Here is a 40,896-nt window from a genome sequence, read left to right on the forward strand (position 1 = left end):
GCCTTGCCGCCGGTCTCGCCAGCACCGCCAGCCTTGCCGCCGGTTTCACCGGCGCCGCCAGCTTTGGCCCCGGTCTCGCTAGGCGAGCTTACCTGGACGCCAGACTCCCCGGCTGCGCCGGCATTGGAAATCCCTATGGTTCCCAGAGCAAAGAACGCCCCCACCAGCAACTTTGCCGTAGTTGTAACTTTAATGGTCATATCGTCTCCTGATATCCAAGCTCCCCCGCATACTTAATAATCAGATTCTCGAAGAAAGTTTATTCACAATCACGATCGAGTCATACACATTTAATGACAGTTTGATACGAGATTATACCTGTAAAATCTCGATTTATATAAAGTAATAAAAAGATAAATGCCATCATGCCTCTATCGTAATTGTGTAGCAGTCGGCCGCTGTTAAAATGGCCTACGCCTAAGAATGCGGAAATGTGCATCCGATATTTCAATCGCCGTCGTGTAGAAGGCGCATCGATGTTGGCGATCTTCAAGAAAACGTCAAGCAACCGCAGCACGACGGGTCGCGATGGCAATGGAGGGGCACATTGGCTGTCACTGCCGGTTACCACTTTTGGATGGATTCAGCGCCGCCAAGGGCAATTGACAGAAATGGCCCCTGCGGATGCCATTGAAGGGTTCCAAAGGCGGGGAGGATCAGGAGCATCTGCTCCCGATTTGATGTTGGAAAGTTCGGCAAACGAGTGATCCAAACAGGCCCCGCATTTGGCCACGGACGATAACCATCGTCAGTCGAGAGCGGATCCATGGCCACTGACCCCGTCCATCACCTGGAATCAACTGCCAAGATTGTTTCGGCCTTTGTCAGCAGGAACCGGGCCTCACCTTCTGATCTGGTGGATTTGGTGGAAAATGTCGGCCGCGCTTTGCAGGCCCTCGCGGGAGGCCCGGAAAAAAGCAAACCAAAGGTCGTTCCCGCCGTACCAATCAGCAAATCGGTGACTCCGGATTTCATAATCAGCCTGGAGGATGGACGCAGGATGAAATCGCTGAAGCGGTATCTGGCATCGCTTGGAATGACACCGGCCGACTATCGCAGGAAATGGGGTTTGCCGCCTGACTACCCGTTGGTGGCGCCGAATTTCACCGCACTGCGTTCGCAAGCGGCAAAGAGGATCAGGCTTGGACAACGGATCGCCAGTGATCAGACCTCACGAACCTGACCGTATGGTCCTACCGGTGACGATTTTGCCGCGCCTGCTGTCCGTTCAACGTCGCCATGATTGAGGATTGCGACGGCGTTCCCCAAGGCGCTTGCCTGGAGGCAGATCTGTGCATCGTGGGCGCGGGTGCGGCGGGCTTGGCGCTCGCCTCGCAGTTCGAAGGAACACGGCATCGCATATGCATCATCGAAAGCGGCGGTCTGACATACGAACACTGGCGCCAAAGACTGTCGCGCGGCCGCTCTGTAGGCAGACCCTATGAGGCGCTGGACCTTTGCAGGATCCGCCAGTTCGGCGGAAGTACCGGCAGGGCTGGTTGGGGTGGGTGGTGCAAGATGCTGGACCACGCCGATTTCGAGCCTCGGTCCTGGATACCGATGAGCGGATGGCCTGTCGATCGCAACTCGCTCCTCCCTCACTATGAGGCGGCCGCCGATTTGCTAGGCATCGACGACTTGCAAGCCGAATGGCCTGCCTCCGCGGCTCTGCCTATGACCGGACCACTGTTTTCCGAACGATGCTTTCTCAGTCCCGTCCCGGATTTGGGGGCGACATTGCGCGCCAGGCTGCAAAGGGCAAAAAACGTGCAGGTTTTCCTGCACGCCACGGCCTTGCGGCTAGACACCGACTCCTCGGGAAGATGGGTTCGCTCCATCGAGGTGGCCAGTACGCCAAACAGGCGATTCCGGATCCAGGCACGGTCCTTTGTGTTGGCCTGCGGCGGGATCGAAAACGCGCGCCTGCTCCTGGTTTCAAACCGGCAGACGCCGAATGGCATAGGCAACCAGTACGACCTGGTCGGCCGCTATTTCATGGAGCATCCGCGCGTGAAATGGGGGAGCCTGCAGGTCTGCCATCCCGACACCGCGCTGGCCCTTCACGTGCCATCCATTGTGGCGCGGAGGCCTTATTTGTCGGAGCAAGAGCACTGCGGCGTGACCGGTGCATTCGGGCTGGCGCTGCGCCCGGAGATTCGTGAAAGTGAACGCCTTCTGGGCTCCCGGACGTGGATCAAGCCGGGACCTTGCGCCAATGATCTGGGTGGCTCCGAGGCGTTGCATTATCTTGCCTTTTGGCTGCGGAAGGGGCGCCTCCATCGCGACCTCATCAAGAGTGGCCGCACCATCCTCAGACATCCCGCAGCGTCGGTCGCGTCAGCCATCGAGCGCCTTGGGCACTCACGCGGGCGCGTAAGACATTTTCATTTTGACACGATCCTCGAACAAGAGCCGGACCCGGAAAGCCGGGTTACGCTCGATACAAGACTTGACGAATTCAGTCTTCCGCGCGTGAAGCTGGAATGGAGGGTGGGGCCTCTCGTTCGGCGTACACTCGAGCGCGTGCAGACAATCATCACCGACGAGATGCGGCTGCTGGGCCACAGAAGCGACGTTCGATCGAGCACACAGGTGCCCCCAGGCGGAGACGATATCCCATACCGATGGGTGAGGCACCACATGGGCACAACGAGGATGAGCGCCGATCCGCGGACTGGCGTGGTCGATGCCACGTGCCAGGTTCACGGCCTCGGGAACCTTTTTGTCGCCGGGAGCTCCGTTTTTCCAACCGGGGGAAACGATATGCCCACCCTGACGATTGTCGCGCTTGCCATTAAATTGGGCCGACACCTGCGGCAATGGCTCGAATAGAGGTCAATTCCATATTGGAGGAGCTCACGGAGGCCGCGCTCGGAGGCTTGACCAGCCTGACGGCTCGTTGCTCGGAGTCCGGCATGAGGTGTCTTCCAAGATACACTTTACTTCACAATGGCATAATTTCAGGTTTACTTTACGTGCTTTGGATGTGGATGTGAAAATTTACAGTTTTAAAAGCGATGTCACGTAAAATCCTCCTTTGCAATTCGTTATAGATTGCATGCGGATCAACCCCCGGCATCCTTTTCGTTGAGGATACACCTTTTGGTGGAGGCAGCCTTGCCACTACGACATTTTGCCGTCCCGGCTCTAATCCTGCTAAAAATATGCGATTATATTCAGGGTGTGCGTTTTGTCACACCGCCTCATCGATCTGCAAGTTATTACTAATACCTTAAGGAGGTGGGTATTCGAAGCGGATTCTCCGTTGGGGTGAATTCCGTGGGTACTGGAGTTGAACCTTTGGGTTGGGGATAAGCTATGACAATTCTGTCCATTACCGATCAGCCGGTCAAAACCGACTTGGCTCCCTATTCATCTGTCGCAAATGCCAATCATATCGGACCTGCTCCCTCACGGGAGGAGATGGAGATAGCGATCATCGATGACAGACCGCTGATGTGCGACTGTTTCGCCAGAAGCCTCGAACTCATCGAGCCATCATTTCGTATCCAGCGCTATCCTACGGTCGAAGCGTTTGACGCTGCCAGCCCGGAGGAGACCGAACGCGTCTCGACCGTGTTGCTATGCGTCATGTGGTCGAATTCTCAGGCGGACTATCATCTGTCGCGGATTGCCCATCTCAAGGCAACCAGACCCTCTCTGGGAATCGTAATGCTCTCGGATATCGAAAGCTTTGACGATATCGTCAAAGCAGTGGAAAGCGGGACACGCGGTTACATCCCAACAAGCGTCAGCTTGCAGGTTGCGGCAAAGGCTATTCAGCTTGTCGCGGCAGGAGGGACTTTCGTACCGCCGAGCGTCCTCTTTAGTTCGAGCCAGGCGATCAAGGACAGCCAACCCGCGAAGCAGCCGCAGGGCGACAATGTTTTCACGTCGCGCCAGATGGCGGTGATCGAAGCGTTGCGGCGGGGCAAGGCAAACAAGGTGATCGCATACGAGCTCAACATGTGCGAAAGCACGGTCAAGGTGCATATTCGCAATGTCATGAAAAAGCTTCGCGCGAGAAATCGTACCGAGGTAGCCTACATCCTCAACACAACGCCTTATGATGGTGTGAGCATACGAAATTGAGGCATGGCTGCCGCCTCGGTCAAAAAATGATGATTTCTTTTGCCCGCGGCAACGGTGCCGGTTGGCTTTGTCAGGCGCTCGAATTGGAGAGTCTGACAAAGACTCGACATTTTGCAGGGTGCGAGGAAAGTTGAAACAGCCGCTAGATCGATATGCTGTTCCGCAGACGGAGAGGGAAACCACTCCCACAGCCGAAAGGAACACATCGCAAAGCCCGGACTTGAGCGATATCGAGCATTTCCATGCCGTTCGCCCTTCCACGCTGGCCGAGATGAACCGACGCTGTCATTGGTTCCATCTCGAAGACGGCGATGTCTTGATTCCGGCCGGCGAAAGGGTCGATCGAGTATTTTTTCTTCTGGAGGGTGAGCTTCGCTTCCCTGTCTATACCCGTACAGGCAAAATTGTATGGCTCCCATCGGCGCACGAGGGATCGCTCGTCAATGAAGTGGCTTTAAGCGGGGACCTTCTTGCGGTGCCTTATTCGATCGAAGCCGCAGGACCATGCACCATTGCCTCCATCGGCAATCGGGCCTTCCTGGATATAATCAAGAACGATCCCGAGGCGCTTCAGGCCATCGTCCAAATGCTGGTCGAGCGCCAGCACTCGTTTGTCGAGCATATCGTTGAACTCTCGACACTCAGCGTTCGATCACGCGTGCATAGCGAACTGCTGCGCTTGTGTGTTGAAAGTATCGACACTGACGGTTCGGCGATGATTTCTCCCATTCCCACCCATACGGATCTGGCCAATCGCATCGGCACGCATCGGGAAGCGGTGGCCCGCGAACTCAGTTATCTGCAGAGTGTCGGGATTGTGCTGCGCCGCGCAAAGGAACTCGTTGTGCCCGACGTGTCTCGCTTGACGGACCTGCTCTCCAAGTCCGACGATTAATCTCTCATGATCAGCCATGGTCTCGGGCCATGGACCGTCGCAGCCCTGCATTATCCCCGCAGCCATGCGAAGCGTTTGGTGCCTAAGCCAAGCCACGTCCGAACGGCATTCTGCTGCGATGTCGAGCGGTAGATCTTCTGATGATAGACCAACTCATAGGGCCACAGTTCGAGGCTGCGGTTCGCGAGATGCGTGAGTATCCAGGTGATAGCGCTTGCAGCGACAATGAAGGCGTCCATCGAGACGACGACGTTGGCGGTGAAGAGGTGAGCGTGCGAAAAGAGGGAGCGGGTCAGAAAATACGTATAGGGATGCACCAGATAAAGGCTGTAGCTGACCGTCCCGAAGTAGCGAAGAAGCCGATTGCCGAGAAGCAGCGCAGTCAAGCTGTTTCGCGACACCGCAAGGCCGAAGTAAAGCGCCGTCGCAGCGACCAGCAATGGCACTTCGGCATTCTGGAAATCGGACCAGTGATAGTCATAGTGGCCGCGAGTGGATATGAAGACGCACGTTGCCAGCGCCGCGCTCTCGGCCAGCCGATGGCGACCGACACGCATCCAATCATATCGATCGTAGGCGAGACGGATCAGGCCGCCGGCAACGAAATACAGGGCAATCGGATATCTGGCGATAAAGAGCACCGCGAGAAGACCCAGAGCGGCCAACCCAAGCTTGTTGGGGCGACGGATGGCGAAGAACACGAAGGCACCGGTGAACACATAGAACCAGACTTCGAACGTCAGGCTCCAGGCATTCGGCGTCAGCTGCTCTGTGTGGGCGAAAAGATTCAGGAACGTCAGTCCGGCGAGAATTGCGGTGAGATTGTTGGTCTCGGGATAGAGGTTTGTCGCGGCGTTCAGTGCGACGTAGAGCACGCTAAGAACGAAGAACAGCGGGTAGACGCGCAGGAACCGTCGGGCGGCAAACTCACGGGGACTGTAGTGCAGCGCACTCGGAAGGATCACGAAGCCACTGATGGCGAAGAAAAGGCACACACCGAAGGTGCCGAAATTCCAGAAAGGCCCAATGGCCGCTACATAGGCGGCGTTCGAGGCGTAGATATGCTCCGCCGTGCCGCCCAGGAGATGCGCGAAGAACACCATAAGCGAAGCGACACCACGAAGCCCATGCGCAGCCACATTGAATGACTTGTCGGAAACTGGTTTCGCGGATGCGTCGCGCAGGACATGCGGTGCGTCCGATGGTTTCAGGGAAGGGGGATGCGCAACAGCCATTTGAGCCTTCAAATTGGACCCCGCAGACCATTCCAACCTACACCGATCCAGATTTTGCAATGCTCAGGAATTCGAAGGACACCCCTGCCCAAAAGTAGTGGGCTGGCGTGGGAAAACTCCACCCGATGATCAAGCAGCCGCGTAGCAGGATCGCGGACATTAACGGAACCCGTCTTGGCCGCAGGCGAGAGCTGAACCGCAGCCGGGGCGGGGCGTGACCTACACCGGGTCGGAATCGGCGGGCTTTTCGGCAGCCAGGACGCCAAAACGGCCGCAAGTCGCCACGTCGAACCGCTCCGCTTGGCAAAAGCCCCCGGCCTTCGCGCCTCCCTGTTGTTCCAGAGGCCATTTCGATCTTGTTCGCGGGGGCCACGGCGTAGTCCGATTTAGCCGCAGGTTACCTCCTATTGCGGGCGGACAGTGGCGCGAGAGTGCCGTTATACAGCATCGGTATGTCACGCTTTCAGGCTCATCGGCTCAGCCTCGCTGCCAGCGTGATGTTGGACGGTCGAAAACCCTCTCGTCCGGCATCGCTCCATTCAGCACAGGCGGCTCCAACCTATCGAGCCGACATCGATGGTTTACGTGCCATCGCTGTCGTGTCGGTTGTGCTGTTTCACGCCGGTTTCACCAAGGTCGGCGGCGGCTATGTCGGTGTCGACATTTTCTTTGTCATTTCTGGCTACCTGATAACGCAATTGATCGCCAGGGATCTCCAGACAGGCGAATTCTCGGTCTGGCATTTTTACGAGCGGCGCATACGCCGCATTTTTCCGGCGTTGTTCGCCATGCTGGCAGTCTGTACGCTGGCCTGCGCCCTCATCTTCTTACCCGATGACTTCAGACGTTTCGGCCGTAACTTCGTCGCCACGGCTCTCTTCTCGTCCAATATCGGCTTTTGGCTGAAGACGGGCTACTTTGATGGAGAAACGTACGACCAGCCACTCATCCACACCTGGTCACTGGCGGTGGAAGAGCAGTTCTACATCCTGTTTCCGATATTCCTTGTCTCGATCTGGCGCCTGGGAGCCGGCAATGTTCGCAGTCTCATTGCGAGCCTCGCGGGAATTTCGTTCATCGCAACCATCGTGGTGATGCAGTACGACGATGCTGCCGCTTTTTACCTGACCCCATTCAGGGCGTGGGAGCTTCTGTTGGGCAGCCTCATGGCGCTCGAAGCATTCCCACGCCTCACCAAGCGCTGGCAAAGTGAGGTGGCGACCTGGGCGGGACTGCTCCTGATCGCCGCTGCCGTGCTGGGTTATTCCGAGACGACTTCATTCCCCGGTATCGCGGCGCTCCTTCCGTGCATCGGAGCTGCCCTTGTCATTCACGGAGGACGTGAAGCGAGCTGCTGGGTCACGCGGCTGATTTCGACAAGGCCGTTCGTCGGCGTGGGCCTGATAAGCTACTCCCTGTATCTTTGGCATTGGCCGCTGATTGTCCTGGGCAGTTACCTGGCAATCGATGAGCTGAGTTCGCTTCAGTCTGTTGGCCTGGTGACTGCCTCGTTCACGCTGGCGCTGCTGTCCTGGCGATACATTGAGCGGCCGCTCAGAGTGCCGTCGCGCGTAAGCCGCCCCGTGTCCGTCTTGGCTGGAGGTACTTTGGCCATCGTCGCCGCGGTAATAACCGGTGCCGTGATCTACCATGACAATGGCTGGCCGACGCGCTTCTCCAAGGACGTGAATGTGTTGTCCAGCTATGCTTTCTCCGCCAACCCTGAAGCGGATAAATGCGCAGACGTATTGCTTCAGCTTGCGGCAAAGTCTCCCTGTACAATAGGCACCTCTGAAAATGCCCGCATCTTCCTGTGGGGGGATTCGCACGCCGGAGCGCTATTCGGCGCGATGTCCGAATTGGCTGCAAATGGCGCAAGCACGGTCTACGGCGCCACTCCCCGCTGCCCCCCTCTGCTTGGGGTCGGAACCGACGGAGCGTGCATCCAGGGAAACGATTTACGGCTCAAATACGTCCTCGGTCGCCCAGAGCTGAAGACCGTTATAATTGCTGCCAGGTGGTCTCTCTATCTGGAGGGTCGTGCGGTCGAACTTGGACCGGCAGAACGCAACGGCGACCTTCCCCAGTTGCAGGACCGCAACGGCGTTCAATTCGATCGCTTCTCAAACGAGGCGCGCGAGGCATTCGAGATATCCCTGAGAAAAACTGTGCGTCGGATCCTCGAGGCCGGCAAGAACGTGATCATCGTCTATCCCGTCCCAGAAGTGGGTTATGACGTCCCCTCCACGGCGGCTCGACTCGTGGCGCAGGGACATGACCTGTCTGGCTTCAACGTGTCGGAGCGACTCTACCGGGAGCGGCAGCAGATTGCATTTGGCGTTCTGGACAGGCTGGGCCAACATCGCGGCCTCATTCGCGTGTATCCAACGCAGGCGCTTTGTCCGCAGGAACGGTGTGTTGTGATGATGGGCGGAAAACTGCTGTATTTTGACAGCCACCACCTCAGCATCCCAGGGTCCGAGGCACTCGAGCCATTGCTGGCAAGAGCTCTGCGACAAGGCGCCTGAAGTTCCGAGGTTCAAAGCGCGTCGCGTTTGAACGGAAACGCGGAAAGCCGTCTTACACTTTGCTGGAAATCGCTTTTAGCGGAGGTGCCGGCGGCCCTGAGCGTCGACGATGGTGTTGTCCGCGACGTTTGCACTGATGTGCGCGCCGTTGTGGATCAGGCAACCGGCACCGATCTGGACGCCCAGCAGCACCGTTGCGCCCATGCCCACGACAGACATGGCCCCGACGCTCACCCCGCCGGCGAGGATGGCGCCCGGGGTCAGGTGCGCATTGTCCTGCACGACGCTGTCGTGGCAGACGATACTCCCCTGGTTGACGATCACGTTGTTGCCGATCGTACAGCGGGGACCAATGCTCGCGCCGGCCAGAATATGGCAGCCATCTCCGATCCTGGTATCCTTGGAGACGATCGCGGATGGGTGGATCACAGGCGGCAGAATGAAACCCATGGCCGCGGCGCGTTCGAACATTGCCCGCCGCGCCTCGCTGGACTGGGCTCCGCCGATGCCGATGAAGGCGTAGCGGGTACCCTCGCCGAGCAGACGCTCCAGGCTCTCTTGCGTACCGATCACCGAGATGCCGGCGCAGACGTGGTGGCCAACAGGCAGGGCTTGGTCGGTGCAGCCGAGGATCTCGTATCCGGAGCCGTCGAGAGCATCGATCAAGCAGGCGGCGTGGCCGCCGCCGCCGATGATGACCGCCCGCCGCGTGGACGCGGAAGGAACGGCGGACTGCGCCCCGTGCGAACCTGCAACTATTGCCTCGGATCGGCAGCTGGCCGCCGCGCGCACCTCGGCTTCGCCGATGCGGCCGTTGGAGGGCGTGACATCCGCCAGGTCGATCCCGAGCTCGGACGCGGCCTTGCGGGCCTTGGCCGTTATCGCGACCTCTTTGACGGCGCTATCGGCTGGGCTGGCCGCTGCGGATGCGCTCGCATTTTCGTCGACGATCTCGCACAGCGTTGAACCGACGGCGACGAAGTCGCCGATCTTGACGTCGAGCCGGCCGATTACCCCTGCCTCGGAGGCATTGACCTCAACGGCAGCCTTCGTGGTCTCAAGGACAAAGAGAAGAGCCCCTTGCTCTACGCTTTCACCCTGCACGACCTTGATCTCGATCAACTGAAGATTGTCCTCGTTGGCGTTAACCCGCGGGGCTTCGACAAGCACAGTCATGAAAGCTTAGCCTTTCTTGAACAGATCGATGCAGGCCGCCTGGATGGCGTTCACACCTGGCAGCAGATCGTCCTCCCATTCGCGGCTTGAGGGAATAGGGTGGTTTGGCCCAGCCAATGCGCTGAAGTGCCTGACCCGGCCGATCAAGGCGCGCGCGCACTCGGACGCGAAGCCCCAGCCAGGAGAGCCTTCCTCCACGACGAGAACGCGGCTGCACTGGCCGACCTGGCTCAGGACCTCCTCGCCAGGAAAAGGCGACAGCTGTTCAACCGCCACCACGGTGGTTGCGATTTCCTCCTCTTCGGCGAGCTTGTTTGCGGCAGCAACCGCGTGCTCGACGCAACCCCCATAGGCCAGGATCACGACGTCCGAATCCGCCGGATGTGGAAGTGCGGCCGTGCCGAGCACGGGCCTCGAATACATGACCTTGTTTTCGATTATCAGGTGAGGGGACCGAGAAGCGAGGGCCCGGTGCAGGAGCGCCCCTGGATCCGCATACTCATGCGTTGCAAACACGGTAAGGCCCGGCACGCCGCAAAAATGCTTTTCCAGGCTTTGCGAGTGCGTCGGCCCATAGCCGCGCCGTCCACCCATGGGCGCGCGAATGATGATCGGCACCTCGACCTGATCGTTGTACATCCAGCGAAACTTGGCTGCGTGGTTGATGATCTGGTCGGCGGCAAGGGCGATGAAATCTCCGAACATGAGCTCGACGATCACGGGCCTGCCCTTGAGGGCCATGCCCGCCGCCATGCCGACGATGCCACCTTCGCTGATCGGCGTGGTCCAGACACGATCCTGATAGGCCGTGGACAGGCCCTTGGTCACTTTGAAGGCGCCGCCATAGGGATCGAGGACATCCTCGCCCATAACCACCAGCCGGAGATCGGCTTGCATGAGATCGTGGAGCGCGCGGTTGATCGATTCGACGACGCGCATGGGTCAGCCTCGCGCTAGGGCTGCGGCAGCCGCGGATTCGACGGCGCGGTCCACGACAGATCGACAAAAGGCGTCGATCTCCTCGAACTGCGCGACGCGCTGGCGCATCGGGGGGATCGGATCGCGGGATCGAGCTTGTTCAAGCCGCAAGGGCGGCCGGGTATCATCTCCCTTGCTATGGGGACCGATCCGTTCGGTCCGCAAGTAGAGCCAGCACGGGCGACCCTCGGCGCGAATATAGGTTACAGCCTCCTGGGCAAGCTCACATATCTCGACTGGATCGTTGCCATCGTAGGCGAACGTGCGGATGCCGAAAGGTTCGGCCCTGGCGATGATCGAACCGGAAACGGTGAGATGTTTTGGGGTGGTTTGGGCGATGTCGTTGTCCTCGACCACAAAAAGCACGGGAGCACCGAAAACCGAAGCGAGGTTCAGGCTCTCGTAAACAGCTCCTTCACCCATCGTTCCATCGCCCAGGAAAACCACTGCCACGGCGCCATCGTCCTTTCGTGCCAGCGCGCAGCCAACCGCCACGGGCGCTATGCCGCCTTGGATTCCATTGGAGTGGAAGTTGCGGAAACACAGGTGCTGACTGCCGCCGCGCCCCCCGCAAATGCCGGTTACGCGCCCCATGATCTCGGCGATCAGGCCCTCGACTTCACCCGAGTAGGCAATGAAATGACCGTGGCAACGGTGGTTGCTCCAGACAATGTCACGATCCCGGTCAAGAGCGTTCACCACCCCCACCGCATTGGCTTCCTGTCCGATGGATGTGTGCGTGGTGCCGAACAGCAGCCCTTGGGAAAACAGCTCCAGCAAGCGCTCCTCGACAAGCCGGATGAGGATCATCTGCTGATAAAGCCGGGCCACGGTCGGCAGTTCGAACCCGAGCAGCGTTCTTTTTTCCTGAGGAAGGGTGAGGTTCTGCAATGCTGAAGACGGCACCAATTTCAGCTCTCCAAAGGAAGACGCCGGAATGGTTCCATCTTTCCTGATCGCGTGCTCGTTCATCAGGCCGCCTCGAGCTGGCGCGCAGCCGCGACAAGGATGGACCGCGTCGTCGACGCTGCCGCCGCCGTTTCCTCGACCGTCCAGGACGGGTCGACCAGGAACGCGATGCTCGTTTCACCAAGCTGCCGCGCGACGGGCAGTCGCTCGGACGGCGCCACGCCGGCATCGGCGAAGGCATGCTCGAGGTAGATTTCGGAGCAGCTGCCCGAGAAGCACGGAACGCCTGCCGCGTTGACGGCCGCGATCAGCTCGTCCCGCGACCATCCCGAAGACAACATCTCCGGCTTGATATAGAAATAGCATCGATACCAGGCATGCCTGTGTGCCGGATCGAGCCGGGGCGTGTACAGCATCGGCAAATCGGCAAGCGTGTTTACCCAGATGGCGGCATTGCGCTCGCGTTGGTGAATCCAGTCGGGCAGGCGTTCGAGCTGCCGCAAGCCAAGCACGGCCTGGATGGATGTCATGCGCCAGTTGGTGCCGATGCTGTCATGCAACCAGCGGAATCCGGTCGGCCGATGAGGGGCAAAGACCACATTATAGTTCTTGCCGTGGTCCTTGAGGCTCCAGGCGGCGAGCCACAATTTCCTGTCGTCCATCGCGACAAGCCCGCCTTCACCGCCCGTCGTGATGATCTTGTCCTGGCAGAACGAAAATGCCGCTATGTCACCGAAGGAGCCGATCGGCCGTCCGTTATATTCGGCTCCATGCGCCTGGGCGCAATCTTCGATCACCTTGATGCCGCTGCGCTTTGCCAGTTCCATGATCGGCGCCATGTCGCACGGCCATCCGGCGATATGCACGACAATGACGGCCTTTGTCCGCGCCGTTATCTTCGGCGCGATCGTTTCGGCGGAAAGATTGCCCGAGGCCGGGTCGACATCGGCGAAGACAGGTGTCGCACCGGCAAACATGACGCAAGCGGCCGACGCGACGAAACTGCGGGGCGTTACGATCACCTCGTCGCCGGCGCCGATGTGGAGGATTTTCATCGCAAGATCCAGCGCGAGGGAGCCATTGGCCAGCGCCACGGCATGACGTCGGCCGAGGCTGCGCGCGTAAGCGCGTTCGAAGGTCTTCACATGGTCGCCGGTCCAGGCGTTCACCCGGCCTGACCTCAGAACGTCCACAACGTCGGCTATCTGTTCCTCGTCGTAAATCGGCCAGCGTTTCATCTCGGAACACTCCAGCTAGAATTCAGATGACATTTCTCAGAAGGACAAAGGCCTCGGCCGCCCTCAAATGGACGGCGGTGCCCCTGACGATCGCCAGCGCCCGTAATGTTTCGATCGAACGCTCGTGCGGGAAATTCTTGATCTGCGAAGCGAACATCGACGCGGCTTCGAGTTTGCGGTCGAGTGTCGCCTGGATGTCTATGAAGACATTCGGCACGAAGCTCGGCGTGACATAGGGTGCATTCCAGTTCGTTTCAGACACCGTCTCGTAGGCCATGATCGTCCGCGGGTAGTGGGACTGGGTGGGACGGGCGGCAACCAGCGACGACAGGAAGATCAGCTGGTGGTCCATATGAACATCGCCGACGAAGGGGATGAGCAAGGTGTCCGGCTTGACCGCCTGCAGCAGAGCTTGCAACGCCGCATTGACGGTCGAGTGCGGTGTCTGGCCGAGCTGCGCGGCGGGCAGATCAAGCCAATGCGTGTGTCGCACGCCCAGGCCGGCATGGGCCGCCTTCGCCTCACCGCGGACCTGCTGCGTCATCTCCTCTGTGAAGGCAGGCGGACAGCCTCGCGTAACCACCGCGACATGGACTTCGCCGCCTTCCGCGGCGACCCGGGCTATCGTGCCGCCACACCCCAGAACCTCATCGTCGGGATGCGGCGCGATCACCAGGAGTCGACCAAGGGCCGGGCTCATGACCGAACCGTCCCGGCGGGCATCGCCTTCAACGCGTGATCGACATGGCGGCGGTCGATGCGTTCGCCCAACAGGGCCACAAGGACGGTCAGGATCAGTATCTGCAGATCGAGCCAGAGATTGCGATTGCGCACATACCAGAGATCGAGCGCCAGCTTTTCACCGTTGGTGAGGCGGGTATTGCCGTTCACCTGTGCCCAGCCGGACAGGCCCGGACGGACCGTGCAGCGAACACGTCCCAGGTCGCCGAACTCGGCGATGGTGGCTGGGAGCAACGGGCGTGGCCCTATGAACGCCATGTCGCCCCTGGCTATGGAGATAAGTTGAGGCAGCTCATCGATACGAATGGCGCGCATCAGCCGGGTGGCGGGCGTCTCGCGCAAGGCGTCGGGCAGCAGCACGCCATCCGCATCGCGCCCTTCACGCATCGTACGAAACTTGCAGATGACAAAGGGACGGCCTGCCAAGCCGCTGCGGGTCTGGCGGAAGAACAGTGGGCGGCCGACACTTGCCCAGACAATTGCGGCGGCCACCATCCATAGCGGCAGGCTGAGGATCAAAAGCACCACCGCAGCGATCCGGCTGGGCATCGCCCGGCCTATCGGCACGCGAGCGGTCAGTTCGGGAGAGCGGGCCATCGGATTGCTGAGGCCGATCATTGTGACGGTCCCACCTGAACGGGAGGGGGCGCCGCGACAGGAGCATCAAGACGGCTGGCCAGGTCCAGGGCGTTGTCCAGACGGTTTATCGACACCAGGATCGTGTCTCCGGCTACAATCGGATCGTCGAGGGTCGCCACCCTGGTGGCGATCTGGCCGTTCTGCTTGCGGCGGATTTGGTAAGTGAACGCGATAGTGTTGTTGGTGCGTGTCTGTTCCGCCGCCAGCGTGCTCAGCAGCAGGATCTGCTCTTCGGTCGACTCGCGAACCGAGACCAGGCGCTCGATTTCAGAGTTGTGGGCCTGAAGCTCCGTCAGCGCTGTGTGCGTCCAGGTCTGGGTGGCGTCGTCCAGGTCACGCTGCAACTGGCTCAATTCCCGGCGAACCGTCGACGCCTGATTGTAGATTTCAAGCAGATGCGACTGCTGCGTGGTCGCCTCGCGCTCGGCGTTCGAGAGATCCGTAAGCGTGACGATGCCTTTCTTGTTGAGGGCCCTGACACGCTCGAGATCGGCTTGCGACGAAGCGATCACAGTCTTCTGTATGTCCGATAGCTGTTCAATATTGGCGAGGGCGATGTTCACTTCGTCGATCCCCGCCAACAGCTGCTTGCGACGTGTGGTCAGTGCGTGTTGATCCGTTTCAAGGATCCGCTGCTCCGTCGGAAGCAACGTTGCGAGCAGATTGGCATTCATGAGGCCTCTGATCTTGGGAGGCAGATCCAGCTCCGAGATCTTGTCGTTGTTTGCCAACTGAGCCTTGATGCGCGCGGCGGCAACGGCTTCCTTGGCAATCTGCACCACGCTTTCATCAAGGGTTCCGCGCAGCCGGGCGCGCGTCACCACGCGATCCTCGGCAGTGGCTCCGCCCGTCGATTGACCACCGGCAAGCGCCACCGCCTGCTCCACGGTCAGTGCTGGCTGGTACGGAAACGAGCCCGGCGCCTTGACATCCCCAAGGACAAAGATCGGACGGAAGCTGACCACCGCCAGGGCTATATGCGGGTCGTTGAAGAACTCTCGGTCGATGAACGCCTTGCGGATATGCTTCAAAGCGTCAGGCACCGTCAGGCCGCCAACTTCAAAGCTGCCGATCAGCGGAATGTTGACCGCGCCATCGCTGGCCACCGTCAGCTGTTCGGCAGGAAGCGCATCGTCGATGAAGTCGAACGAAACCACATCGCCGACCGAAAGCTTGTAGCCGTCATCAGCCGCGGCCCTGGCCGCGATCGGGCAAGCCAGGATCGCAACAACAGCGGGGACCGTGATCCGGGCATGTTTCAACGCTTTCGCGAGGATACTGGTCCACGAGCCTATCGATCGCCCGCTCCGTGCCGGATTGCAAAAAGACGCCATGGAAGCCCACCACAGAAATTTCCTGTGAAGACCCTAGCGACACCTGTGCGCGGACAATGAGTCATACCTTTGGTGGAGCAGAGACAACCTTCGGTCTCGTGCCCACCCAATTTGGCTAACTGGATGTCGATCGTAACCAACGTATGGTGCGGCTGGATACTGTCGGCCGATTGAACGCTTCCTTGTGGCGGAGCGCCGCAGACAGCTGGGAAGCTTGCGTGCACACAAGTGTTCTTCACACGATCACCAGTCTCGACGTTGGCGGCGCCCAGGTCATGCTTGCCCGTTTTCTTGGCCGGATCGACCAAAACCGCTTCTCGTCTTCGGTTCTATCGCTGCTTTCACCTGGGCCATTGGCCGCACAGGTGAAGCATGCAAATTCCGGGCTCGTGTCGATCAGCATGACGGAGCGGCCGCGGCCGCGAGATGTCTTTCGGCTGACCCGGTCGATAAGCAGGGCAGCGCCCGATCTTCTTCACGGATGGATGTATCACGGCAACGTCGCGGCAACGCTCGGCTCGGTGCTGGGGTTCAACTTCTCGCCGGTTATCTGGAGTATCCATCACACGGTTCGCGACCTCGCCGACGAGAAACCGCTGACGCGCCAGTTGATCCGGCTCTCGGCCCGGCTGTCGAGTCGCGCCAGCGCAATCTCATATTGCTCGCGCGTGGCCGCCGACGATCACGAGCGTCTGGGTTTTGACCCGCGCCGCAGGGTGGTCATTCCGAATGGAACGGATTGCGATCAGTTTTCTCCCGCGGCCGACGCCGGTGCGAAATTGCGCCATCTGTTCGGCTTGCCGCCCGAACGGCTGATCATCGGCCATGTGGCACGGTTTCATCCCATGAAAGACCAGATCAGCCTGGTTCGGGCCATCAGCCGTGTTCTGGCACAAGGGTATGACGTTCAGGGCGTGTTTATCGGGGAGGGGCATGCCGATGGGCCGGTGCGGCGCGCCGCCCGCGACCTCGGCATAGACGACCGTATTACGACGCCGGGCATCCGCGGTGACGTTGCCGATCTCATGCCCGGCTTCGATGTCTACGCGCTTTGTTCAGCTTGGGGCGAGGCTTTTTCCCTTGCCGCCGGCGAGGCGATGGCAAGTGGCGTGCCGGCGGTGGTGACGGCGGTCGGCGACTCCGGCTGGCTCGTCGGCGACAGTGGAGTGGTCGTTCCGCCCCGGGACAGTGAAGCACTGGCCGCCGGGTTGATCAGGCTTGTCTGCCTTGAACCGGCCCAGCGGCGCGCTCTGGGCCAACAGGCGCGTCGCCGCGTCATGGAGAACTTCTCACTATCGCTTTACGTCGATCGGCACCTGGAACTCTACGCAACAGCTCTGGGGCGTCGTCGCCATATCTCGAGCTGATAGGAGTGACTGGTGGTTGTCATGCACGCGAATGGTCGAGATCATTTTCCCGCCGGCGGGAACGATGCGATGCGCCGCAAGCGGATCGTCGTGATCGCAAGCCTGACGCGTTCGCTCGTCAATTTTCGCCTCGAATTGTTGAAAGCCATGGTCGCCGCCGGGCACGAGGTCATCGCGCTCGCCCCCGACAATGATGAGCAGGCCATCGCCAGGCTGGGTGCAATTGGCGTCAGCTTCCAACAGATTCCGATGGCCAGGACGGGTACCAATCCGCTGGCCGATCTGCGAACGCTCAAGGCGCTCTACCGGCTGATGCGCCGCCTGGCTCCCGACATCGTCCTGCCCTACACGATGAAGCCGATCATCTATGGCGGGCTGGCGGCGCGGCTTGCCGGAGTGCCTCGGCGGTTTGCCCTCTTCACGGGATTCGGCTTCATATTCAGTGGCAGCGTTACGGGCCTGCGTGCAACTGTCCTGCGCCGGTTGAGCATTGGTCTCTACCGCTCGGCCCTGAAGGGCTGCGAAGCTGTTTTCGCCTACAATGAAGCCGATGCTCTCGATATCCGGCGCCACAGGATGGTTTCCGCGACCACACCGGTGATCAAGGTTGCGGGCTCCGGGGTGGACCTGACACTGTTCGCAGCCAGCCGGCCGCCGCCCGGTCCGCCCATCTTCCTGCTGATTGCTCGCTTGCTGCGCGAGAAAGGGATTGCCGAGTTTGCCGCCGCCGCGCGCATCCTGAAGGCCAAGCACGGTACCGCGCGTTTCCAGATTCTCGGTCCGTTCGATCCCAGTCCCCTCTCCATCTCGAAAGCCGAAATGGACCAGTGGACCAGGGAAGGCGCCGTGGAGTATCTCGGCGAAACGCACGACGTCAGCCCGTACCTGACCGCATCCACGGTGTTTGTGCTGCCGTCCTACTATCGCGAGGGCATTCCCCGCAGCGCGCTGGAGGCCTTGTCGACGGGCCGGCCGATCATCACGACCAACGCGCCTGGCTGTCAGGAAACGGTCATCGACGGCGAGAACGGGTTTCGGGTCGAGCCACGAGACGTGAATGCGCTTGCCGCGGCGCAGCGGGCTTTTCTTGAAGATGACGAACTCGCCGCCAGAATGGGTGCCAACTCAAGAAAGCTCGCGGAAGAACGCTTCGATGTGCACAAGGTGAACCATACCTTGCTCGAGGCGATGGGGCTGTAATCGGTCGGGCGTAACCGGCTGTGCGGTCACGGGCTATCGGCGAAGAAGTAACGCCGGATCTGCTGCCGCCTCATGTAGGCCTTCCGCAGGGCGCCGCGAGCCTGTTGGAAAGGATCAACACGGTTGAACACCCAGCCAATCGTTGGACCGCCGGCGAAGCGCAAGCGCTCGACAACCTGGGAAAGAGCCTCTTGAGTGGTGCTGTCGAACGCGGCCACAACGACGATGGTGTCGACCGAGGCGGCAATCCTGATCGCGTCTTCAACAACGAGCACGGGCGGTGCATCGATGATCACCACATCGTACTCAAGCCGGAACGCCTCCAGCAGCTTGGTGAGCTGGCCGGAGTTGAGGAATTCCGGCAGCGTCTGGTCGTCGGCGGATGGCGCTAGAACATCGAGCTGCGGGATATCAGGCAGCGTCTGGACGATTTCCGCCAGAGCGCAATCGCCTTGCAGATAGTCGCCGAGTGTCCTGCTGGCGGAGCGCAGCTCCATGGCGGTGTGAAGGCTGCGGGTTCGTAAATCCAGATCGATCAGGGCGGTCAGCGCGCCATCCATGCCCGCTGCCATGGCAAGGCCCATGGCTGTCGTCGTCTTGCCTTCCTGCGGCAAGCCGGAACTGACCAGAACGACATGTTTGCTCCGTCCACCGTTCATCCGGGTGCAGGCATTGTAAAGCGATCGGAAAGCGTCGGAGAAAGCAGACCGCGGCCGTGACAACAGGGTTTCGAGAGGGGGCAGGGCGGGACGCAGGAATTTCTGGGGCAACCGCGGAATTGACGCCAGCAGGGGAGCGCGTATCAGCTTCGATGCCCTCCGCAAGTCCCGTATCCGGACTTCCATGCTTTCAAGTGTCAGCACCAGAATCAGGGCCAGGACAAGCGACGCGGCCAAACCGCCCGCAAGCATCAGACGAAGCTTGGGAAAGGAAGGGCTCGTCGGGATCTCGGCCGTGGAGACGGTTCGCACGCCGGGTTCGACCGCTTCCGAAAACGGATCGAGACTGCCAAGTTTACCGGACACGAGGTCGTAGAGCTTTTGCTCGGTCGCCAGATTGTTGTTCAGTTCACGCAGCTTGGCCTCCGCCAGGCTCCTTTGACGCAGCTCCTCGTTGGAGGCCTCCAGGCTTTTGACAAGTTGGTTCACCCGGCCTTCGTCGACGCGCACGTCATTTTCCAGGACTGCGATCGTTCGCAGCATCTCTTGGGAAATCATCGCACGGACGGCCGCTACTTTCGCATCGGCCTCCTGGACCAGGGGATGATTGCGGCCGTAATTGCCGGCCAGCTGCGCGCGATCCCTCATCGCCGTCGCTTCATCGTTGCGCAGCGACGTCAGGAAGTCCGATGTGAGCAACGGGTCGACGCCGGCCCCGGTGTCGCCGTTCTTGGCCGCTAGCCTGACCTGGGCAAGGCGCGCCTGTGCTTGCGTGTATTCACCCCTGGCGGTGCTGAGCTGTTCGTTGGCCTGCTGGATTGAGGCGCGCAGCAGATCATCACGTGGATCACTGGAGACGCCATGCTCGGTCGCGTATTTGGCGATCTGACCCTCGATCGCGGCAATCCGTGATGCGAGCTCGGTCGATTGCTGCCTCAAAAAGCCGACGGCATCCTTGATGTCCTGTCGCTTGTTGTCACGAGACCATTCCACGAACAGTCTGGCAGTTGCATTGGCAATCTTGGCCGCGGTCGCTGCGTCGTCGTTGAAGAACGAGATCGTCATTGCCGCGCTTTCACCGGAGCGATCGACTGACAGGTTCGCCAGATAAGCCGAAATTGCCCGGTCTTGCTGAACATCCTTGGGCGGCAGGGATGTGGCATCCTGCGGGCCCGAGCCGGCGACCAGCGAGAATAGTTTTTGCGGTATCCAGACAATCAGGCCGACTGCCTGTGACAGCACACCGCCGCTCGAATCCGAAGTTCCTCCGGCGGCGGCTGGCGGCAGATAGGTGTTGAAGTCCGGATCCTGGATGAGGTCGAGCCGGTCGACCACCAGGCTGGCGAATACGCGAGAGGCGATCAGATCCGCCTCGGTGTCCATCCGCGACTTGTCAGGCTGCTGGTTCGGCTGCGCCTGCGTGGTGTCGAGAGGATTGGGATCGTCGGTTTCGACAACGATCATGGAACGAGCCGTATATGTCTTGGGAAGTTCCACCGCGGCGATGAGTGCGAGTGCGGTGCCCGCAATGACGATCGCAACGATCAGGAGCAGGCGTCTGCGGAAAAGACTGTAAAGTTCGCGCGCGCCGAACGTCCGTTCTTCCAAGGGTTCGGGTGACTCCTGAAGGAATGGCCCCAGTCGGTTCCACACGCTGTTTTCGTCTACCAAGCTCACTGATCGCGCCCCTATCCTTATCGATCTCACCGGGTCTTCAAGCCGAGTTCGAGACCCAACCAAGCGACAAGTTTTTAGCACGGATACACGGACGCCAGCGCGTTCAAGAGGCTTAGTCGCGGCCATGGGATTATCCGAAAGGATAGCGTAGGTGGCCGCGGGCCTATCTTGGCATATGTACCGAACTGCACGTCCATGGAGGCTGGTGAAAAGATAGTTTTCAGGAGTGACGATGAATCATGCCGGGGTCCCTCGCGGGTACTGGGCAAAGCCCGACCGCAGGCCGCCCGCGGCACCGTTGTCAAATGGGATCGGCAAGATCGGCCTCTGGCTGGCAATGGCCTCCGTGTTTCTCACCCCCTTCAACATCCTGCGGGTCGACACGTTCTACTTCACCGCCAGCGATGCCTTCGCCCTGGCCGCCGTCTTTGCGATGGTGCTGGGGAAATCCCTTTCGCCCGCCCCCCTGGCAGCCGGGACGCTTCTCTGGAACACCGGGGTGGCGCTGCTGTGCGGCATGCTGCTGCTCAGCAGCCTGATCAATGGTGATCCGCAGCGCGGCTTCATCATCTCGGCGCAGTATCTGTATGCCTATTTTCTCCTGGCGTTCATGCTCGCGTCGAGGCCATGGAGCGAAACGGTTCTCCTTACGAAGGCGCTTATCTGCTCGATCGGCTTGATGTGCATTCACGGCATCGTGGTCATCGACATCCTCAAGCAACAAGGCACATACCTGACCAGCGGCAATGGCCGTTTTATCGGCTGGGTCGAACGCGAGAACGAATGCGCGACACTGATTGCACTCGCGGTCCCCCTGTTGTTGTGGCTGGTCGCTTCAGGGGGCGCCCGGCCCCGCTGGGCCTGGATCGGAGTGCCGCTCTTTGCGTATGGCATTGTCCTGACTGGTTCCAATACCGGGCTGATCGGCCTAGTCGTCGCGCTCACTGTCTTCGTTGCCATGACGGGCTCGTGGCGCCGCATCATCCTGTTGGCGGTGTCGTCGCTCGGCGCGTTCTTTGTCGTCGTTACGTGGGGCCGCGACTTCCTGCCCCCGATCTTCCAGCGCCGCGTGCTGAATGCGCTGCAGAGTGGCGACATTGACGAGGCCGGCACGTTTGCGGACCGTATGCGGCTTATCCGCGAGGCCATCACCAAAGCGGACAGCAGTTCGCTGCTTGGCATCGGCGCCGACCAGTATCGACATTTCAGCGAGCTGCATGCTCCAGTCCACAACGTCTATCTCTTGATATGGGTCGAGGCGGGGCTACTTGGGTTGATCGGCTTTCTGCTCATGCTGGTCGCCGGAATAATCATCGGCATGCTCGCTGCGCGGCTTCGCCAAGGACGAATATCCGCCATCTGCACCCTGACGACGGTGCTTCTCTTCGCCGCGTTGGCCAACGCGCTGCCGCATCTCTACAGCCGCTTTTTTGTCGTGCCTCTGCTGCTTGGAATAGCGCCCAGCGTTGCGATTTTGCGCGGGGGGCCAGTGCCAGGAGCGGTTGCAGGCTTCCTTCGTAACGCCCGCTCCACGCGTGGCCGGCTACAGCTTCTTCAACGTCGATCAAACTAGGTCACACTGCGGCTGAGTTTGCCGGCCTGACACGGCCAGTCGGCGATCGCGAAGGCCCGGTCGAAATCTCGATGTGGATAGAGCGGACGACGTGCAGCTACTTCCCCGGCGCGGACGCCTGTGGGGAGATAAAGCGACCGAGAGCGAACACGCCGTCGATGAAGTCCTGCCCCATTACAAACCGGCCCTCGACCCAACGTCCCTGGGCATCCTGGCTGTCGATGAGCTGACGCACCTTGGAACTTAGGTCGCCGGGGCTCAACTCATCCATGCCGCTGATCCACAGCTGTTGGCGGGAAACCGGCAAGCCGCGCCTGGCAAGCTCCAGCCGGGCGAACACCGGCTCGATCTCGGCACCCGTTTTCATCCCGTAGTGGTGCAGGAGGTTCTTGTCGTCGAACGTCACCTGGTTATCATCGTCGATGTAGAGCGGGCGGTTGGTGTTGAGTTCATAGAAACGTGCCCACTTGCCGTCGGGCAGGCGCGCCGCCAGCAACCATTTGGCGGCCGACTCCGCCGCGTCCAGCAGCCGCGCATCCTTGTTCTGCTCGTTCAACTCGATCAGGTAATCGATATTGCCGGCGGTTTCGCGCGAGACCACGCCTGGCGGCTCGAACTTGCGGCCCCACACTGGCTGCATGGAACGATCATACTCCTGGGCCCAGCCCTGTTGCGGCGCGGGAAGCTGGGCCGCGAGGAGAAAATCGCCGACCTTTTCGGCTGCCTGGAGATATTTGGGATCACCATATGTACGGTAAGCGTTGAGAAAGAGACGGCCCATATCGCGAGGGAGATTGTCATTGACGATGAAGTAGGGCGGACGATCGGGCTTCTGCCACTCGTGCGACCAACTGGCCGGAATACTCGCCTTGGCGGTCGTCTCCACAGCCGCGCCCGGCGCGGCTCCCTTGAAGAAGACCGGAAAGGCCCCGTTCGGGTACTGCACCCGCATCAGTCGATGAAGCGCCTTGTCGATGCAGGACCGGACATCCGGATCCGAACCGCCGCTCGCCCGGTCGAACCACATCAGGAAATTCAGCACGCTCTGTGTGTTGTTGTCGTCGAGGACGGTCTCGTTGCGATGCGGATTGTCCTTGATGTCGTGACAGGCGTTTCCATCTGTCTTCAGTGAACGATAACACCAGGTGGCCGCCTTTTGCGGGTCCGTCTCGATGCTGTAAAACCACCCGCCGGACTCCAACTGCGTCTTGACCAGAGCCGTTGCCACGAGCTGGGCCGACTGAAGCCATTGCTTGTCCCCGGTAACCTCGAAAATGCGCAGGAAGGCAGCTCCAACAGCCGGCGTCCCAGGCGGCTGCACCCAGCCAACGCTCGTCGGCACGGCGCCGCCTTCGCCCATCCTCCTTTGGCCATCAAGCGAATATTTCCATACATAAGTTCCGGCCACACCGAGGTGGTCGCGGAAGTAGGCGCCCGCGCGCTCGATCGCGCCCCGTGCCTCGGCGACGGTCGGTTGAGGCTCGCCGGCCAGTGCGGTGCCGCAGGACAGCGCGACAACCAGAGCCGAAGCGATATGTCTTAGCACGGCCGCGCTCCCGCCGGCATCAGGCTGCTGCTTCGCGTGGAGGCGTGGCCGCCTTGGCCGAGCCGCGGATCACGTGAGGCACGAATGGCGTCGCCGTCGCCGCCGCAGGTTTTGTTTCCGGTCTGTGGTAGCTGGGAAGCAACCGGGCAACGAGGTCCAGCACGCCCCCGGTGTCGCCGGCTTTCGCCAGGCGGCGCAGTTGCGAAAATTCCTTGCGAAGGGTCTCGAGCGGCACCGGATTGGGCACAGCGCCCAAGACCCCGGAGATCGGAACGTCGACACGTCTTTCTCTTTCGTCGAAGAGTTCCTCGAACAGCTTCTCTCCAGGCCGGCAACCGACAATCTTGATCTTGATGTCTTCATCCGGCCGAAAGCCGGCGAGCTTGATCATGCGACGCGCCATGTCGATGATCTTGATCGGCGCCCCCATGTCCAGGACGAAGATTTCGCCCTGTCCCAGGCTTTTCTCCAAGCCATGGGCCGACGCCTGCAAGGTGAGTTCAACCGCCTCCCTTATGGTCATGAAGAAGCGCTTCATCTCCATATCGGTTACGGTCAGCGGACCGCCGTGGGCGAGTTGGCGCTTGAACAGCGGGATCAGCGATCCACTCGAACCCAGGACATTGCCGAAACGAACGGTCATGAAACGGGCTGGAGTTTCGCCGGCGACGAAAGCCAGGTCCAGGGACTGGCAATAGAGTTCAGCCAGGCGCTTGGTGGCGCCCATGACGCTGGTGGTGTTCACGACCTTGTCCGTGGAGATCTGGACCATCGCCTTGGCGCCGCAAAGGCGGGTCGCCTCTGCCACGTTCATCGTACCGATGACGTTGGTGAGAATGCCCTCACAGGGATTCAATTCGACCATCGGCACATGTTTGAGCGCCGCTGCATGGAAGACCAGGTCGACACAATGCCGTTGGAAGATCTCGCCCAGGCGAACCGGGTCGCGAACATCGCAGATGTATGGCTTGCGGTGCACATTCGGGAACTTCTCCGCCAGCTCCAGATCGATGGCGTATAGATTGTATTCGCTGTTATCGATCAGGATCAGTTCCGCCGGACCAAGCGCGGCAATCTGCTGTGTGAGTTCGCCGCCGATCGAGCCTCCGGCGCCCGTGACGACGATGCGGCTGTTTTCGATCATGCGGGACAACGCAGCTTTGTCGAGCACTGTCTGAGGCCTTTCCAGCAGGTCGGTAAGCTCGATCGGGCGCAACTCGAAGCGGCTCTCGTGCTTGGGATTGCGCAGCTCGAGGACGGGGGCCGGCCGCGAGACCGCAATGCCCAGGCGTTCGGCCCGGTCGATCAGCGCTTCGAGCGCCGGGTCGACGAGACCAGGCATCCTTTCGGTAAAGATCACGTGCCGGGGCTTGATGCCGCGGACTTCCAGATCGCTGATCACCGTATCGAAGTCTTCGATGCTGCCAAGGACCGGCACGCCGCGCAGGAAATACCCCTCCGTCGTCGCGGCATTGTCGAGCAGGCCGACCGGCCAATGGCGTGCATCCGGATCCCGCTGCAGTGCCCGGATATAATGATCAGCCGCATCGCCCGCACCGATCAGCAGCACGGGAACCATGTCGCGTCCGTTTCTCGCCCTGTTCGCGGCCGGGCCAAAACGGCCTGTCTCGATGAGCTTGGAGCGGATGCGGACCGAAATGAGCAGCGGCACGAGCAATAGAACCTCGATCACCATCACCGAGCGCGGGATCGAATCGAGCCGTGTCGCCACAAACATCACGAACACGAAGGCGAGCGATGCGACGATTACCGCGCGCAGGATGCCGAGCATGTCGCCGACGGAAGCATATCGCCAATTGCGGGTGTAGAGGCAGGTCACCGGGAAGACCACGGCGCATGTAAACAGGAAGCATGGAAGTGCAAAAAGCAGCGAATGGTAGCTTTCCGGACTGGTGACCTCTCCATCGAGGCCCAATCGCATGAATGAGGCAAAGGACAGCGCCGCGAGCGCCATCGCCAGATCGATGATGTAGAGATGAAGATTCTTGCCGACGGCCTTGGCGCGCCCGATCACCCTGCGACGCAGGTACGACAGAACATGGACGATGGTGCGCGGTTTGCTGACAAGACGGCCGACAGCGATTGCGGTGGCTATCAAAAGCGATTGGCCTCCGAGGGGACCGACTGCCTCAAACGGCTGATCTAACTGGCTCATCCTAGGACCTCGACAAAGCTTAGCCGCCGCGCTCCAAGAGCACGTCAAGATTATCGGCTGTTTGAACCCCGCAGACACAAATCCGCGCTTGCCAGTACCTTGCTCAATCAAGAACAGGTTGGCCTGCTATCGTTCGGATTCGAGGCTACGATTTATCATTGCTATGGAGCGCCTTGCCTGCTTTTGGCGCAACACCTGCTTTTGTGCAGGGAGTAGCTATCGGAACCGCGAGAGGAACTTTCCCGAGTTAATCCAAAGAGGTACTTCCGCCACTCTGGACAAGCCAGCCAGACAGGTCCCGTTGCACCAGCGTGCCCAGTTGCTCGACATCGGCGGCGTAAAAGTCGACGAGCCGGGATCGAAGCCTTGGGGGGAAAGGCGGATAGGCAATCTTTCCGGCCAGGGCACCCCGGGCCGCCTCGAAGAGAGAGGTGTTCCGGAAGGGACGAACCAGAGGTTTCAACGGCTTCATCACGTTGCGCAGCTGCGGTCCAACCATAGCTTCGCTGCGGTCCTTCACTTTTTTCGCCACCGGCAAAGCCACGTCGCTCGCGGGGAGGTTCAAAAACGTCCTGACCTTGCTCAACTGTTCGACAGGCCTTGCGACCGTTTCCTCGAAAAACAGAACCAGCAGCCGATCCTTCGGATAAAGATCCAGATAGGCCTGCAACTGTGCGCTATAGAGGCCGCCGGCGAGAAAACGCCCAGGCGAATCCCTGCCCACGTCGAGGTAGGATTCTATGTCGCGGTCGACCTCGCCGCGGCGAAAGAGCATGCAATAGTCCGAGTACGCACGTTCGACCGGATTGCGAAGCTGCACGATCAGCCTGACATGGGGGAGCAGCCGGTGAACCCGTTGCGGTGCCGACGGAGTGTCCAGGTAGGAGTTCGACTTTTCGCCGACCAGCTGTCCAGGACGAGTTCTATGAAATTGGCGGAAGTACCAGTCGTCACCGCGCTCGCAATGGCGACTGAAGTAATGCAACTCGGGATCCGGCATGCTGACGTCCGGATCGGCCTGCAGCGACTGCTGCAGCCAGGTCGTGGCGCATTTCGCCGCGCCGATGATAAGGAAGTCGATATCCTCTGCCTGCATTGTCGAACCCTCTTGGATCATTTCTCACCTGTCGTACTGCAAGCCAAGCTGGCCGCCGCCGGAGTGCGGAGTGCTTGCCCATAAACTTCCATGACCTTTTCGACGTGCTGCTGCGTGCTATAGGAAAAGCAGGCTTGCTTGCGGGCCGCCTGGCTGATGCGTGCCCACAGCGAAGGGTCCGAAAGCAACCGCCGCAGCGGCTCCATGAAAGCCTTGGTGTCTTCAGGGGCGACCAGAAATCCCGTCCGTCCATTCTCGATGGCTTCCGGGTTGCCGCCGTGATCGGTCGCAACCACCGGCGTGCCGAGAAACATCGCTTCGATCAGGGTCCTTCCAAAAGGCTCCCCTATCGCGGGAACGACCAGAATATCCGTCGCCGCCAGGAATGGCTCGATAGGGCTGCGAAAGCCCATGAAACGCACAATCCGATCCAGGCCGCGCTCGACGCAAAGCGCGCGAGCGGCAAATTCAAGATCATGCGAGCCTGCCGGCGAGTTGCCGAACACGCAGCCGACGATCGGGATGTGCGGATGCTCGCGTCGGAAACGTTCAATGATGTTGATGAAGAGAAGCGGACGCTTTCGCTCGATCAGGCCGCCAATGAAACTGAGAATGTGCGTGTCTGGCGCGAGGCCAAGCTCTTCCAGAAGCTTTGCCTTGGCCGCAGCCCTGTCAGGGATGTCCAATGGGTGGTCGAAGGGGCTATGGATAACGCTGAGGCGTCCGTTGAGCGATCTGATCGGATGCTTCGGCCGCGAGAATCGCGACACCGTCACCATGCGATCCGCAATGAACGGCCCGAGAATATTGGCGCCTTTTGCATCGGGATCGCCGCGATGATGCCAGACCAGCCGGGCACCCGCAAACCGTGCGGCAATGCCCCAATTGATATGCGTTCTTCCATCATTGGTATGAATGATGTCGAACCTCTGCTCCCGGATGAAGCGGCTCAAATGCGGCAGCGTGCTCGTCAAATAGGTGGCGACACCTCCCCAGGTCGTTCCTTTCGCGGGCAATGTCGTCAAAGGAGGCAAACCCATGAAGGGCTGGCCCTCCATCTTCAGAAAGTCTGCGAGCGGCCCCGTGATGTCCTGAAGCACCAGGACCGGTGCGACCCTTGAGGTGTCGAGATTCTGGACAAGCTTCAGTGCCGAGATGTGACTTCCGCCGACATCGTCACCGACAAATGGAAAGCAAACCCGAATTCGACCGGTCTCAGCACTCATCGCCTGCTACCCGGTTGCGCTTCCAAGATAGCTGCCACGATCAAGGTAGCTGACGATCAGTTCGGCGGCCTCCTCGGCGCTCAAATCTGGGGTGATCGTGATATGAGCAGCCTCGGGGCGCTCATAGGGACTGCCGATGCCGGTGAAGTTCTGTATCAACCCGTTTCGGGCGCGTTGATACAGACCCTTCGGGTCACGTCGCTCCGCCACTTCCAGCGGCGTATCGACAAAGATCTCGATAAACTGTCCTTCGCCGAAAAGGTCGCGCGCCATCCGGCGTTCCGCCCGGAATGGTGAAATGAAGGAAGCCAGCGCTATCAAGCCCGCATCGACCATCAGCCTGGCGGTTTCAGCGACACGACGAATGTTCTCGACGCGGTCAGCGTCGGTAAAGCCGAGGTCCCGGTTCAGGCCGTGGCGGACATTGTCGCCATCCAGAAGGTACGTGTGCTTGCCGATCGCGTGAAGGCGCTTCTCAACGAGATTTGCGATCGTCGACTTGCCGGCGCCGGAGAGGCCGGTGAACCACAGCGCCGCCGGCTTTTGGCCCTTGGCGATCGCGCGCGCGTTCATGTCCACGTCCAGCGCCTGCCAATGAATGTTGCTTGCCCTGCGCAAGCTGAAGTCGATCATCCCGGCGCCAACCGTGTGATTGGTCATACGGTCGATGACGATGAAAGCACCAGTCTCATGCACCCGGCTGAAAGGATCGAAAGCAAGCGGCGCCTGTGTCATCAAGTTGATGACGCCAACTTCGTTTTTCTCGAGCGTTTTCGTGGCGAGCTTCGCGAAATTGTTGATGTCCAGCCTGTGTTTGATGTGCGTGACGCTTGCCCCCACGACGCTGGTGGCAAGCTTGATGAGATAGGGACGGCCGGGGATCAATGGCTCGTCATGCATCCAGAGCAGATGCGCCGCAAACTGGTCGGAGACTTCCGGTCGCTCGGCCGCCGCTGCCAGAACATCGCCGCGGGAGACATCGATCTCGTCCTCGAGCATCAGCGTGACCGCCTCGCCGGCGCCGGCTTCGGAGAGGTCGCCATCGAAGGTGACAATTCGCTTCACCAGGCTCGTGACGCCTGAGCGCGCCACCGCGACGCGGTCTCCCGGCCTCACCACACCGGCCGCGATCGTGCCGGCAAACCCGCGGAAGTCGAGGTTGGGGCGATTGACCCATTGCACCGGCATCCGGAACGGGGCCGCACGGCGGTCGCTGTCGACCTCGACGGTCTCCAGGTACTCGACGAGTGTCGGGCCCTGATACCAGGGCAGTTTCGCGCTTCTGGAACGAACATTGTCGCCATAACGGGCAGACAGGGGGATGGCCTGCAGCGAGACGAAGCCGAGCGGTTCCGCAAAACTTCGATAGGCCGCCTCGATCTCATCGAACACAGCCTGCGAATAGCCAATCAGGTCGATCTTGTTGATTGCCAGAACGACGTGCCGGATTCCGAGCAGGGAGACGATGAAGGAATGCCGGCGGGTCTGGGTGAGAATCCCCTGCCGCGCATCGACAAGGATGACCGCGAGGTCGGCATTGGATGCGCCGGTGGCCATGTTGCGGGTGTATTGCTCATGGCCGGGTGTGTCGGCGACGATGAACTTGCGCTGCTCCGTGGCGAAGAAGCGATAGGCCACATCGATCGTAATGCCTTGTTCCCGTTCGCTGGCGAGGCCGTCAACCAGAAGCGCGAAGTCGAGATCGTCGCCCGTCGTGCCGTGTCGCCGGGAATCGGCCGCAAGGGCCGAAAGTTGATCCTCCATCAGCAGCTGGGTGTCGTAGAGCAGCCTGCCGATCAGTGTCGACTTGCCGTCGTCCACGCTGCCGCAGGTGAGAAACCGCAACAGGCTTTTCCGCTCATGGGCATGAAGATGCTGGGAAGCGGCCTGGCTCTCCAGGGAAGCTTCGAGATCCGCGATTTGAGCAACACCAAGCATCAGAAGTACCCCTCACGCTTTTTCTTTTCCATCGATGCCGCCTCGTCGTGATCGATCAAACGGCCCGACCGCTCGGACGTCCGGGTGGCAAGTGTTTCCTGAAGCACCTCGGGAAGAGTAGCGGCCGTGCTTTCGGTGGCCGCGGTCAGCGGATAGCAACCAAGGGTGCGGAAACGCACAGAACGCATTTCGGGCACCTCGCCCGGGCGTAGCGGCAGACGATCGTCGTCCACCATGATCCACTGTCCGTTGCGCTCCACCACCGGGCGCTTTGCGGCAAAGTAGAGCGAGACGATGGGGATTTTCTCCCTCATGATGTATTGCCAGATATCGGTTTCGGTCCAATTCGAGAGGGGGAAGACGCGAACGGATTCGCCGGGCCTCAGCCGGCCATTGTAGAGATTCCACAACTCCGGACGCTGGTTCTTCGGATCCCAGCCATGGTTCTCGCTGCGAAGCGAAAACACCCGCTCTTTGGCGCGGCTTTTCTCTTCATCTCGCCGCGCCCCGCCAAAAGCGGCATCGAAACCGAACGAGGACAGGGCCGATTTCAACGCTTCGGTCTTCATGATCTGCGTGTAGATCGACGAGTTGTGGGTAAACGGCGTGATGCCCTCGGCAAGACCGGCTTCGTTGCGACGCACCAGCAGGTCCAGGCCAAGCCGCGCGACGGTTTCGTCGCGGAAGCGGATCATTTCCTTGAACTTCCAGGTGGTGTCGATGTGGAGCAAGGGAAACGGCAGTTGCGATGGGTAGAAGGCTTTCATCGCCAGATGCAGCATCACCGCCGAGTCCTTGCCCACGGAATACAACATCACGGGGTTGCGCAATTCGGCCGCCACCTCGCGAATGATGTGGATCGATTCAGCCTCGAGCCGCTGCAGATGCGTAAGGGTCGGCGATGACGGACCAGGGCGTCGCGACGCTATGGGCACGGTGGTTGAAGCTTGGGTCGCAAGGGTCATCTAGATTGCCTTTGAAGGAGAAAGATCTGCCTGATCGAGGCTGTCCACCGGCCTGGTCAGCCTGTCGGAGTGGGTGGTCTTCAACGCTTGTTTCAATGAAAGGGCCAAGCCCGCGGTCCACAATATGCCCAGCACGATGTGGGCGATGTTGCCGCCCATCGCACCGATGCGCGGGATCAGCAGAAGTGCCGTGATGTGGAAGGCGGCCGTCGCAACGACGACGATCCGCAACACCTCGCGCTGTTTGCCCATGGCCAGCAGTGCGGAGCGGGCAGCGGAGCCCGAAAGCACGAACGCGACCGCCACCATCTGCACGATGACGAGGTTGGCCGCGCCGAGAAAAGCAGGCCCCGCGGTCCACATGAGCAGCGGCCGGGCGAACGCCGCGACGATCAATATGCAGAGGATGCCAAAGCCGAACAGCATGGCTTCGGCTTGAAAGACCGCGCGTTTGAATTTTCCGATGCGTCCCTGCGCCCAAAAGCGGGCCACGTCGGGATAAAGAACGTTCTGGACCTGTGGGCCGACCTGCTGGCCGACGCGCCCTATGCGCTTGGCGATTTGGTACAAGCCCGCTGAAGCCTGGTCGGCGAGGAACCCGACCAGCAGCGTATCGAGTTCCTGGGCACTCACGCGCAATGTCAGCGAAATGTTCGAAGACCAGGCGAAATTCCAGATGCCGGGAAAGCGGCTTGTGATTCCGGCCAAAGGCGCGCGCAGGATCTTGCGAACGCCCTGCCTGTGCAGGGCGCGCATCGTCAGCGTCAAGAGTGTCAGGGACCCGAGGATCTGTGTTCCCGCCCAAACCGCGGTGAAATAGGCGAGATCAGCCTTGAGCAGCACCCCGAGCAAGCACAGCAACACCCGCAAAACCGCATTGAGCAGCTGCCCGTAGGCCAAGAGGCGGAAGTTGCCGGCCATGCGCTGCACCGCGACCGGAACGCCTGAGATCTGGAACAGCAGAACGCTGGAATAGAGGACAAGAAGCTGCACGACTTCCGCGGACCAACCGAAGAACGGCGCGACGAGAAGTGCGGCGCCCATGGCGATGACCCAGGCGCAAACGGCGGCGCCAACATCGATAAGCAGGCCAAATTTCATGAGAATGCGCAGTGCATCGCGATCCGAGGACGCGTCCAGGCCCGCCGCATATTTGATGATTGGCTGCCATGACTGGAAACTGACAACGCGCTCGACAACCCGGGTGAACGCGATAATCAATGCAAGCTGGCCATAGTTCGCCACGCCAAGGGCGCGCGCCGAAAGCGCAAAAGCCACGAGGCCGAGCAATGAACCGAGAAAATTGCCGGTCAAAAGGTGTGCGATATTGGCCAGGCGCGTGCGGCCGGCGCTCCTGCGTTTGAGGGCCTCCATCACGTGTCCGATCAGTCCTGTGGTCATCGCTATGGTTGCCAAACTCACCCCACACTCCGTCCTTGCGGAGCAATTCAGATCCAGGATTCGCGCCAGATCGCTGCTGGCGTCACCCATCATCGGCGGAAAAGAAGAGCCCGCCACAACCAAGTTTGGCTCTGTGGCAACCTCAATCAGTCAGCATCTGATCGCTGCTACGACTGATGGCCTAGCCCATTAGCGGTAAGGAAATCCCGGGTGCGCCGCGTCTGGTCATGTATTCGACCCGCGTAGTGTGTCTCACCGCAGATACGCCGGCACGCCGCGCCGCGTGCCCGCCAGCCTTGCAGATCGAACGATCTTGGGGTGAATGACGAACACGAAGTTGAGACGCTGAACCCACGCAGACCGCTGAAGGCTGCCGTCTTCGCCGCAGGCTGCGGCAACCGCGATCCGGACGATCCCGGGGGCGAGACAGGCTCGAACTGACGAACCTAGGACAAGCCTCAATTGTACCGCGAGAAGTGGATTCCACCGCGGCAAAGCAACTCCTTGGCGGCCGAGGTCAACCACTCGGAGCAGGTCCGTTCAATCAGTTCGGCTTGCGCGTCGGTGAGGTAGTCGGCGAACCCTCCGACCTTCCCGCGACGCATGCGCCGGCTTTCGGCGTCGCCTCTGTCATACACATGCGCCGGCAGGCCCCCCGCCACCTCATGTTCACGCATCGCTTCAAAACGGGAAGCCTCGATGGCCTCCTCGAGGTCAGCTGCGGACGGATCGTGCCGTAGAAATCTCAGAATGCGCGAGGACGTGCCGACAGGGTCACCGGTCAGTTCTTCATAGCTCAAGACGGCATGCCGGTGATGTTTCAGGCCCTTCGCCCAGCTGTTCAGATACACGATAAGGGCCGGCAGGCCCTGCTGATAGTCGCAGATGAAAGCATCCATATCGCCTTCGAATCGATGCTTGTGGCGCGTCGCGTGGAAATAGGCTGACACCACAACGTCGCGAGGATCGCGAACCATGAAAATGACCGGCCGGTGCAAGAACAGCATATGCCTGTAGTTGAGGTGCGAAACGAGGATAAGCGGCACCCGGGAGCGCTGTTCAGTGTAACGGAAAGCCGGAATCCCACGCTCCGGATCGAGGTCGAAGTTTGGAAGGACTTCGAACATGCGGAAGAGGTCGACATTTCCGTCGTGAGCCGTCCGGCTGAAGTAGTCTGACAGGATATGCCTGAACCAGGTCCGCCCGGATTTCGGGTAGGAGACGAGGAACGCGTCCGCCCCGGAGGCGGCCCAGGTCATCTTGATGCGCGTTTCCATTTTGCGCAGGGCGCGCTGGGTGGTTAGCATGGCGAGAGCTCTTCATTGCCGCGCGCCGCCAGGACGGCGTGAATGACCTGGTCCCAATTCTGCATCACATATTCAGGCGTGAACCTTGCAGCACTTGCCGCTGCGGCCGCGCCGAGTTTTTTGCGGAGCGTTTCATCGCCAAGCAGCCGCTGCAGGCCCTGCGCGAGCGCGTCGACACTTCCGTTCTCGACGAGAAGTCCATCCCTCTCATTATCGACCATCTCGCGAGGACCCCACTGGCAGTCGAAGGATATGACGGGCAGGCCGGCCGCCATTGCCTCGAGCAGCACAATCCCCCAACCTTCGTAGCGGGACGAAAGGACAAAGGCGTCGGCGGTCTCCACCCAGATGCCGGGCAGGCTGGTTACCCCGGGCATTTCAACACAACCCTGCAGGCCCAGGCGATCCCGCTCGGCTTCCAGTTCGGCACGGTCGGGACCTTCGCCCCAGATGACCAGCTTCCATTCGGGAAAATCGCGGCGGATGTTGGCGAATGCCTTCAGCAGCAGGTCGAAGCCTTTCTGCGGGACCAGGCGGCCGACAGCGACGAGCACGGCGCCGTTCCGGCGCGGTTTGCCTGTTGCGGGAAGATCGACGGGATTGGGAATAACCCAGCTTCGCCTTCGCATGGCAGGGCTGAAGTAGTTCAGCGCGCCAGTGGTCATGGTGACCAATCCGAAGGCGGATGGATAGAGCTTTGCCCGAAGGAACCGCCAGACGGGGCCCACGTCCTGCAGTGCAGGATTGTTGCGCTCCGAAACCACGACGTCGAGGCCTAGCCCCCGGCTTGCCGCCAGCGACATCACGTTCGTGCGCGTGAGAAAGCTCAGGACCACATCCGGAGCCAGTTTCTTGAGCATTCGACGCAGGAGAAATATCCGGCGTGCGCTTGCGCCAATTGCCCCCAGCCTGGACCGCTTCATCTGCGGCAATCCCAACCGCTCTATCCTGACCGCGGGATCGAAATGATAGTAAGGCGGGGGACCGGGGGCCTCGAATGTAACCAGCGTCACATGCCAGCCCCTTGCCGCCCACTGGTTGGCGAGAACATTGACGACATGTTCGGTGCCGCCGGCGCCCAGTCCAGGCAGGACGATCACCACGTGCGGCCGGCTGGAGCCGACGCGCAGGGGTTCACCCGCGACGGCATCGCGATCCAGAAGTGTCAGGCCGGCGCCATAGTCCATCAACCGTTCCAATCTCAACTCCGATCCACCCAACTATCCAGCTTTTTGCCGCTGCGAAGAGTTGCACATTGGGATGCATCGGAGACGACCGGTTACCTCTAAAGTTGGACTTGGGCGTAGGATCGAACCGCACAATAGAAAAGGTCAGTGTCTCACGGTCGCCGCGGCACTGTATTGGAGTCCGGATTTCATGCGCATAGCCTTCGTCGGTGCGGTGGAGGGGTCCCGTGTTGCGTTTGACGCCCTCGTCGAAGCGGGCATGGCTCCCTCGCTGCTTGTTACCTTGCCGGACGAGGCTTCCGCACGCCATTCCGATTTCGTCGATCTGTCAGCTCCGGCGCGCGCAGCGGGAGCCTCGGTCCATCTGACCAGGAACATCAACGCGCCCGACACAATCGCCTGGCTCGCGGAAGGGCGCCCCGATTTGACGCTGGTCGTCGGTTGGTCGCAGATCTGCCGAGCCGAATTTCGTGCGATCGCCCGCCTTGGGTCGATAGGCTTCCATCCGGCCCCACTGCCGCGCTTTCGGGGCAGAGCGGTGATCCCGTGGACGATCATCGCCAACGAGAAGGAGACCGGGTCCACATTTTTTCGGCTCGACGAAGGTGTCGATAGCGGTCCCATTGTAATGCAGAAGCTTTTTCCGGTGACGGAGGACGAGACCGCGCGTTCGCTTTACGAAAAGCACAAGCAGGCCCTGCGGGAAATGACACCTCTCGTCGTGTCGGCGATCGCTCGCGACAACAGCGTCGGCGTCGTGCAGGACGACTCGCTCGCCAGCTACTGCGCCAAGCGCTCGGCGGACGACGGATCGATAGATTGGACGCAAACGGCTGAAAGCATTCTTCGCCTTGTCCGCGCTGTCGGCGACCCCTATCCAGGCGCCTTCACTCTCGACGGGGGCAGCGAGATCTTCGTCGACCAGGCACGCATGTTTGCGGGGCGAGGGCGCTACATAGGGCTGAGCGGCCAGGTCCAGGCTCACACTGGCAGCGGTTTTGCCGTGCTTTGCGGCGACGGAGAAACCATTGAGGTGACATCCTGGCGCGGTACCAAGCCCAAAGTGCATGCCAAGCTGGTGTCGGCCTGAGGGCCATGTTTGCCGCCTGCTTGGAGCCAAGAAATGCCTAGGCGGCGATTGTCGGGCGCGCTGGTCGTTCTTGCAGATACCAGCGCACGAAGGCAGCCACCCCGTCCTCGACGCTGGTCTCGGGGCGAAAGCCTGTCAGGGTCTGCAGGAGGCGCGGGTCGGCATATGTCACCGACATGTCGCCTGATTGCATCGGCAGGCTCTTGCGGATGGCGCGTTTGGCGAGGCAGTTCTCAATTGTCTCGATGAAAGACAACAGCTCCACCGGCTGGCCGCCGCCTATATTGACCACACGCCATGGCGCCACGGGTGACAGCGTATCGACGACATCAGGGCCCGACACCGGCTGGCCGGAAACGGGCGCGCATCCGATGAGCCGAACGATGGCTTCAACAAGATCATCGACATAGGTGAAGTCGCGTCTCATCGCGCCTTCGCCATAGATTTCAATCGGGCGACCGTTCTCGATGGCGTCAACGAATTTGAAGAGCGCCATGTCGGGTCGGCCCCAAGGGCCATACACGGTGAAGAAGCGGAAGGACGTCGTTGGAATCTGGAAAAGATGCGAATACGAATGTGACATCGATTCCACCGCCTTCTTGGTGGCGGCGTAGAACGTCAGCGGCCAATCGGTCTGGTCGGTCTCAACGAACGGGGTCGTTTCATTCGCGCCGTAGACCGAGCTGGTGGAGGCAAGCAGCAGATGCCTTGGCTTTAGATCGCGGGCAAGCTCAAGCACGTTGAAGGAACCGACCAGATTGCTGTCGGTGTAGCTTCGCGGATTGTCGATCGAGTATCGCACGCCGGCCTGCGCGGCCAGATGGACAATCACATCGGGCTTCGCCGAGTCTGCCGCCCGCCGCAGGGCGTCCATGTCTTCCAACTGTCCGATGTGGAAGCGAAAGGCGTCGTATCGCTGCAGCAGGGCATGTCGGGATTGCTTCAACGTAACGTCGTAATAAGGCGTCATCCCGTCGTAGCCGGTCACGGAGTGACCTTCGTCCAGCAGGCGGCGCGCCAGATGAAATCCGATAAATCCGGCGGTTCCGGTGACGAAATACCTCATTCGGCGGCCGCGGCAAAAACAGATCCGTCCTCTGCCACACCCTCGCCGATGTTGACGTACTCGAAGCCATGCTTGCAGACCTCTTCGCGCCTGTAGATGTTGCGAAGGTCGACCACAAGCTGCTTCGACATGGAGCGTGACAGGCGTTCAAAATCCAGGGCGCGGAACTGGTTCCACTCGGTGACGATCACCAAGGCATCAGCGCCCTTGGCACATTCGTATGCTCCCTTCGCGTACTCGACGCTCGCACCGAGCATGAGCTTGGCCTGTTCCATGCCTTCCGGGTCATACNCGTATGCTCCCTTCGCGTACTCGACGCTCGCACCGAGCATGAGCTTGGCCTGTTCCATGCCTTCCGGGTCATACACGCGGACATGCGCTCCAAAATCGATCAAAGCCTGGATGATCGAGAGGGAAGGTGCGTCACGGACATCATCCGTGTTGGGTTTGAATGTGAGGCCGAGCACGGCTATCGTCTTTGCGCGCACGTTGCCGCCGCAGGCGAGGACGATCCTGCGGGCCATGGTTCGCTTTCGCTGGTCGTTCACGGCGACGGTTGTTTCGATCAGCCGGAGCGGCGCACCGCTATCTTGCGCCGTCTTGACGAGAGCCAGCGTATCCTTGGGAAAACAGGATCCTCCGTACCCTGGGCCTGCATGCAGGAATTTCGAGCCGATGCGATTGTCGAGCCCGATACCGCGCGCCACCTCCTGCACGTTCGCGCCCACGTTCTCGCAAAGATCCGCCATCTCGTTGATGAATGTAATCTTGAGGGCCAGGAAGGCGTTGGCCGCATATTTTATCAGTTCTGACGTGCGACGTCCGGTGAACATGATCGGCGCCTGGTTGAGATAGAGCGGCCGGTAGACTTCCGCCATCACCTCGCGGCTGCGTTCGTCCGACGGCAGGCCGATAACGATCCGGTCGGGGCGTTTGAAATCGTCGATGGCAGCCCCTTCGCGAAGGAATTCAGGGTTCGACACAATTGCTACATCCGCCGTCGGATTGCAGTTGCGGATAATCCGTTCGACTTCATCTCCGGTGCCCACCGGCACTGTGGATTTGACACAGACCACCGTGAAGCCGCGGACCGCGGCCGCGATTTCCCGCGCCGCCTCGTAAATATAGGAAAGATCGGCATGACCGTCGCCTCGCCGCGAAGGCGTCCCGACGGCAATGAACACCACATCAGCGTCTGCGACCGCTGGCGCGAGTTCGCTGCTGAAGGCGAGCTGCCCTGTCGCGGAATTCTTGCCGACGAGGTCTTCGAGACCAGGCTCATAGATCGGCATTCTTCCAGCCTGAAGATCGACAATTTTTGCTTCTGCCTTGTCGATGCAGACGACTTTGTGACCAAAGTCAGCCAAGCATGCTCCAGACACGAGACCGACATACCCTGAGCCGACAACCGCAATGCGCATGAGTTCGCCACCCTGATTATGATGCCGTCCGATTAAGCCTGCAGCGATCAAGAAAATGGAGCGCGAAATCGGGTATGGCATTACCTCTTCCGAGACCGCCGCAATCTGAAAATGTCGGTCAGCGCGGTTTGACTACGCTTAATGTGGATGGTCTTCCCGCTGGACTGGGCCCGAGCGATACCTCGGCGCCCATTCGCAAACGCTGTTGAAATGGTTCACTGTTGTCCGTCTCCGTTCAATGCTTTCACGAGAGTGCATTGAGATGGGCGGAATTTCGCGGTCGATGCAGCGGTGAACGCTTGGTCCATGGCTGATTTCCGGCTCAAGCCATTGTGCAGGAACATCTGACCTTTCTTTCGAAAGAGACCTCGCTGTTCGCAAAAAACGGCAGCAGACCACCCTGGGCCACTCCGATCAACGGAATTGGATACGTACGAACAATCGTCGGGCCGAGACGATTTCTTCTGGCACCCCGCCAAGGCCTTTTTGGCTGCTTCTACCCCGGAGCGATGTCCCCAAACCGCGATCCAGGTCCCGTCCGTTGAACCGGATATCGCTTCCCAAGCGTGTTTGCCGGGATCGAAACGCATCAGCTGGTCGAACTCTTTCTTCGTCAATTCCGCGGTCTGCGGCCGCTTCGCCTGTAGCTGCCAGGCTCTCAGAGCATCCAACGTCCGCTGACCAATCCTGCCGTCGGGAATACGAGTCAGGAAATTGCTCTCGAACAGCCGCGCCTGGGCTCGATAGATTTCTGCCTGGCTTAGTTGGGACTGCGCAATGGAGTGTTCCGACATCATCATCAGCGCCAAGCACAGTGCGCCGGCCCTGGCACGGTGACTTTTCATCGATCTCTCCACTGTGGCGGTATTGGCTGGAGCGCCCCCTCATTTCCGTGGCCGCAATGGAGACCTGCCGACAGGCCCGGCTCATGCGACGAAGTCAATGCGCGTAGTTGGGAGCCCGGTTTGTCTTCGAACCAGCAGTTGCAATGGTGGCCGGTTTTGCGAAGAGGAAAGCTCCATCCTGGGAAAACAGATCCACCGGCATCATTTGGAATTCGCGCTGCGAGTGCGGTACGTCCAATTCCCTGTCGACAATACGCCAGAGGTTGTCGAAGAATGACCCGTCGGCAAGCCGTACACTTCCTCCCTTCAGCGGCTTGGTGGAGGAGAAGACCGTTGCGGGATTGGCCCACATGTCGGCGATTGCCACGTCATAGTAACCAGGATGGGTGGCGTTGGGCTTGATGATGGCGAAGGGCGTGTTCTTTTCAGGCCAGCCTATCCGTCCGACAGTCAGGCATTCGCCCGGCTCGGGCAATCTTGCCTTCACCAGGTAGGCCAGCGCCGCATCGATGCCGCCGATTTCGGAAACGACGTGTGCCGTCAACCCCGCCCGGGCCAGGTGCATCAACTCTTGCGCCTGTCGCTCATAGATATCGGCCAATGTCAGGAAAGCCAGCCATTGCTGGTGTGGGCAGTCATGCTTGGCTTGGCAGAGAAGCCGTCCCGCCTCCAAGGCGGATTCGATCCTCCTTTTATCCGCTTCAGCGAACGCTTCTCGCGCCGGGCGGATGTGTTCTGCCAGTTTCATCAGTTCTTTTGAAATGCTCTCCATTTCCTTCTCCTCCCCGATCGATGTCCAGCCAGCCCCCTTATTATTACGTTGGCTTGGCCCTACGCAGAACTCCTCCAAGAGTATTGCTAGAGATGCTATTAAGGCTCACCCCACCTATTCTGTTGGGGATGGCTATACTTTCGGCTTCACCTGCCTGTTGCCTTTCATGCCGACATTCGACAGCGGAGCGCTGCAGATCGGGCATGGTGGTCCATGGCAGGACACTTCGATATCGCACCCGCATATGCCGGCGCGTGTTCCAGCGGTGGAGTATGAGCCGATTGAAAATGGGGTCGCCCTTATCATTTCGGGGAGGGGGCCTACCCGGCCTAGCCCGGTTATCCGCTCACTAAGTGGTAGCTGTACGACCGCAAAAATTCCGAATGGCAACGGAGGCGAAATTCCACTGAGCGAATAGACGTAGTGGCAGGGATCGTTCAAACAACTTGCGCACGCCAACCTCTTGGAGCTTTTAGCGGGAGCAATCCTGGTTGAGCGGGAGGGACTCCCCTGAACTCGATGACCGCAACATTCGCGACCACAGCACCCGCGCAGGCGGGGTGGCGGTTCAGGCAGCCGAGCGTCATTCCGGGTTTCGGATTGACGCTCGGCTTGTCGC

The 40,896-nt window shown here is 60.3% G+C and carries 31 protein-coding genes and 2 pseudogenes; 10 read left to right on the top strand and 23 right to left on the bottom strand.

Going from position 1 to position 40,896, the window contains the following annotated elements; translation table 11 throughout:
- Positions 1-200: pseudogene (locus X743_RS1000000173155) on the bottom strand (hypothetical protein); the annotation flags it as partial.
- Between the two features lie 566 nt (positions 201-766).
- On the opposite strand from X743_RS1000000173155, the gene X743_RS140440 reads away from it, so the two are divergent.
- From X743_RS140440 to X743_RS0137355, 4 genes are all read left to right on the top strand, one after another.
- A complete protein-coding gene (locus X743_RS140440) occupies positions 767-1,183 on the top strand; it encodes a MucR family transcriptional regulator (protein WP_023768877.1) in 417 nt (138 codons plus the stop codon).
- A 335-nt stretch (positions 1,184-1,518) separates the two neighbouring features.
- On the top strand, positions 1,519-2,832 hold the full coding sequence (locus X743_RS140435; RefSeq protein WP_198028511.1) for a GMC oxidoreductase: 1,314 nt from the start codon (positions 1,519-1,521) through the stop codon (positions 2,830-2,832).
- 486 nt (positions 2,833-3,318) lie between these two features.
- Positions 3,319-4,092 (top strand): response regulator transcription factor, encoded by a 774-nt coding sequence (locus X743_RS140430; RefSeq protein ID WP_084018938.1) that lies wholly within the window; start codon positions 3,319-3,321, stop codon positions 4,090-4,092.
- A gap of 220 nt (positions 4,093-4,312) precedes the next feature.
- Positions 4,313-4,987: a Crp/Fnr family transcriptional regulator gene (locus X743_RS0137355; RefSeq protein WP_023768880.1), complete on the top strand. Its 675-nt coding sequence runs from the start codon at positions 4,313-4,315 to the stop codon at positions 4,985-4,987.
- A gap of 50 nt (positions 4,988-5,037) precedes the next feature.
- Here the strand turns inward: X743_RS0137355 and X743_RS1000000170075 are convergent, their stop codons facing one another.
- The gene (locus X743_RS1000000170075) at positions 5,038-6,222 is read right to left on the bottom strand and encodes an acyltransferase (RefSeq protein WP_084555652.1); all 1,185 of its coding nucleotides are present in this window, start codon (positions 6,220-6,222) and stop codon (positions 5,038-5,040) included.
- 452 nt (positions 6,223-6,674) lie between these two features.
- Here X743_RS1000000170075 and X743_RS02760 point away from each other — a divergent pair, with 452 nt between their 5' ends.
- A complete protein-coding gene (locus X743_RS02760; protein ID WP_084555653.1) occupies positions 6,675-8,750 on the top strand; it encodes an acyltransferase family protein in 2,076 nt (691 codons plus the stop codon).
- 75 nt (positions 8,751-8,825) lie between these two features.
- Here the strand turns inward: X743_RS02760 and X743_RS1000000170080 are convergent, their stop codons facing one another.
- The 7 genes from X743_RS1000000170080 to X743_RS140405 are packed head-to-tail and all read right to left on the bottom strand — an operon-like array spanning position 8,826 to position 15,765.
- Entirely contained in the window at positions 8,826-9,926 is a 1,101-nt protein-coding gene (locus X743_RS1000000170080) for a NeuD/PglB/VioB family sugar acetyltransferase (protein WP_023768883.1), read from the bottom strand.
- A 6-nt stretch (positions 9,927-9,932) separates the two neighbouring features.
- Complete coding sequence (locus X743_RS140425) at positions 9,933-10,865, bottom strand: transketolase C-terminal domain-containing protein (RefSeq protein ID WP_023768884.1); 933 nt, start codon at positions 10,863-10,865, stop codon at positions 9,933-9,935.
- A gap of 3 nt (positions 10,866-10,868) precedes the next feature.
- Positions 10,869-11,876, bottom strand: coding sequence for a thiamine pyrophosphate-dependent dehydrogenase E1 component subunit alpha (locus X743_RS0137375; protein ID WP_023768885.1), 1,008 nt, complete (start codon positions 11,874-11,876; stop codon positions 10,869-10,871).
- Entirely contained in the window at positions 11,876-13,051 is a 1,176-nt protein-coding gene (locus tag X743_RS140420; protein WP_023768886.1) for a DegT/DnrJ/EryC1/StrS aminotransferase family protein, read from the bottom strand. Before X743_RS140420 ends, X743_RS0137375 begins: the two co-directional genes overlap by 1 nt.
- Before the next feature lie 22 nt (positions 13,052-13,073).
- Complete coding sequence (locus X743_RS140415) at positions 13,074-13,751, bottom strand: PIG-L deacetylase family protein (protein ID WP_023768887.1); 678 nt, start codon at positions 13,749-13,751, stop codon at positions 13,074-13,076.
- The gene (locus X743_RS140410) at positions 13,748-14,410 is read right to left on the bottom strand and encodes a sugar transferase (RefSeq protein WP_023768888.1); all 663 of its coding nucleotides are present in this window, start codon (positions 14,408-14,410) and stop codon (positions 13,748-13,750) included. Before X743_RS140410 ends, X743_RS140415 begins: the two co-directional genes overlap by 4 nt.
- The gene (locus tag X743_RS140405) at positions 14,407-15,765 is read right to left on the bottom strand and encodes a polysaccharide biosynthesis/export family protein (protein ID WP_084555654.1); all 1,359 of its coding nucleotides are present in this window, start codon (positions 15,763-15,765) and stop codon (positions 14,407-14,409) included. The genes X743_RS140410 and X743_RS140405 overlap by 4 nt, the downstream gene beginning before the upstream one ends.
- Positions 15,766-15,908: 143 nt before the next feature.
- On the opposite strand from X743_RS140405, the gene X743_RS140400 reads away from it, so the two are divergent.
- Positions 15,909-17,132: a glycosyltransferase gene (locus tag X743_RS140400; protein ID WP_084555655.1), complete on the top strand. Its 1,224-nt coding sequence runs from the start codon at positions 15,909-15,911 to the stop codon at positions 17,130-17,132.
- 147 nt (positions 17,133-17,279) lie between these two features.
- Positions 17,280-18,332, top strand: coding sequence for a glycosyltransferase family 4 protein (locus tag X743_RS140395; protein ID WP_245264337.1), 1,053 nt, complete (start codon positions 17,280-17,282; stop codon positions 18,330-18,332).
- 26 nt (positions 18,333-18,358) lie between these two features.
- Here X743_RS140395 and X743_RS140390 read toward each other — a convergent pair whose 3' ends face one another.
- Complete coding sequence (locus tag X743_RS140390; protein ID WP_023768892.1) at positions 18,359-20,599, bottom strand: polysaccharide biosynthesis tyrosine autokinase; 2,241 nt, start codon at positions 20,597-20,599, stop codon at positions 18,359-18,361.
- Positions 20,600-20,900: 301 nt separating this feature from the next.
- Between X743_RS140390 and X743_RS140385 the strand changes: the two genes are divergently transcribed.
- Entirely contained in the window at positions 20,901-22,241 is a 1,341-nt protein-coding gene (locus tag X743_RS140385) for an O-antigen ligase family protein (RefSeq protein ID WP_084555657.1), read from the top strand.
- A gap of 97 nt (positions 22,242-22,338) precedes the next feature.
- Here X743_RS140385 and X743_RS140380 read toward each other — a convergent pair whose 3' ends face one another.
- The 9 genes from X743_RS140380 to X743_RS140340 form a co-directional block, all read right to left on the bottom strand.
- A complete protein-coding gene (locus X743_RS140380; RefSeq protein WP_023768894.1) occupies positions 22,339-23,787 on the bottom strand; it encodes a hypothetical protein in 1,449 nt (482 codons plus the stop codon).
- Positions 23,788-23,806: 19 nt separating this feature from the next.
- A complete protein-coding gene (locus tag X743_RS140375; protein ID WP_023768895.1) occupies positions 23,807-25,906 on the bottom strand; it encodes a nucleoside-diphosphate sugar epimerase/dehydratase in 2,100 nt (699 codons plus the stop codon).
- 304 nt (positions 25,907-26,210) lie between these two features.
- A complete protein-coding gene (locus tag X743_RS140370) occupies positions 26,211-27,059 on the bottom strand; it encodes a sulfotransferase (protein ID WP_023768896.1) in 849 nt (282 codons plus the stop codon).
- Between the two features lie 17 nt (positions 27,060-27,076).
- Positions 27,077-28,285, bottom strand: coding sequence for a glycosyltransferase family 4 protein (locus tag X743_RS140365; protein ID WP_023768897.1), 1,209 nt, complete (start codon positions 28,283-28,285; stop codon positions 27,077-27,079).
- A gap of 6 nt (positions 28,286-28,291) precedes the next feature.
- Complete coding sequence (cysN, locus tag X743_RS140360; RefSeq protein WP_023768898.1) at positions 28,292-30,223, bottom strand: sulfate adenylyltransferase subunit CysN; 1,932 nt, start codon at positions 30,221-30,223, stop codon at positions 28,292-28,294.
- Entirely contained in the window at positions 30,223-31,188 is a 966-nt protein-coding gene (gene cysD, locus X743_RS140355) for a sulfate adenylyltransferase subunit CysD (protein ID WP_023768899.1), read from the bottom strand. The genes cysN and cysD overlap by 1 nt, the downstream gene beginning before the upstream one ends.
- Complete coding sequence (locus X743_RS140350) at positions 31,189-32,706, bottom strand: lipopolysaccharide biosynthesis protein (RefSeq protein ID WP_245264338.1); 1,518 nt, start codon at positions 32,704-32,706, stop codon at positions 31,189-31,191.
- A 341-nt stretch (positions 32,707-33,047) separates the two neighbouring features.
- Entirely contained in the window at positions 33,048-33,896 is an 849-nt protein-coding gene (locus X743_RS140345; protein ID WP_013893312.1) for a sulfotransferase domain-containing protein, read from the bottom strand.
- On the bottom strand, positions 33,890-35,083 hold the full coding sequence (locus X743_RS140340; protein WP_023768902.1) for a glycosyltransferase family 4 protein: 1,194 nt from the start codon (positions 35,081-35,083) through the stop codon (positions 33,890-33,892). The genes X743_RS140345 and X743_RS140340 overlap by 7 nt, the downstream gene beginning before the upstream one ends.
- Positions 35,084-35,273: 190 nt before the next feature.
- Here X743_RS140340 and X743_RS140335 point away from each other — a divergent pair, with 190 nt between their 5' ends.
- A complete protein-coding gene (locus X743_RS140335; protein WP_023768903.1) occupies positions 35,274-36,173 on the top strand; it encodes a formyltransferase family protein in 900 nt (299 codons plus the stop codon).
- A 37-nt stretch (positions 36,174-36,210) separates the two neighbouring features.
- Here the strand turns inward: X743_RS140335 and X743_RS140330 are convergent, their stop codons facing one another.
- The 4 genes from X743_RS140330 to X743_RS140315 all read right to left on the bottom strand — a co-directional run bounded on the left by X743_RS140330 (position 36,211) and on the right by X743_RS140315 (position 40,277).
- Positions 36,211-37,239, bottom strand: a complete 1,029-nt coding sequence (locus tag X743_RS140330) for an NAD-dependent epimerase/dehydratase family protein (protein ID WP_023768904.1) — start codon at positions 37,237-37,239, stop codon at positions 36,211-36,213.
- A complete protein-coding gene (locus X743_RS140325; protein WP_031258677.1) occupies positions 37,236-38,660 on the bottom strand; it encodes a UDP-glucose/GDP-mannose dehydrogenase family protein in 1,425 nt (474 codons plus the stop codon). Before X743_RS140325 ends, X743_RS140330 begins: the two co-directional genes overlap by 4 nt.
- 215 nt (positions 38,661-38,875) lie before the next feature.
- Positions 38,876-39,505, bottom strand: a complete 630-nt coding sequence (locus X743_RS140320; RefSeq protein ID WP_023768906.1) for a hypothetical protein — start codon at positions 39,503-39,505, stop codon at positions 38,876-38,878.
- Positions 39,506-39,599: 94 nt separating this feature from the next.
- Positions 39,600-40,277 carry a hypothetical protein gene (locus X743_RS140315; protein ID WP_023768907.1) on the bottom strand — a complete coding sequence of 226 codons (678 nt, stop codon included), beginning with the start codon at positions 40,275-40,277 and terminating at the stop codon, positions 39,600-39,602.
- 519 nt (positions 40,278-40,796) lie between these two features.
- Between X743_RS140315 and X743_RS1000000174185 the strand changes: the two are divergent.
- Positions 40,797-40,896, top strand: a pseudogene (locus X743_RS1000000174185) (molybdate ABC transporter permease subunit); the annotation flags it as partial.

It is taken from the genome of Mesorhizobium sp. LNHC232B00, from assembly GCF_000502435.1.
Lineage (GTDB): Bacteria > Pseudomonadota > Alphaproteobacteria > Rhizobiales > Rhizobiaceae > Mesorhizobium > Mesorhizobium opportunistum.

Coding starts and splice junctions, on each gene's coding strand:
- X743_RS140440 (WP_023768877.1), top strand. CDS start 767: ATGGCCACTGACCCCGTCCATCACCTGGAATCAACTGCCAAGATTGTT.
- X743_RS140435 (WP_198028511.1), top strand. CDS start 1,519: ATGCTGGACCACGCCGATTTCGAGCCTCGGTCCTGGATACCGATGAGC.
- X743_RS140430 (WP_084018938.1), top strand. CDS start 3,319: ATGACAATTCTGTCCATTACCGATCAGCCGGTCAAAACCGACTTGGCT.
- X743_RS1000000170075 (WP_084555652.1), bottom strand. CDS start 6,222: ATGGCTGTTGCGCATCCCCCTTCCCTGAAACCATCGGACGCACCGCAT.
- X743_RS02760 (WP_084555653.1), top strand. CDS start 6,675: ATGTCACGCTTTCAGGCTCATCGGCTCAGCCTCGCTGCCAGCGTGATG.
- X743_RS1000000170080 (WP_023768883.1), bottom strand. CDS start 9,926: ATGACTGTGCTTGTCGAAGCCCCGCGGGTTAACGCCAACGAGGACAAT.
- X743_RS140425 (WP_023768884.1), bottom strand. CDS start 10,865: ATGCGCGTCGTCGAATCGATCAACCGCGCGCTCCACGATCTCATGCAA.
- X743_RS0137375 (WP_023768885.1), bottom strand. CDS start 11,876: ATGAACGAGCACGCGATCAGGAAAGATGGAACCATTCCGGCGTCTTCC.
- X743_RS140420 (WP_023768886.1), bottom strand. CDS start 13,051: ATGAAACGCTGGCCGATTTACGACGAGGAACAGATAGCCGACGTTGTG.
- X743_RS140415 (WP_023768887.1), bottom strand. CDS start 13,751: ATGAGCCCGGCCCTTGGTCGACTCCTGGTGATCGCGCCGCATCCCGAC.
- X743_RS140410 (WP_023768888.1), bottom strand. CDS start 14,410: ATGATCGGCCTCAGCAATCCGATGGCCCGCTCTCCCGAACTGACCGCT.
- X743_RS140405 (WP_084555654.1), bottom strand. CDS start 15,765: ATGGCGTCTTTTTGCAATCCGGCACGGAGCGGGCGATCGATAGGCTCG.
- X743_RS140400 (WP_084555655.1), top strand. CDS start 15,909: ATGGTGCGGCTGGATACTGTCGGCCGATTGAACGCTTCCTTGTGGCGG.
- X743_RS140395 (WP_245264337.1), top strand. CDS start 17,280: ATGGTCGCCGCCGGGCACGAGGTCATCGCGCTCGCCCCCGACAATGAT.
- X743_RS140385 (WP_084555657.1), top strand. CDS start 20,901: ATGAATCATGCCGGGGTCCCTCGCGGGTACTGGGCAAAGCCCGACCGC.
- X743_RS140370 (WP_023768896.1), bottom strand. CDS start 27,059: ATGCAGGCAGAGGATATCGACTTCCTTATCATCGGCGCGGCGAAATGC.
- X743_RS140365 (WP_023768897.1), bottom strand. CDS start 28,285: ATGAGTGCTGAGACCGGTCGAATTCGGGTTTGCTTTCCATTTGTCGGT.
- cysN (WP_023768898.1), bottom strand. CDS start 30,223: ATGCTTGGTGTTGCTCAAATCGCGGATCTCGAAGCTTCCCTGGAGAGC.
- cysD (WP_023768899.1), bottom strand. CDS start 31,188: ATGACCCTTGCGACCCAAGCTTCAACCACCGTGCCCATAGCGTCGCGA.
- X743_RS140345 (WP_013893312.1), bottom strand. CDS start 33,896: ATGCTAACCACCCAGCGCGCCCTGCGCAAAATGGAAACGCGCATCAAG.
- X743_RS140340 (WP_023768902.1), bottom strand. CDS start 35,083: ATGGACTATGGCGCCGGCCTGACACTTCTGGATCGCGATGCCGTCGCG.
- X743_RS140335 (WP_023768903.1), top strand. CDS start 35,274: ATGCGCATAGCCTTCGTCGGTGCGGTGGAGGGGTCCCGTGTTGCGTTT.
- X743_RS140330 (WP_023768904.1), bottom strand. CDS start 37,239: ATGAGGTATTTCGTCACCGGAACCGCCGGATTTATCGGATTTCATCTG.
- X743_RS140320 (WP_023768906.1), bottom strand. CDS start 39,505: ATGAAAAGTCACCGTGCCAGGGCCGGCGCACTGTGCTTGGCGCTGATG.
- X743_RS140315 (WP_023768907.1), bottom strand. CDS start 40,277: ATGGAGAGCATTTCAAAAGAACTGATGAAACTGGCAGAACACATCCGC.